The organism is Ruminococcus sp. YE282, assembly GCA_900101355.1.
GTDB classification, from domain to species: Bacteria; Bacillota; Clostridia; order Oscillospirales; family Acutalibacteraceae; genus Ruminococcoides; species Ruminococcoides bromii_A.
Genome location: FMUV01000018.1, coordinates 1 through 44,928 on the forward strand (window position 1 = coordinate 1; position 44,928 = coordinate 44,928).

The following is a 44,928-nucleotide window of genomic DNA, read 5'->3' on the forward strand; positions in this document are numbered from 1 at the left end:
CCCGAAAAGGTTGATGGCGACCGTGTGCAGGAGGTAGAGATTTATCTTAATTTCATTGGCAAGTTTGATTTGCCGGAGCCTGAATTGACAGCGGAGGAAATCAAGCGTCAGGAACAGTTGAAGCGTCACCGTATCGTGAGCCGTGAACGCTATCAGTTGATGAAAGCGGGCAAGCATAAAGTAGGACAGCCTTTTACCCTTAAATGTAAATGTTGTGGCAATTCATTTGAATCCAAGATGTCTAATACGCTGTTCTGCTCTCCAAAATGTCGAGCGAAATATTATCGTCGGCAAGAATCGGAAAAGCGGATGCGTGAAATAGTTTGCAATTACTGCGGTAAAACATTCGTTGCTACAAGAAGTGATGTCAAGTATTGTTGCAAGGAATGCAAAGAAGAAGCAAATCGTATCATGCGAAAAGAACGCTACGAGATGAAGAAACAACAAAAGTTGAATCAGAACACTTCCGACACGGTGTTCATCGAAGAAAAGAAAACAGCATAATAAATTAACGCTGCGGCGGCTTGTGAGAGCAATTTCACAAGCCGCCTTTTTGATTGGAGGTATTTATAATGAGTTTTACAGAGAAAGAGTTTTTACAGGCAAAGCATCGACTGGAAGAAGCGCAGGCTCGCAACCGTGTGAAGGAGCGTTCAGTTCGGACACATCGACTTATCCAAGAGGGAGCTATTTTAGAGAAAGCTATGCCGCAAGTTAGGCAAATGTCATTGGAACAGTTGGAGGGTTATCTATGCAGTCTGCTCAAATAATCATTATCAATGGGACGCTTCGAGAAATCGGAGCGTTTCTTCTTTTATCCCGAAGGGCGCACTTACTCACCACCTGCGAAGCAGGCGGTGGTATCCCTCCCGCTGGTCAGGCTCGTGCGCTCTTCACGAACTGTCTTTCAGCCAGTTCTCCAGAGGGGGCAGGAAATGCCGCAGGCTGGCATTCCCTGTGCAGTCGGCACTTCTGCTTATGCAGAGATTGGTGCTTACCGCACCAATCCGGCAGATGCTCTGCCCGCCTCCTGCCTGCGAAAACCTGCCACCGGCAGCTTTATCGCAGTTATGGACGGCTTGCACCGCCCATTTTCTTTTTGCGAAAAAGAAACAAAAACCAAGAACGAAAGGACAATGAGAACAAATGGCGATCTATCATTTGGAAGCAAAGATTGTGAGCCGGGGAAACGGGCGCTCCGCAGTTGCGGCTTCCGCCTATCTGAGCTGCACCAACATTCTGAATGATTATGACGGAGTACGACACGACTATACCCGAAAGAAAGGACTTGTATGGCGAGAGGTTTTTCTGCCGGAATATGCCCCGCAGGAATGGCAGGACAGGGCTGTGTTGTGGAACGCTGTTGAAGAAAATGAGAAAACCAAAGACAGCCGACTTGCCCGTGAGTTTGTTCCGGCTCTGCCTGTTGAGCTTACAAAAACACAATGGCAAGAGTTGTTGAGCGATTTTATACAAGAGAGTTTTGTGGCAGATGGAATGTGTGCGGATGTGGCAATTCATGACCCATATCCGCCCGGTCACAATCCCCACGCTCACATTATGCTGACAGTTCGCCCGCTGGACGAAAACGGCAAATGGCAATACAAGACTGAGAAAGAATATCTCTGTATCAAGGACGGCGAGGAACGGGGTTTTACTGCCGCCGAATTCAAAGCGGCACAGACTAACGGATGGGAGAAACAATATCAGTACAAGGTCGGCAGGAAGAAAGTGTATATGACGCCCTCCGAAGCTGAGAAGCATGGATATGAGCGAGCCAGCAAATATCCCCAAAGCACCAAATTCGGCAGACAAAATCCCATCTCCGAGCGCTGGAACAGTGAGGAGCAGCTTGTGGAGTGGCGCAAAGCATGGGCTGACGTGACCAATCGCTATTTGGAGCAGTACGTTCACGATGCACGTATTGACCACCGAAGCCACGCTGAGCGAGGTTTGGATGAACAGCCAACGATTCACGAGGGTGTGGTTGCCCGTGCTTTGGAAAAGAAAGGCATTATCTCTGACCGCTGTGAAATCAACCGACAGATTAAAGCGGATAATGCTCTGCTCCGTGAACTGAAAGCAGCAGTTAAGAAGCTGATGCTGGCAGCCAAAAGCACAGTACCCGCCATTGCAGAAGCCATGGAAAAGCTGCGTGGGAATATGATTATTTTCAAATATCAGCTATTGCACATCGGAGGGGGCAAGCAGGCAATCAGTAAATCCTTAAAAATGTATCGTGAGGATATGGCGGAATACACCGCCCTTGCGGATAAAATCAAGGAGAAATCCAAAGAGCGCAAGACGCTGTTGGCTGAGAAGAAAGCTACGCCTGTCATCCATGTTTTGAAGCACCGAGAACTTTCCAGCCGTATCGCAGAGCTGACAGAAGATTTGGAAGAACTGCGGACAGAAAAGGCAATGCTGCTCCGTCGGTTTCAATACCCGGAGAACGCTACTGCCGATATGCTCCGAAAGGAAATCCGCACTCTGGAGGACAGTCTGAGAAAGCTGGAAGCCAGTGAAGCCAAGTACGCTACCGAGCTTGACAGTGCCTTAAAGCAGTATGCCGAGCTGCAGGAGCAGGCGGCAGAGTTTGACCCAATAGAGCTTCACGATGCACGGCTGACGATTCGCTCCGAACAGGAACGCCAAGCCACACAGCGAGTGCAGGATGCCTATGGCGATAAATATGATATGCTCCGTATGTATGACAGCAAGAGGAGTGTGGCAAATCTGCTGAATGAGGGTGTTGAGGAACACTCTATCCGTGAAAAACTACGGGCAAAGCAGAAAGAGCAAAAACAGCAACAAGCACAGAGAAAGCCGAAACGCCACGAACATGAGCATTAAAATGGGGCTGTTGCTTTACAGCCCCTTTTGCTTACATCGTAAAATTCTGTAGTAATGAGAGATGTACTAACACTTATGTGTTTAGTAAACAGCAGATCTCTCCGTGATTATGATAAAAATAAGCAGCTTTTATCCTCAATTCATATTCATCGCTGAATATCCTTTTGGGGTGAAACAAAATTCCCAAGCTGTTGTTCAATCAATAGGTTGGATATTTCAAGAGCCCTCATTCTTCTTTTTGCCAGCGTGATCTGTGACTTGTATCTATGTACATTCTCTTTCTCTTCAAAAGTTTTAATTGTTTCCCGCAATTTGTGTAATGTTGAATCATTCTGCCGTTTCGCTTCCGATAATTCCTCTTGTGTAAATATGACTCCACTCTCCATTTTTTCTTTATCTCCTTCAAGCGTTTGAATGTATCAAATCATAATTCTCTCTTTTTCCATCGAATTACAGAAATCCATACACAAAAGGCAGTGATGGCTATTGCCAAGAGCAAATAGGCAAGGCGAAAACCTTCTACAATTAAGTCATAGGCATCAAAATACCGCAGCGGAGACAGAAAGTCGAGGGCATGTATATCACTATAATCAATCACTACTGAAATTCCATAGGAAAGTAAGAGAAAAGCTGTTCCGGCCTTTACCGCACTTTTATACTTTCTGGACAAACTGGAAATTGCAAGAGCAATGGAAAAAAGTACAAGCTGCGTCAAAAATAAACCAATCACAGTCACCACTTCGGCACCTTTCTGTTCCAGTCCTCCTACCGGAAGAATAATCATCATATAGGCAAAGATGCCATAAAATACAGAAAAAACAATGAAGTTACAGACAGACGCAATTACCTTTGCAATTATGATTTTCTCCCTGGAAGCTGGTTTTGTAAACAGATATTCCGCAGTATGAAGTTCCGTTTCTTTTGTGATACAGGACAGTCCTAAATAAATCGCATAAGCAAAAGCAAGAATGGCTGTCCAGAAATAAAGACAGGTATACCATCCCAAAGCGGTACTCAAGTCAGCTTTCACTCCAAACATCAGCAACATAATTGGAGGAAATGTTCCCATCATTTTTTCTAACTCGCCCATATTTTCTTTCAAGGAAAGATACTCAAAAAAACAGAATCCAATCAGCATAAAAACCAATGCCAGCCAGATTACTAACATCTTCCTACTTTGTTTCAATTCTTTTTTAATTAGTGTTTTCAAACTGAGTCCCTCCTTTATGAACGGAATTGAACATCTTTTTTTAGGAAAAGAAAATAAGCGGCTGCTATGCACACAACCAGCAGGAGCATATACCAAATCATATAGGTCACATCATAGAATCCGGAGGATGCAATATCTGCCGCACCAAAGAAGGAATAGGGTGACAGAAATCCAATTCCTTTTGTTCCGGCAATACGGGAAAAGCTGGTTATGCAATATTCTGCAAAAATGATTAGTCCTGCAGTTAGCAAAGGTTTACGATTATTTGAAAAAACAGCTCCGATCAGCAACCCCAATGCTGAAAAAATAATCGTCAAAAGTGTCAGTGAATTGGCAATTAAAAAAAACTCGCCAAGTGAAAAAGTGGGACGAAAAAGTACCAGTGTCAAAAGAGAGGCCAGTGCAAAGCATATACTGACAATCAGCGAACCAAACAAAACCACCAAAGCCTTTGCTAAGAATATTTCTTTCCGGGTATGTGGCTTTGTAAATAAATATTCAGAGGTCTTTCCAGCAAACTCTTTCGTGTGAATTGAAATTCCAAAGTGCAAAGCAAAAATCCCTGCAGCTATCATAAAAAAGCTTGTCAAAAAGCCATAGACACCCAAAGGCTCTGTCATGTACCCCCTGGAAATACCGATACTTTGGAAAAAAGAACTGTTACCCAAAGTTTCATAAAGAGTATTTGAGGTCTCTCCAGCACTATTAAATAAGCCATAATAAACGGGTGTCATCACGAAGATACAGATTGCTAAAGCGAGAGACCATCCCAATATATACTTTCTAAATTGCTTCATTTCATATTTGAAAATTATCATCTGCAAATCCTCCTATTCGTAATAATGAAGAAAGATTTCTTCCAGAGAGGGTTCTTCCAAAAAAATATCTACCAGATCAAGCTCATGAAGCTTCTCCATAATTACAGTGATATTCCCGTTGTACATAAAGGTAACATTGGTGTTATCATAAGACATTTTATAATCTGCAATCCCTTCGTTTCCCCAATATTCCTTTGGAATTGGCTGTTTGGTTGTTACAGATATTTTCTTATAACCACGTTCCCTAAGCTCTTTCATGGATTGGATTCCAACCAATTTTCCCTCTTTGAGAATCGCAACTCGGTTGCAAAGTTTTTGAACCTCGCTCAAAACATGGGAAGATAGAAAAATGGTAGTTCCTTTACGGTTTTCCTCCAGAAGAATTTCATAAAACACCTGTTGGATCAGAGGATCTAAACCGCTGGTGGGTTCATCCATAATCACTAACTTAGGTGAAGTCATGAGAGCCGAAACAATTCCCACTTTCTTTCGATTGCCCAAAGATAAATCTGCGATTTTGCGGCTCATATCCAAATGTAATCGTTCAGTCAACTCACACATTTTGTTTTTGCAGTCCATGGCATATAAGTCGGCTGTGTATTGTAATAACTCATGGACTTTCATATTTTCATAATAACTGTCCTCGCTGGGCAAATAACCAAGATTACGGGCAATTTTACTTGCCTGAGTCTGGCAATCCATTCCAAAGATACTTGCCGTTCCAGCAGTTGGGCGGATTAGCCCCATCAGAGTGCGGATTGTGGTGGATTTTCCTGCACCGTTTGGGCCAATAAATCCGAAAATTTCCCCCTCGCTTACGGAAAAACTCAGCTCTTGAATGCCCCGATGCTTTCCATAACACTTTGTCAATCCATTCAATTCGATAATTTGTTCACTCATAGTAGATATTCCTCCTTATAAAAATTACGACGTATGGCTTCCATCATTTCTTGAAATTCACTCAAGACAAGTTCACATTCCGAATGGGCTATTTCTCTTTGAAAACGAATGGCATAACCTTCTGCCATCAGATTTAAAATTCCCGCAACAGTTTTTGCATCATCTGAATTCTTAAATTTTATTACATCTTCGTCCTTTAGAATAAAACTGTCACGAAACTGGTTTGTTTCTGCACGAAACTCCGTTAAAATATCCTGTACATCTCTTGCGTTTTCTGTCCACGCCCCTGCTATGAACTGAGAAATATACGGATTGCGTTTCAACAAATCCATCTCCATAAAACTGGATGCCAAAATGCGGTCAAAGAGATTCGATTGTTCGCTTTTATCCTGAAAAGATTCTTTGAGAAGCTTTTCGCAATATAGCAGCAGATACTCATATAATTTCAGCTTATTCCCGAAATATTGAAATACAGACGCTTTAGATATTCCGGCTGATGTGGCAATATCGCTAATAGACGCTTTATCGTAACCGTGCTTTCCGAAGCATTGAAGCGCCGCATTGACGATAGAATTTTGTTTCTTTTCATCAAGTGCAAAAAATTTTTCCATGGTCTACCTCCAAAAACCGAATCGGTTATTGTGTATAATATAACACAAATAACCGATTCTGTCAATATATAAATTGCACTTCTATACCAATAATTCTATTTCATTCTAATCAAATAGAAAGTTCATTGAGATTTATTGCTTTTTAGCAAAAAATACCCTTGACATATCTTATCTCAGAAGAAGTTACTAAAACGCTTCGCAAAGGAAAATAGACTTAGCAATACCCGATACTATGTTGACGACGGCTATACCGGTACAAATTTTGAGCGTCCCGGTTTTCAAAAAATGATTGAGGACATTGACCTCGGATATATCTCAACGGTAATAGTCAAAGACTTGTCCCGTCTCGGACGGCGGTACGATATGGTCGGATATTATATGGACACCTATTTTCCCGACAGAGATGTTCGGTTCATTGCCGTTAATGATAATATAGACAGCGATGAAGGCGAAAGCGAAATTGCACCTTTCAAGAATGTACTGAATGAGTTTTACGCAAGGGACATCAGCAAGAAATGCCGTTCGTCCTATCGTATCAGGGGTAGTACAGGCGAGCCTTTAGCTCCGCCGCCATATGGATATATCAAATCTCCCGATAATCCTAAGAAGTGGGTTATTGATCCCGAAGCGGCGCAGGTCGTTCGTGACATCTTCAAAATGGCGCTTGAAGGCAAGAGTAACGAAACAATAGCCCGTATTTTGCAAGAGCGCAAGGTTCTGATTCCTATGGCATATTGGCAAGAAAAGGGTATCCGAAAAGGCGGTAAGGTAACACAGCCTAACAAATACAAGTGGTGCAAAACCACTATCACCAAAATTCTCACTCAGCAGGAGTATTGCGGCGATATCATCAACTTCAAGACTTATTCCAAATCATACAAGAATAAGAAACGCTACGATAATCCTAAAGAAAACTGGGTGATTTTCAAGGATGTTCACGAGCCGATTATCAATCGTGATGATTTCGAGTTGGTGCAGACGCTTGTCGTAAAGACAAAGCGCCGTGCTCCTAAACAGAGAAACGGCGAAAAGAATATGTTTTGTGACTTTCTCTACTGTGCCGATTGCGGCAGTAAGCTATGGTATCACACGAATACCACCAACAAGGAAATCCATTATTTCAGCTGTTCCAACTACAAAAAGGATACCCGTGGCAACTGTGAAACACGGCACTATATCCGTGCTGATGCTATCGAACAGGTCGTAATGCTGGAACTCCGTCGTTTAGCAAAGTATCTGGAATCTCACGAGGAAGAATTTGCAAAGCTTCTCGCCGAGAAAACCAACGCCGATATCTTGGCGGAGCAGAAGAATTTGGAAACAGAGCTTAAACGTGCAACCGCTCGAAACGAAATGATCACTTCTCTTTTCGCCAAAACCTACGAGGACAATGTATCCGGCAAGCTGAGCGATGAGATGTATATGGAGCTGTCGCACAAATATGAGGTTGAACGCCTTGAACTGAAAACAAAAATTTTCGAGTACAAGGAACGCCTTGCCAAAATCAGCGAAATGGAACAAAACAAGGATGATTTCCTAAAAGCTGTCCGTAAATGTATGGAGATGGATTCACTGACAGCGCCAATGCTGCGTGAGCTTATCGACCACATTGACGTGTACGAAAAGGAAGGCGGCAAAAAGAACTACACGCAACGCATCGTCATCTATTATCGTTTTGTCGGCTACTTGGAGCTACCATCAGAGGACGAGAACTACAAAGCCAACACCCGAAAAGGTGTAGACGTAGAGTATATCCCCACAGCAAAATCCGCATAAGACAAAAGGTGAGCAGGCACATCAACCTGCTCACCAGATACAAATCGGATGAAATTGAATAAAAGAATGAGTGTCCATAACGTAAATCCGTTATGAACACTCATACTGGTGCGGGTGACAGGACTTGAACCTGCACACCGTGAAGCACAAGAACCTAAATCTTGCGTGTCTGCCAATTCCACCACACCCGCATAAGTATTAACTTAATTGACAAAGGCTATTATACACAACAAAGTGGGTTTTGTCAACAGTATAGAGCAGCAAAACTTATTAATGCCTTACATAAAAACAAATAATTACAAAACTGCCAACATTAATTAGGTTATAAAATGAAATTTGCAGAACAACATTTTTAATCTTAAAACACACAATTAAATGATAATAATATAACTATCTTAAAAGTTTAACAACATTAACCCTATATTTCTTAGTCTGAGAGTCAATTGATTTGTTGTTTAAAAGCAATACATCTACTAAGAGAATAATAATTGAATCCAACAACGGTATGACCACTGAAATTATCGTCTTGTGTTGAATACTTCCAAGATTAATACCGTCTAATGAATAATGAGTCACGTTTTGATTTGCCATCAGGTTAAGCAAATATGCAGAAAAGCTGTTCACGTCCGCCGGATTGAACAGTCCAAGCAAAAATAAATTTCCTATATTAAACAGTATAAAAAAGCCATAGAAAATTAAAACCGCCTGAACCACTTTTCGAGTTAATATAGATATTGCCATTGACAATAATATAATATAAACGATTGACAAATCAACAATAATAATCATTTCTGCTAAAAACATTACATTTGAATTATTGTACAAAATATTAGCTGCTATCAAAAGTGTATCTATAACAGGCAATGTTAATAAAACAAGTAATATGAATTTACTAACATAAAAATCTATCATATTATATCCCTGCTGAATATAAAAATTATTTACCCCTCTTTCATAATCTTTTGTAAATGTCTGAATAAACACAAATCCTAAAATCAAATATGTAAACTGTGTATATGCTTTATAAATACTTATCATACTTGCCATTGGTGAATTGTTGCTGTAACAAACATAATCGAGCACCATGCCCAATATGCCGATTGCTAAAATCAGTGCTATCGTCATAGCAACAACCCCGGAACGAATCAATCTGACAAATTCAAAACGAAGAAGCCTTTGCATTACACAACTCCTCCATTAATATAATTTGAAATATCATTTACATTGTAGTTACCTATATATTTCTTAAACAAAGCTTTTTCTTTATTCATAATATATATCTTTCCGCCCAAAGCAAGGGCATCCTCAATATAATGTGTCGTATTAAAAATCACTATATCATTTTGCTTTGCCAATAACCTTAATTTATCGGTAAGTACATTTCTGTTTTTGAAATCCAATCCGTTACTGGCTTCATCCAAAATCAGAATATTCTTCTTTGTTGACAAAGCGCAAAAAATTTCCAATATTCGCCGTTCTCCGGTACTTAGGTTCCCGACTTCTTTATACTTTATTTCAGATATATAGTTATATATTTCAGGAAATATCCGCTTAACGTATGAAATTTTACCGATGCCCATAAAACAAAAAATGTCTTTGATTAAAACTTCTTTTGGCACGCTGACATAATCCGAGACAACAACCGCGTTGTTTGTAATCGTACTGCTTATTATACCGCTTGCGGGTTTTACCCTACCCATCAGCATTTTGTAAAAGGTAGATTTGCCGCAGCCGGTTTCACCGATAATATTAATTATATCGCCGTAATTAAAATCAATATTTACATCTTTGTATACAACATTTTCTTCGCCAAGCAGAGCCAAATCAAATTTTAAATTATACATTTAGCTCTAACCACCTTAAAATGTAAAATCAATAAAACAATCCACAATTGTATGTAAAAAATATATGATAAAAGCACGGCACAGCGGCAATAATAATTTAAGGCAAATTGAGGTTTAGGATTTGATACAAAATTTCAATGCTGTGCCGCGCTGTTACCCTCAAATTTAAGGGGGCAAGAATTAACGTACTGCGTTAATTTCTTGCAGATATATGTTTAATAAAATTTATCCATTCATATTCGGATATATTTTTTTCTTTTGCAGCTCTGAGAGCTTTATTTACAACCTCGTGTTCGCTTATGTATGTTGCAATATCGCCTGCTACCGTAGGATATGACTTGGATTTTGCTGCCAAATCCATCATTTCAGCTTCTTCCTCACTGTTGAGCGACAAGGCTTTTGAAAGCTTTGTCAATATGTTATACTTTGGTGCTGAACGTGAGCCGTTTTCAATTCCGCTTACATATGACGGAGACACCTCAATTAGTTGAGATAATCTGCGAATTGTAAGACCTTTTCTTTTCCTTTTTTCAAAAATATAGCTTCCAAATGTCATAATTCTTTAACCCGTTTCAAAATTAGCAAACGCTTTTGCTGATTGCCATAACTGATAAATACCCGCCTGATTACGCAAAGCAGCAGCAACAGCAATTTGTGATGCTTTGCTGAATTGCTGTTGCCGCCTTCCGCAACTTATTTCCTTGCTTTCTGAATCAGCTCAGAAATGTTCTTTGGTTCCTTTGGCTGATAATTAAATACCTGCGAAGCTGCATTAGCTGACTTCTCTGCATTTCTTAAACTTCTTTCCGCCAAAAGCTCAAGCATTTTTCTTTTCATTGTTCTTTCCTCCAAGTTTTAAAATATATTTTAAAGAGCATTGCACAATTATAAATTAACTATGTAACGTCTCTTTAATTCTACCCATTATCATATGAACACAAATAACAAAAATAGTAATTGTTATTGTCGTACTTATGATATATAAATCTGAAAAATACTTATTTATAATTCCGCATATTATAAATAAAATATTCATAAAAGCAAGGCTGTAAAGTTTAAATTTTCGACGGTCTTTTAATTCAATCGGTTTGTTTTTGTTTTGAAGCGGCGCAAAAATCAAAAGAACATCAAGACAAAATACATAACACAAAAATTCAACCGCAACCGGAATGTCCTGAATGAATGATATTGCCAAAACAGTGCACAAAGTAGTTATAAAAAATATTGTATTGCACATTAAATGTGTGTCTGCATGATAGCCGCCGCAAAACTTCCTGAATGTGATAAAAATCACAAAATAACACAATGTTTCAATATATTTTTTTGTAACCAGTGCAACCAACAGCGCAAGCAACGTACCAATAATATTTGATATCATTGTTTGAAATCCGAAACAATAAAGTTCTTTAAATTCACTGTTTATTATTTTTTTTTGCAACAAAAAAGTGGTTAGTTTGTTACTCAGATAAAGAATCATAATGTCACCTTGAAAGTAATATTTCATCTTTTCTAAGTACAATCTAAACCACTTTTGTCGATTTTATATTCTTTTTTAGAATTATCTTCCCAAACGGTCAATTTGCTTCCTATTCGGTAGATTTTTGGAGCATAATTTCGCAAATGAACTCATTTTCGACTTCATAGTACTCCAAAAATCCGTTATTTTTTTCAACCATCTCCTTAACTCTTTTTGTTCCGATTCCGTGTAAATCTTTATTTTCTTTACTTGTAACCAAATTTCGGTTATTTTTTAATACCGACTCTTCAATATGGTTACCGACTTTTACAAAGAGATAATCATTTACATTTTTTATCAAAAGCTCAATATACGGTTCTTTTACATTTTCCTCCGCTTCAATAGCATTATCCAACAGATTGAAAAGGATTACACTCAAATCAATTGTATTATACAGATTCAAATTAGCAACTATGCTGCATTTTACATTTATGTTTTTCTTCTCACACAAGGCAAATTTATTATTTATAACAGCACTTATTGCCGAGTTATCAATATTTACATAGTTTTTTGTTTTTTCTACCACATTTGCCAGTCCTTGGCTCATATAGTCCCTTGCTTCGTCATATTTATTTTCATCAAGGAGAGTTATTGAACACTCGACAAAATTTTTGTAATCATGTTTGAGCTTGCGCATATTATTATACTGGTCTTTCATCAAATCAATCTCTTCGAGTTCCTGTTCAGCAACAAAGCGATGAACCTTTAGATTATATAACTCCTGGTTTTTAACAGAAATTCTGTTCATCAATGTAACCGTCAAAATATTAACCACAATTGTTGAGGCAAATAAAGATATTATACAAATAAAAGAAACAGCATCGACCTTAATTATTTGCATAAAATGTAGTGCTGCAATTCCGATTATAACTGTACACAATAACACAGAAGCGATAAATATCCATTCAGAGGCACGGAAATTGCTTTCCTTTCTTCTGAATATTTTTATCAACAGCATTACGCCATAAAGCAAAATAAGTTTTGTAAATACAAGGCTTGATAGCCTCTGCATATTTTGGGCAAACAGCAAATCTCTAAAATTAAGGTAAAATACAAACCTAAGCATTGAAAATGAAATTAATGATGCAAGTATAATTATAACTTCAATCAAAAAGGATACGAATATTTTTGTTGGTGCCTTTCCTCTTAGGAAAAATAACGAATATAATATATTCAACGCAAGATAAACGAACTCTGCAATATACACATTTACAAAGCTTGAGTAACTCATAGTAAATATGTCATTAATTGTTACCAACAATGTATGTATAATAATTATTGAAGCAAATGCGATATTTGAAACTACTCTTCCGTATTTGTCTCCAAAAATTCTTCTTAAACAATATTCCTGCAAAAAAACTTCAATTATTGTTGCACAAAGCTCTATTACACTCCACATATTAGCCCCTGCTGTAATTCATAAAATTCTCTTTGACGCACTGCAATCGTCGGCGGCTCACGGGTATCTTATTACCGTCATCCAAAACAACCGCATCACTTTCTATTGAATATATATGCTTACAATTAACGATGTAGCTGCTGTGAGTTCTTACAAAGCCCATGAAATCTACCTGCAATTCTAACTCTGATAATGATGATAAAAGCCTCACCTTATCATTTTTAAGGCACATATAAACATTGTGTCCAACACTTGTAAATGCGTAAATATCTGCAACTCGGTATTTTTGAAAGCCTTCGGTGGTCTTTAACGGCAATAAATAATTATCGCACATACAAAATTCAACGGCAGATTTTATTGCTTCATTAATCTCATCAATATGGTCCTTTCTTATAAATCTAAACGGTGAAACCTGAAAAGATTCATAAACATAATTTTCAAGATTGGTAACAAACATCAAAAGTGATTTGTCACCGTTTATTCTAAGCTGTTTTGCCACTTCCATGCCGCTTTCGCCCGGCATTTCAATGTCAAGAAAAATGATGTCAAAATTACACTCAGAATGTTGTTTTATAAAATCCGCACCGTTATTAAACATACAAATATTATATTGATATTGGTTTTCTCTGAAAAAATCTTTTAAAAGTTTGTAAATTCTGTCGCACATTATTTTTTCATCATCAACAACAGCAATGTTAAGCATAATCCATCACCTCTGGATAAATTATAACACACTCAGGTCAATTTGTACATAACTTGTGCACAAATATCATAAAAAACGACACTAAATAAAGATATACACATTAATATATTACATTTAGAAAAATACATAAATTCACTAAATATTGGCTCACAATTGTAAAATTTGTGCACTTTTGTTATCGTTGTGTGTAATTTAATTCGTTAATAATAACACTTTTATTTAGCCGATGCAGCGAAATATTATAAGCTTCTAAAAATTGAGCGGCATAGATTTGCACTATGCCGCTCAAGTTAAATTAAATTCAATTAATCGATAATAACCGATTCACCTACTCTTCCGGTCTGGGCATAGCCTCCCGAAAGATACTTCTGAATCAAAGTTGCGTCTTCAACTGTAACTTTTCCGTCGCCGTTTACATCTGAAATTGCAGTAGCAACGCCGTCAAGTGCAACCATATCAAGGCTTGCCTTTTGAATAAGTGTAGCGTCTTCAATTGTTACAACGCCGTCCAAATTTGCATCACCGTAAATGTATGATTTACCTGATGTTGACGGAACGTCAGAACCCTTTGTTACATCAGTTGCTTCAACTTCTTCTTTTGCAGGGGTAAGGTCAGTATCAGTCCAAGACTTTGAAGTGTTCAAAGCAAAAATCTTTGAACTCTTGTTGATTCTGAGTTTTGTTGACGAACCATCACCCGGATACTGCTGATTTGAACCCGAACCATTGATAATTACAGTTGCATAATCGGATTTTGAAAGGTCAAAGTTTGAACTCGTTACTTCACCTGTTTCATTATCCTTTTCAAGGCAGGTTGTCGGAACTTCAATGTAGTAATATCCTGAAGCGGCATCATACTGCATTGGCTGACCCGGCCAGCCGTTGTTTGTATAGGTCTTTTCAGAAGAAGTTTCCTCATCATAGATATATACATTATACGGTGCCTTCCAAGAAGCTCTCTTTTCGGTATTAAAGAATATATAAACGCCCGAACCGTTATCTTCCTGCTTTACATACTTGTATGATGTAGTTGTAGTCTGATTATTGCTGTCAGTTGCAGTAAGAGTAAGGTTAATTGTGTCGCCGTAGTTGTAATCAGAACCGATGCGGATTGTTGTTTTGCCTGTATATGTTACAGGAGTTGAATTATCAAGGCAATATGTACCTGAAACAGCGTTTTCAAGGTCAAGAGTAGTTGTCATTGTTTCGCCCTTGAATGTTCCGCTCTCGGCAGAACAGGTATTTCTCGGAGTTGTTTTTCCGTCATATACAACTGCAACGCCTGTTGAGCCGATAGAACCTGTAAGAGTACCGTTACTTACAGTAAACTTGTTGCCAGAAACTGTATCGGTATATGTACCGTCAGCTATTCCTGTGCCGGAAATGCTTACATCTGCATTTGTTCCGCTTGTATTTGAAAGAACAATTCCGCTTGTTCCTCTTTCAACATATGCAACGCTTCCCGAGTATCCGAGATTTTCTGATTGACCTACAAAGAGGTTGTGGAATTTATTTATCTCAGAAACGGCTGTGCCCTTATATGTAGTATCTGTTGCAGCTTCGCCCATAAGAGCATTGCCGGGACGTGCAAAGTAAAGAGAAGTTGCGTCTTTTCTTGCCGCAACAATTGCCCATGCCTTTACAATATTTTCAGCAGAAACACCTGCTGTATTTGAAAGTCCTGCTGAACCTGAGGTGCCCTCATATGTGTCGTGTGATTCAGCCCAAATAACAACATCAGAAGCGTCAGCACCAGACTTATAGCGTGCGTTTGACGCTGTTGAAGCCTTGCCGTTAACAACAGCGTTCAAAACTGAGTCGCCTGTTCTGTTATCAGTAAAGTTAATATACTTTGCATACGAATCATAGCTTCTGCCCGAACCGCAGGTATTGAGTATTTCACCGTAGATATAAAGGTCGTCACCGGTTTTTGCTTTGTAATACTCGCCTGCTTTTGAGCTGATTTCTTCCCAATAGTCAGATGCATATGCACCGTCATCAGTAGTTTCGATATGCTTAGCAGCGTCAAAACGGAATCCGTCAACGCCGCAGTCAATACATTCCTTAAGCAATGATACAACTGCATCTTGAACATTCTGGTTACCTGTATTAAGGTCGGGACAGTTTGAAAGATGTCCCTGAACAATACTCTTTATGCTGGAATCGCTTGCTGTAATCTTATTTTTGCGGAAATAATCGCTCTTATTATCGTAAAAATCAGGTTGATATGTCTTAACCTGGGGACTCAACGAGTTAGGGTCAGATTCATTTTCATTGCCCATATGGTTAGAAACGATATCGCAAATAATTTTTATGCCGTACTTTTCTGCCTCGGTACAAAGGTCCTTAAGCTCATCTTTGGTACCAAGCCAAGACTGCTGAGCAATTGACATACTTACCGGCTGATAGAGTTTCCACCACTGACCTGGTACGTCGCCTGAAGTTGAATAATCCTTTGGCTGCTGTACAGGTGAAGTCTGTACGGTTGAATATCCTGCTGCTGCAATTGCAGGAAGATTTTCTTTGATTGAATTGTAAGACCAGTTAAATGCATGCAAGATTACTCCATCCTGAACATTGGACTGAAGCGCAGCGTCAAAAACACTGCTATCTTTAATCTCAGTAGCATTTGCCGAAAACGCAAATGCAGCGGACGAAGAAAGTAAAGCTGCCGTGATAACGAGGCTTGCAACTTTTTTGAACATTTTCATCAAAAACATCCTTTCATTATAATGCAATTTAAATGCACTTTTATTATAGCAAAGCAGATTTTAAAAGTATATGTTATATGCTACAAAAATCTTGAAAATTTTTTGTGCATAATTTTAATAACAAGGAAAATATTTACAATCGGGAGCATAATAATAAATTTTACATTCCACTTTTTGTGTAAACCAATTGACTTTTTTATTGTATTAGAATATAATTTTTATGACGTTTTACAATGAATTTTTACAGCTTAAATGCTTGTTATTTATTAACGAACAGGGGTGCATAAATGAAACAGTTATCAAAGAAAACGGTTATATCCTTGCGGGATATTTTTGTAAGATTTGACGGCGAAGTTATCCTAAACCACATAAATCTTGATATCAAAGAAAAGGAATTTGTTACAATTCTTGGACCGAGCGGTTGTGGAAAGACCACCACACTGCGAATTATCGGCGGATTTGTTGAACCCGAAAGCGGCGATGTTATTTTTGACGGCAAAAGAATAAACAATTTGCCGCCAAACAAGCGCAACGTAAACACCGTTTTTCAGAAATATTCGCTGTTTCCTCATCTTAACGTTTATGATAACGTTGCTTTTGGTTTAAAACTCAAGAAGGTGCCCAAAAATATAATAAAAGAAAAAGTAACCAAAATGCTTGCAACCGTTGACCTTAAAGGTTACGAAAAGCGCTCAATTGCAAAGCTTTCAGGCGGTCAGCAACAGCGTGTTGCAATTGCAAGAGCGTTGGTGTGTGACCCTGAAATCATTTTGCTGGACGAGCCTTTGGGTGCGCTTGACCTTAAACTGCGTAAAAGTATGCAGCTTGAGTTAAAAGAAATTCAGCAAAAAACGGAGAAAACATTTATATATGTAACACATGACCAGGAAGAAGCTCTGACAATGAGCGACACCGTTGTTGTTATGAACAACGGCTCAATTGAACAAATCGGAACTCCGGAAGATATTTATAACGAACCGGTTAATGCATTTGTTGCCGACTTTATCGGCGAGGCAAATATTCTTAACGGCATTATGATTGACGACTGCCGCATAAAAATACTCGGAAAAGAGCTTGAGTGCGTTGACAAGGGCTTTGGAAAAAACACGCCTGTTGATGTTGTTATTCGCCCTGAGGATATTGAGATTACAAATCCCGAGGACGGACAGCTTGTGGGTGTTGTTGAAAATTCAACTTTCAAAGGCGTTCACTACGAGATGAGCGTTATGTGCGATAACTGCGAAATTCTTATCCACTCAACGAAAACCGCCGAAATCGGAAGTAAAATCGGAATGCGTGTAATTCCGTTTAATATTCAGATTATGAACAAGCTTCTGCCGTTTTATGACAATGTTATTGAGGCTGAAGTTTCGTATTCAAACAACGACGACAATTACTTTGAGTTTCTGCTTGAGGGTGAAACAATAAAGATTGAGAACCATTGTTATCCTCAGGGAACAAAGCTTAAAATCACTCTGCCTCCTAACGCTCTTTCACTTGCAGCCGACGGAATCGGTGACTTGAAAGACGTATACATTGAGTCGGTGGTTTACAAGGGCGAACACAATGAGATTATTCTTGAATCGGACGAGCGTAAATGGCTTATGCTCAGCGATACCGACGAACAGGTGGCAACCTATGTACCGCTCAGTTTTGACTTTTCAAAGGCTGAGTTTGAAGTAATCGGTCAGGAGGGTTAGTATGAAATCACGCAAACCCTCTATTCCCTACATCATATGGATGGTAGTTTTTACAATGATTCCACTTGTTATGATTGGCATAACGGCTTTTAAGGACAAGCAGGGAAATTTTTCGCTTCAGCCGATGATGAATGCATTTTATTACACAGACGTGTTTGTAAAGTCGCTGTGGATTGCGTTTATCTCAACTGTAATATGCCTCTTGCTTGCATATCCTCTTGCATACCTTATAACAAGAATGAAAAAATCATCTCAGAATACGATGATTATGCTTATGATGATACCGATGTGGATGAACTTTCTGCTAAGAATTTATGCATGGATAACCATTTTGCAAAAAAACGGTCCTGTTGATATGGCTTTTTCGTTTCTCGGGATTCACGAAACATACATCGGAAATACAGCCGCAGTAGTGCTCGGTATGGTTTACGAATATCTTCCGTTTATGATGCTTCCGATTTACACGGTAATGAGCAAAATTGACGGAAGCCTGATTGAGGCGGCACAGGATTTGGGCTCAAACAACGGCGCAGTGTTCAGAAAGGTAATTTTTCCGCTCAGTATGCCCGGCGTAATTTCGGGAATTACACTTGTGTTTGTGCCGAGTGCAAGCACATTCCTTGTTTCTCAATATCTTGGCGGAACAGACGATATTATGATTGGCGACATCATTGACAAAATCTTTTGGACAGACCAAAATACAGGTTCGGCAATCTCGCTTATACTGATGATATTTATTTTTGTTTTTCTTGTTATTATGAACTTCTTTGGCGACGAGGAGGCGATTGCGTGAAATCAGGAAAACGTAAGAACGGCGTACTTTCAAAAATATATATCGCTTTGATTATGATTTTTATGTACGCACCTATTGCTGTTTTGATTTTCTTCTCTTTTAACAACAGCAAAACCACAATATGGAACGGATTCACATTAAAGTGGTATGAAGCGCTTTTTAACGACAGCAACATAATGAATGCGCTCGGAAACACGCTGATAATCGCCGTGCTTGCCTCGCTGTTTGCCACAATTCTCGGCACTGCCGCAGCAATCGGCATCAGCAATTTTAAGGGTAAAAAAAGACTTATCATTCAAAACGTATCAAACATTCCGATTATCAGCCCTGACATTGTTATGGGCGTTTCGCTTATGCTTCTGTTTACATTTTTGGGTGTGATTTTTAACTTTGAAATGGGATTTTTCACGGTACTGATTGCCCACATATGCTTTTGCGTGCCGTTTGTTGTGCTTAACGTTATGCCGAGAATTAAGCGCATGGACCAAAGCATTTACGACGCTGCGCTTGACTTAGGCTGTAACCAGTGGCAGGCTTTTTACAAAGTTATTATTCACGAGCTTATGCCGGGAATTTTCTCGGGACTGATGATGAGCTTTACTTATTCTCTTGATGACTTTATCATCACATATTTTACCAGGGGTGCAAAATTTCAAAACCTTTCGATTGAGATTTATTCAATGACGCACAGAAGAATCTCACCAAAAATCAATGCTCTTTCCGCTCTGCTGTTTCTTGCGGTGCTTGTTATTATGGTTTTAATAAATTTGCGTGACAGGCACGAAGAAAAAGTTAGGGCTGAAAAAACATAAAATATTTTAAAGAGGAGTTAAGAAATGAAAAGAACTATCAGCATTATCATTGCCGCCGCTCTTTCGGCAACATCGGTTGCCTGTCTTGCAGGCTGCGGAGAATCAACCGCAAAGGACGCAGGCGAAGTCAATGTTTACAACTGGGGAGAATACATCTCTAACGGCGAAGACGGACTTATGGACGTTATCAGTGAGTTTGAAAAAGAAACCGGAATTACCGTAAACTACACGACGTATGAAACCAACGAAGAGCTTTATAATATGCTGAAAAACAGCAACGTAAGCTATGACGTGGTAATTCCGTCGGAGTATATGATAAGCAAAATGATTGACGAGGATATGCTGCTTGAGCTTGATTATGACAACATTCCAAACTACAAATATATTATGGACAGGTTCAAAAATCTTGCGTGCGACCCCGAGGGCAAATACACGGTTTGTTACAGCTGGGGCGTAACGGCAATGGTTTATGACAAAACAAAGGTTGCGGAAAAACCCGATTCATGGGAAGCACTTTGGGACAAAGATTTAAGCGGACAGATTCTTATGTTTAACAACAGCAGAGACGCTATGGCAATTGCAATGCAGCTTTGCTCTGTTACCCCTGCCAACTGCACAAAAGAGGATGTTGACAAGGCAGCCGCTAAGCTTGCAGAGCAGAAACCTTTGCTTAAAAAATACGTTATGGACCAGGTGTTTACCGAGATGGAAAACAGCCAGGCAGCCATTGCGCCGTATTATGCAGGCGACATTGCAACAATGATAGAGGCAAACCCTGACCTTGATTATGTGCTTCCAAAAGACGGCTCAAACCTTTTTTATGACGCTATGTGTATTCCGAAGTGTAGCAAAAACAAGGAAAATGCTGAAAAATTCATCAACTTTATGCAAAAGCCCGAGGTTGCCGCTTCTACCTGTGAATATTTAAGATACGGCACACCGAATCAGGAAGCATTTGACAGCTACATCAGCGATGAAATCAAAGACAGCGAGCTTACATCTCCCAGCGACGATTACCTTGACAAATGCTATGTGTTTACGAACGTTCCCGATGATGTTTACGTTTATATGCAGGAACAGTTTGTAAAGATTCAGGCGGAATAAAAAATATAATATATGACTTATACAGTTAATGGCGGCTCACTTTTGTGAACCGCCATTTTTGTCGTCTGATTCTTTACATGAAATTTCACCGTTTGGAAGTATTGTATTATCCAATATTGCCACGCTTAAATCAACATCATCTAAATAAGCTCCTGCCAAATTAGTATTTTCCAAATGAGCTCCTTCTAAATGGGCTTCTACCAAATAGGCTCCCAGCAAAATAGCCCCTTCCAAATGAACTCCTCCTAAATGGGCTCCTACCAAACGGGCTTCTTCCAAATGGGCTTCTTCCAAATGGGCTCCCTCCAAATGAGCTTTTTCCAAATAGGCTTCTTCCAAATGGGCTTCTTCCAAATGAACTCCTTGCAAATAGGCTCTTTCCAAATGGACTCCTTCCAAATGCGCTCCTCGCAAATGGGCTCCTTGCAAACTGGCTCTTTCCAAATGGGCTCTTTGCAAAATAGCATTTATTAATTGCGCATTGTATAAAACAGAATTTCTTAAATTAGAATAAGACAAATTCGCATTCGAAAAATCCTGGTTTAATAGTATCGCATTACCTAAATCACAATCATTCAAATCAACTCTGCTAAAATCCGAAAAACCACCTATTATGTAACCGTCAACACCAAAAACAGGTTTAAATACATACCGTAACATTCCATTTCTGTTTACGTTATCAACAGAATTCCACCAATGAATTTTTTCATTTTCATTTAAATAACGCCTATATACTGATCTATAAACTTGGGCAACACATCTTAGTGTATTTATTATTGCTTGAAATGGATTGTTAGAGTTAACACAATTCATACGTCCGCCGTTTGTAAGCATAACTTCAAAAAATTGCGGTAAATATTTTTTTGCCTGCTCCGCTTTTGGAAAATCATTTTTATTATTTTTTATACCGAACTCAGTTCTTAAACCGATAAATTCCGTTACTTTGTCGGCTAATCCGCCGTAAAGAAAAAGCTCGCAAAACTTATCAATAAATTTTTGAATTTCTTCATCGGACAACTCATCGGAACTGACGCTGTCATAGAGTTTATTAATCTCTCTGAATATTTTTTCGCAGACAAAGAAATCTCTTATATTATTATGGTAAAATTCAATTGCACCGTCCTTGGCGTCGTTTTTCCAATAACAGCACAAAGCAAAACTTCCCTCTGTCAGATTTTTGACATCTTCATCAGTGCAATTTTTCTCAGCAACTCTTCTTACTATCTCCTTAACCTTGGAATCTTTCAGAAAAAATACGCTTTCCGATTTAGAATTGTTTTTATACATTTCATAGGCAATTTCTTCATTAATTTGATATATGGTTTCTTTGTATTTACTTATACTGTGTTTCTTCTTAATTCTACTGTATATTTCATTATAAGGTGTTTCTGAAATTGCAGAGTAAAATATCTTATGATACAACGCCCAACTGTTGTTTAACACCTGTTCGGACATTTCTCGGTTTGCTGCAAGCATATAAAGTGAAAACGGTGTGTCACACACGCCCTTTGCATCATTTTCATCTATATTTTTAATAAAATCTAAAACGTTCGGGTCTATGCTTTGGCGGCACTTATCTCTATAAGCTGTAATCCATTCGTCACGCTTAGCTTTATCAAAATGATTCAGATATATACTGTCATATTCAATACGGAGCGAATTTTTATTAATATAGTGCGGTCTTGAAGTAATAATGAATTTTAAGCTATCATAAAAACACTCTAACAGCTCTTCAAGCATACTGTCCTTTAAAGAGTACTCCGTACCGCCCAATATCATACACAACTCATCGTAACCGTCAAGCACAACAACAGAATTTTCAAAAATTGTTTCAAATTCATCCGGGTCGTGGGTTTTTGTATATTCAAACAATGCTTCGCAAAAATTTTCTTTTATCAATTCTTTATTTAAGTCCCTGAGTCGAATTGTAACGAGCATTTTGTCACCGAACATATTCTTTGAATCGTCATCATTGAGAGCATAGTGATAGTTCATCCAGCCAACCAAACTGCTTTTGCCGTTGCCTGCGTCACCCTCAATAATCAGCACGTGGCTGTCGCTTTGTATGAAATTTTCCAAGCGTTCCTGCAAATCATCTTTGCCGTTATTATATTTTTGAAAGACAAACAGGTTCGACAAAACCACCTCGAGATTTTTGTCATCCTTATCGGTATTTTTCTTATGAAGAAACAAAGGGGTTTTAAAACTGTTTATATATATATCATTTGACGTATTGTATTTAGGTTCTTTTTTTTCAAAAATTTTATCCTTTATGTCTTTTACATCTTTTGATGTATCTCTCACTGTATGAGCAATACTATCCTGCTTGTTTAAAATAGTATTATCAACATCGGAATATGTTGATTTTAGTTCCTTTTTGAAAAAGGAATAAATATGGTCGCAATAATTCTTTACCTTTTCCTCTTCTTCTCTATTGCCTACACAATTTGCACGAGCAATAGCATCTTTATATAACGCCTGCATTTCATCTTCATCATCAGACTTATCAAAAATTCTTTTGAATCTGCCGTTTAATACACATTCATATAAGAAAACGCTCACACTTCCAAAATCATAATCAAAATCATCATGCTGATTTTTATAAGCTTCCATTTCCTTGTTATACTTTTTATCATTTATCAGAGCTTTAACAGCAGATTTAAGTTCCGCACCGACTGTTTCATTATAAAAACTCGTTAATAACTGTTTCAAATTTCCTTTAATCTTTTCTTCAAAACCGCTCATAAACTTCCCTCATTTCGAAAACAGATAAATACAAGAACCGCAAATTTGATAAAAGACCTGCCAAATCGGCAATTGTTGATAAAAACACCGAGTATTTGATATTATTTTATCACAGCAATAAAAATAATTCAACACAATGCAAAAGCATTATGATAATCAACAAAAACGCCACCCAAAAAGGTACATTTCCAATCAAACGGAAATGTACCTTTTTCATAGATAAATTTATTTGTCATTTAACAATAGCGTTATATGCAGTATATGCAGCTGAAATATCGGTATTACAAGTCAGGATATAAAACTTGGCGTTTGAATTAACTAAGGCATCAATATTGTCAAGCATTAGTTTTGCAGAAGAAGCATTAAGCATATGAACAGTTGAAGAATACAGGCAATTGATTAATTCATCGGACGTTGGGATTCTGACAGAATTAAACTCGCCTCTTTCAATAAAAACAATAGCCTTAAGAGGAGCCGAAGTATTTTCCGCAATCCCGCTTCCGCCGTCAAACGGTGTTCCGTATGCAACAGAATCCTTGCCAAACACTCTGACTGCAGGCTTGTCGTCGTTGATTATGCTAATTTTATCACCAAATGCCCGCTTCCATAGCTGTGTATGGGTGGACTTGCCGACTCCGGACTTTCCTGCAAAAAGATATGCACCGTCGTTTATTACTAACGCTGAGGAATGAATCATCATGGTTTTAAAACGTATTGCAGATTTAAAAAATATATTGCCAACCGCAAAACTTTCTGCATAGCCGAAGTTTTTTCCTTCATTCATTCTTTTATAAACATCGTCAATATAATCTTGTGAAACGGACAAATTAATATTTGTACTGCGTTTGCCATTATATTTGAATTTTTCTATAAACAAATTAAAATAATCGTACCTTGGGGTATATTCGGTCACCAAGTCCGCAATTAAGTATCTCAAATTATCTCCTCCCAAAAAAGCCTTCCGTAACATCGGAAGGCTTTAAAATTAAGAAGCAAGGTATTTTTGAATTAATGTTGCATCAACAATGTCAACTTTTCCGTCATTATTATAATCTGCAAGATAAAGCTGGGTATCGTTGAGCTTTTCTATTGAAGCTATATACTTTTGAAGCAAAGTAGCATCAATAACGGAAACCGTTCCGTCAAGATTTACGTCACCAATCTGATATCCGTCAACAATAACATATGGGATGTTGTTTTCAATTGCATATTGCTGAGCATATGAATTGAGACTGCAGTAAATCTTAAGATTGCTCGCGCCCTTAAATGCAGACGATGAAATTGATGTTACATTTTTGCCGATATACAATTTTTTGAGGCTTGTACAATTACCAAATGCATTGCTGCCAATAGTTGTGACTGAGTCAGAAATCTTAATTTCATTCAGTGAAGTGCAATTTAGAAAAGCTTCACCCGGAATTGAAGTGGTTTCGGACTGAATGTCAACACTCTGCAAGGAAGTGCAGCCGCTGAAAGCACCAAAGCCAATTTTTGTATTCCATGGCATAAGAGTAAGCGATGACAAATTAACGCAATCAGAAAATGCAAAATTGCCTATTGTTTTAAGATTTTTGGCTACCGAAAAATCAATGCCTGTTAAAAACGAATTGCCCTGAAATGCCATATATCTGACAGAACCAACATCCAAACGGTTAAGAGTTGCAGGAATTTTCATAACAGAATCAGAACCATTATACTCTGCAACCTGAGCCTTGCCGTCATTATCAATGGCAAATACAAAGTCTCCGTCAGTGTAATAAGTTTCTGCAAAAAATGTTACGCATGAAAATGAAATCAGCATAGCAGCGGCAATTATAACTGCAATGGACTTTTTTAAAAGATTCATAAATCCTCCTAAAAGCAAAGGGGAAGCAGTCATCGGCTACCTCCCCTTTTACAATTAATTATTCAATAACAAAAGACTTATTAGCCAAACGGATCCGAATCATTATCATCGTCACCGCTTTCTTTATAATCCTCAGGATTGCTAAGGTCAATTTTTTTAAGAATATCTTCAAAAGAAAACTTTGTAACCTCAATTTCAGGCTCTAAATATGCTTTTTTCAAGTTATAACCTCCCTGACTTAATCATAAACAACATTTTCAATTGTTGGATATGCATGTTTGTTATCACCGCTCAACGGTTTGTTAGCAATATCCTTAATTGAAACAGTGCCGCTATTTGTAATCTTCATCTGTGCAGGGGCAGAACCGTTAACTGTAAGGTAAGGAACAGCATAATATGTGTAATTCTGGAAATTTGGTCTTGTATTATCAATACCATAATAATACTCAAGTCTGTTCTTATTATCAAGGTTTGTAAGCTCGAACTTTGCATCCTTAAGTAATCTAGCGTCTCCGTCCTTTACAGCATAAATCTTAACACCGATCTTGATATCATTGCCATCATACGTTCTAAGGAGAAGTCCCTTATAATTGTAAGCCAATGCAAAATCTAAGTAAATACGGTCGTATTCAGTGTCGGCTGAACCATACTTACCGTTGACATTACTACCTGTTGTAGTATTATTCCAGTGGTTTCTTGTTGTCTGGAGATATACTGCTGTGCACAAATTCTCATTCTCAGAAACATAAAGCTCTGTGTTCTTCTGATTCGGGTCTGTTGTGAATATAGCTTTTACTACATAGTCATCATAGCCTGTGTAGTTGAAATATTCTGAATAGCATCTTGCAACTTCAATCTGATCATCAGTACCATAGGTAGCTGCTTTGTAAATTGCCCAGTAACTGAAGAATTTGCCTTCAGGAATTTTAACCTGGAGATAGTGACCGCCATTCTTCTGATATTCGGTTTCAGCATCATTTACAGTAAACGGACCGCCGTAATCAACGCCACTTACTGTTACAGGAGTATCAGTATTATTGTAAATTCTTGCGGAAACAGTCTTGTTAGTCTGATAAGAATATAATTTTGCATAAAGCACATTGCCGGTTAATGTTGATTTATTTTGTGCAACATCGAACCAATGCAAGTTCTTCATAAAGTTGGATTCATAAGGAATCTTGGACTGAACAAAGGCATCATTAAGTTCTGTCGGAACTACACCGCCAAAGTATGTGTTGATTTCATCATCAGTTAATTTACCTGAAACTGTATAAACTCTGTCACTATACAAACGAGTAGTGAACTGATAATCAATTTTGTATTTTACGTCTGTTGACAAAAGTGAGTAGAATTTCAATACTAAGTATTTCGTATCTACTGCGTCACCGTCACCGTTAAACAAACCGTCAACATTAACTGTGATAGTTGTTGAAGATTCATTATTGGTGTCTTTTGTATAAGATGTAAAGTCCTTAAAGTCACCGCTGCCAAGTTTCTTTGACTCATCATTGTCATAGAAGTCATTGAACATATAACTTGTCTTTGGCTTTGTTGTAAGTGTTACAGTGAACGTGTAACCTTCATTATAAACAATGTACTGAGCCGGAACGACTGCAGGGCTAGTTGAGGTATCCTTATCTGAGCAAATAGTGTCTTTAAGAACACCATTTTTGTAAACCTTTATAGTTGTGTAAAGCTTATCTGTTGAGTTCTCAGGTGAATTTGAGTGGAGCAAGTGCTGAACCTTAACCGGTGTTGTAGCCTGCTTCTTATTTGTAAATGTAATTGTCTGAGTTGTATCAGCAACTGCTACGTTAGCAGAACTTGTAGCCTGCGAAGTACCGCCGGTTACCTGAACAGTTGTATCATACTTGGCAACTGTATCCTCAGTAACCTTTACCTTTGCACCAATCGGAAGTCCCTTGAAGTGAAGTGTTCTGCCTGCCTTAAGTTTTGCACCGTCGGCAAGCATGCCGTCTGGAGTCAAAGTATATACTGTTGGATTATCATCAACTGTATACTGAAGCGGATATCTTGCATAACTTGTACCATTAAGGCTAACTTCTACTGTTGCATCAAATTCGGTAGTATCTGATGTAATTTCAGTACCGGCCTCATTCTGAACTATCTTCTTAACATCAACATTGCCAACCTTTGGAGTGTTGGTGTAGCTAAGCAAAATATCAGTCTTTGCGAACTTTGCGGTATCAGTAGTCTTAAAGTTAAAGTTGCCTGTTTCTGTTCCGGTACCACCTGTTCCTGTTCCGATACCAGATATAAGTGTACCCGTCTTAATGTCTTTTACTGTATAGGTAGTATCATACTGCAAGTTTGAAGTATACGACTCATTAACATTAAATGTGTTGCCAACAGTAAACTGGTCTGCAAAAGCAGCTCTTTCACTGTCGTTTACTACATACTGACCATTGCTGTCAGTTGATTGTGAACCATATTTTGAATGTGTATAAGTCTTTTTAGCAGAAGCAGAACCGTTTGTCGTATGTGTATAAGTAAATGTATCTGCTGCTGCAACAGCACTCTTCAAACCTTCGTTTACATTTGCTGTATCAACATGGTTTTCTGTTGTGAACTGGTTGCCAACAGGTGAGAAGTTGAAACCGAACTTAAGGTTAGACTCAATCATACCACGTTCCATATAGAACATTGTAAGTGTATGGGTCTTTGAAGGATCCTGATTGTCAAAAGCAAAATTTGTGTTACGTGTAACATTATTAACAGATTTTGTACCGGTTGATAATGTTACTTTTTTTGTGCTAAAGTTAATTGAACCCTCAGCCTTTTTATGTGCACCGCCAAGGTCAAGAACCAATTTGCCGTCAATGTATACCCACAAGTCATCGTCACCGGTAAAGTTAAATACCTGATCAAGACCGTTGATTTTACCGTCTTTACCAACGTTAAACTCAATGTCAGTACGCATACCAAAACCGTAGTCGTTTGCGTTATTTTTGGTTGTACCACCGTTAGTCATTGAAGCGTCAAATGGGAAGAAACCTACGCCGTTATCACTGCCGCCATAAGTTTTGGCTGCGTCGTAAACCCAGTCAGTAGCCTTATTACCATAGTTCATTGTAAGCGTATCAGATCCGTAGCCGCTAAACCAAACTGCATCTTTTGAAGCACTGTCAAATTCATAATAAGTTACACCGTTTGGCGTAGTTTTTCTCATTGGGAACTCTGCATTAACAATAGTAGCCAAGTTCTTGGTTGTAAGCCAGCCAGCATCAAACAGTGGCATAGTTGCACCATCATCGGTTTCGTGATCTGCAGCATTTGTTCCGTCATTATTATAATATCGAATTTTTTTATCGCTTGTGAGTGTGCGGCCGGAAAGACCTACAACTGAGTTATTATAACCGCCAAGACGTGATGAGTTGTTAACCCAGTTGCTGAAATTATACAAAGTAGCTCCAAATGGGTCAGTGCTTGTATTATCATTAACTTCGTAAAAAACACCAAAATATAATGGTCTTTTAACTCCGTTAGTTTTAGCGTAATTTGCAAGAGCAGTATTTAACATAGTATATGGGTCAGCCTGACCTACACCATTTTTTCCGTGCGATTCATAACTTGTACCCTTATTGCTGTCGATTTGACTATATTTTCTCCAACCGTTATTTACTTCGTTATCGGTATAGTAATCATAAAAAGTTGTATTGATTGTGTAGAGATTGCTGTTATTCTTAATAGCATCGCTTGTAACAGCATCATAAACTTTTTTTGCCGGAACATCAGTACCGGAATAATCAACCCAAGCAGAACCGTTATACAACTTACCGTTATATTCAGTAACAGCCGTCCACTTACTTATTGGCTTAGACTCACACTTCCAAGTTGAGCCTTGATAAATCTGGAACTGTAAAACGCCAAGACCATTATAGCTATCTGTAAAGGAAGCTTTGTAAACTTTTTTACCATTGTAAGTGCCAGAATCAAGCGTCATAATTGTGTTACCCCAATCTGAGCCATCACCTTTTTTATTGTAATTAGCTTTCAGTGTATAGCCTGAATTAAGTTCACCTGTTGAATCACAATAATTCTTTGTATTGTTATCAGAAGACGGTGAAAAATAAATTGTAGTAGCAGTACCGCCTACACTATCATCAGCGTTTGCAGCAACTGCTTCACTGCCATCGGAATTTGCGCCGACTGCGTCATTCTCACTTGCCGCACTTACTGCGGAACTGTCGGAATCGCTTAGAGTTACGGCATTAAAATTAACCATGCCGACTGTAAGCGAAGTTACCAACATCATAACTGCAAGAACGACAGAAATAGAACATTTCGAAAATCGTTTTATTGAAGTTTTCATAATTTACCTCCATTTTTTAATTGTTATTAGAGTTCTGAGCAAAAACCAAATTAAACTTAACCTGCACACAGAAAAGCTGAAATTTATGTACAAAACTCTAAAAAGTGAGTAGTAAACACACCCTGAGCAATGTGCACTTGCATCTTACAACTTTTACCGCCTGACCAACGGTGAAACGAGGTTTCGGTTGCAGAGCGTACTACTACCAACTATTGTTTATGATATTATATCATTAAATTCATTTATTTTCAATAGCCATTTGTAAATTATTTGATTATTTATTTTTCAGTAATGGAAAATTTTGTTGATTATTGGCGTTTTTTATTATCAGAGAACAGAATTTGGAGCTTATTACACAATTTTTACAAATAATGCACAACTAAAATTCTGAAATATTTCACATATTTTTTACTTATATGATTATATATTTAAACTATAATCGACACAATACAATTTAATTAATTACCGCTTCGTACATAGTATTGGCATCGTCTTTTCGGACAGTTTCCTTTACCTCGAGGACACGTACCTTAACCGAACGGGAGCCGAGTGTGATTTCAATTACGTCGCCTATTTTTACATCGTATGAAGCACGAGCCGGTTTTCCGTTAACTGCAATTTTGCCTGCATCACAGGCTTCATTTGCAACAGTTCTGCGTTTTATCAATCTGGATACCTTTAAGTATTTATCAAGTCTCATAAAATCATCCTTTCATTTTTAGAGGTCATAATCGTAATCAAATAAACTTACAAATCTAAATATAGCGACTGATTCAAATTTCGGCAAAGCTTACTACTAAATACAAATTACGAGTGCTACATAATTTATTCTACCTAAAATTCTGCAATAATGCAATACAGTTAAAATATAATATGATACTGTTTTTGCAATAAAAATCCCCTCAACGCAGACCTGAAAATTTGAATTTCAAGTTTCTGCTATGAGGGGGTTAGATTAAGTTCCTGTTATTAAACAGCCGTTATTTTTATTTGAGATAATATGTTGAGTTGCCAATCTGACCGTCAATTCCGGTAAAGCCTGATGCGCAGCAAACATAAACGCGCATATTAGCAGTACCCATTGACGGAACTGTCAATGTACCGTTTGTAACATTTTTAACATCACCTGTTACGGCATCAACATATTTTCCGTTAGGAATATTCTTGAATGTTGCATCGCCTGATACAGATACACAAGCAAGACTGTCGGTTGTATCATCTGTATAACGGCGGATATAAGCCATGTCTCCGCTTACATAATTTGAAGATGTTGTATACTGACCTTTTTGCAAAGCAGGAACTGCACGTCTTATTGCATTAAGCTTCATAAGATGCTGGCTAAGAGTTGAGTTAAGGGTATCTGCCACTTTTCCCGAAGCAGTATACTGACTGAAATCAGTTGCAGTAACGTCACCTTCAAGATAATTGCCGTAATATGCGCGTCCTGTTGTTGACAAAGGCGCATTAGGACCAACGTCAATAACAGCGCCCTTTTGGAATTCAACTTCTGAACCATAGTAAAGACACGGAATACCACGGAATGTGAACATAAGGTCAAGGTCTTCCGCCCACGTCTGTGTACCACCTGCAAAACGATTCTTTTCGTCAGGCTGCTCAGGAGCATAGTCGTGTGAATCAACATACATTACATTATATGTAGAGTCGTTATAATATTTATCGCCTGATTTTGCAACACCAAAAGCACTCTTTGCATTACCGAACAATCTGTGCATCTGGAAGTCAATTGCATTCATTCCCGAAGCCATTGAGGTATCAGGTGTGTGATAAGTAATGCCGTTAAGAAATGCATTATCTGATGTTGGCTCATCACTGGTATTATCCTCTTCAAGATAATGGTCAAATGTTACGTCCATATTATTTGCAACATCATCAATTGATGTACCCCATGACCACTTGTCAACCCATTTTGAATTTGATTCTTTCCAAGTATAGTATGGTGAAGATTCTTCGGCATGGCCACGATACCAAACATCTGTAAATCTTGTGCAAATTTCGCCAAACATAAGGAAGTTGGACTTGCCTGCTGCCTTAGCTGCCCCGAGAATTTGATCATTATACATAAGATTAAGAGCTATTCTCGGAATATGACGAACGGTATCTACACGGAAACCGTCAACGCCCATATTTATGTACTTGCTGTATGCATCAACTGTGTATTCTGCAACTGCCGGATTTTCTGTGTTAAGGTCAACACAGTCGCCGGCTATCTGACAATACTTACATGACCAATCATCCCAGTTTAAGCTTTGGAAGTAACCTGTATGGTAATAGTTGTCTTTATTATAGATTTCACTGCTTGACAGTTTGTTAGTACCATAATCAGATTTGTCAGGCAGAGTTCCTGTCGAGTTTCCGTTATCGGAAGAATAAGTCAAATTCTTCATTAGATTTAATCTTTCCTGATACTGCACTGCAGGTTTTTGACTCCAATATTCTTCAGCAGAATTAAGTCCGAAAGCCTTAAGCAATGTATCTGTCGGAACCATAGATTCTTCAAGATTTGACAGGTCTTTTGAAGTATCCTTTGTAAACAAATTACAGAAATATGATTCACCAAAGTTGCCTGTATGGTTCCAGACAACGTCTTGATAAATCTTCATTCCCTTAGCATGGACAGCCCTGATTAAATCTTCATATGTAAAATCAGAACTTTCATAACGAGAGTCAACCGTACTAAAGTCCATAGCATGGTATCCGTGATAATCATAGCCCGAAGCATTTGTGACAACCGGTGTTACCCAAATTGCTGAGAAGCCAAGAGCCTTTATGTAATCGAGCTTTTCTGCAAGGCCCTTGAAATCGCCTCTCCATGCAGGGTCGGAATCAGGATTATTTGCGGTTGCGTCGTCCCAACAATGGACGTTATTGCCTGTGTCTCCGTCATAAAAACGTGTGGTAACTACAAAGTAGATACTTTCCTCACGTAAATCGTCATCGGATACAGGATCCGGATTATCCGGATTATACTTAGACCACTTGCCGTTGTCAAACCACCAGTCGGTTGATGCGGCAGAAGTAAGTTTTTGTTCTTTTGAATATTGTTTACCATTTGCATCGGTAATAATTGCGTTAATTTTTGTAACATCATTAACGGTGTATGTAAACCAATTGTCTGAGTTTGTCATCTTATCGCCCGGATAAGACTTTGACATTGCGTCATTTGTGGGAAGTCCGTTCCACAAGTATACATAAAGCTGTGAAACGCCATCCTGACGGGCGTGAATTGTTATTGAATTCTGGTCTGCCGCAACGCTGTTATCAGACTCTTTGCTTTCGGCTGAAAAAGCGGTGAAAACTCCTGCCGTTGTAGCAACGAGCATAGCGAGAATCAATGCGCAAACCCTTCTTATACGCTTCATAATATTCTCCTTAGTACTAAAACAAAAAATTGTGTTAGTTTTATACCTAAAACCCTAATGCCTAATGAAATAAAATAATAAAATTTTGGTGTCCTGTGATTAATGCAATTGCAGTAATTGGTCTAATTCCCTAAAAACACAATCAGGCTGTTTGCTAACGACACTATGCCGTGCAAACAGCCTGTTACTCAGCTAAACAAGGAAACACATCGCTATATTAAATTGTTAAGCCGAATTTTGTTCGTTAAGCAATTGTAATATAATATTGAATTATATCATTAGTTTGCAAGCATTTTCTGGATAAGTGTTGCATCAATAATTGTTACAACGCCGTCCTTGTTTACATCAGCAGCTTCAAGTTTTACGGAGCTGAAATTCTTGAACTGAGCAAGATACTTCTGGAGATAAGTTGCATCAAGGATTGTTACAACGCCGTCACCGTCAACATCGCCAAGAACTACACCTGGTTCAGCCGGTGATGTAGTTACAGGAGCTGTTGTTGCCGGAGCTGTTGTTGGAACAGGAGTTGTTGGTTTAACAGTAGTCTCAGGTGGCATTGTGATAGGAGCTGTTGTTGTAGGAACGTCTCCGCTTACTACTGTGTAGTTATATGTTTTATTTACGGTGCTATTGTCAGAACCCTGAACATAAACGTTTACAGTATATTTACCTGTGGTGTTCGGTGTGAACTTGTATGTACTGTTAAGTGTGTAGTAAGGTGTATTCTGAACCCCGTTTGGATCAGTTACAACATACTTATAGAAAAGAAGGTTTGTGCCGGTCTTACCGCCGCCTGCTTTTACTGAAACTGTTGTAGCAGTATTTACCTTGATAAAGCCAAGGTTTGCAGGAGTTACAGACTTAATTACCGGCTTTGCAAGTGAAGAATCATCTTCAACATTAAGATTAAGTGTACGGCTGTTTGTATTGCCTGCTCCATCCTTGAAATCAAATGTGATTACATACTTACCTGTTGTATTAGGAATCCAAGTTGTTGAAGCTGAACTGCTGAAGTTTGAAATAACAGAAGTTGCACCGCTTGGATTTGTTACTGAGAACTTGTAATAAACAGATGCGCTGTCTGAACTCTTTGCCTCTGCTGAAAGTGTTACTTCAACACCTGTATAAATTCCTGATGCAGGATCAGCTGTATATGACTTAACCTGGATTGGGCTTGTGTCATAAATACCTTCCCAAGTTCCCTTGCTGTTATTGTAATAATAACCGTTTTGAGCTGTAAGGTCACCTGTCTGTGAAGCACCGCCATCATTAAAGATACAATTCTTGTATTCTTTAGAAGCCTGATAAATCCAGAAGCCGTCGCCGATGTTTGTCATCTTTGCACCAGGCCATGCTGCGTTGCTGTCAGTTGAGTCACTCCACATATAGCAGGTTGGATTTGACCAGTTTGCATCGTTCTTAAGATAAACAACTGTGCCGTCACCCGGTGTAATCGGTGTTGTAGGAGTTGTCTCAATCGGCTCGTCGCCGCCGGAGTATGCGGACCAAGAACCTGTGCTGTTATCATAAATATAACCGATTTTTGCGGTAAGGTCTTTTGTTTGTGAACCTCCGTTGTTGCTGAAAATGCAGTTTGAGAATGTCTTAGGAGCTGTATACTTATAAACATCCGAGCTAACCTTTGTCATTGCAACGCCCGGCCATGAACCGTTTGTATCAGATGTGCCGTTCCACATATAGCAGGATGGGTTTGACCAACCTGCAGAGTTCTTAAGATATACGGTGTAATTACCTGAAGGTTGCTCAGGAGATGTAGCTGCTGTTACATTCTGAGTTGTTGCAGCCTGAGAATAATCTGACCATGTACCTGCTGACAAATCATAGATTTTTCCGTGACCTGCATAGCTAAGGTCTTTTGTCTGTGAAGAGCCGTTGTTGAAAATTACATTTTCATAATTTCCGTCAAGCTTGTAAGAATAAACGCTATTACCTTCGCTTGTCATCTTAACGCCCGGCCAGCTTGTATTGCTGCTGTTACCTGTCCACATATAGCAATACAGAGTGGTCCAGCCGTTATTAGCTTTTACATATACGGTGTCACCCGTAGCTGCAAACGCCTGAGCAGTTCCTGCACAAATAGCCGAAACTGCGAGTACCAAGCACAAAATTGTACTTAATACCTTGTGCTGAATTTTGATCATAAGATATTCCTCCATTTTCATAGTATTAGACCATACTACAATATTACTCTATTATAATACAATATCTGCTAATTTCCTTTTTTCCGATAAAGAAAATAATCATTAATTTGCACGCCAAAAAAGCAGTGCACTATTTGTGCAACTTAAACAATAATAGGAATATAGTATTTTCATCGGTAAAATTAGAATTTTAGCACATTAAAAAAGCTGAAAAAACAATCATTTTATAATAGTAAACACTGAAATATCATTTGATTTTATCCCAATATGCTTTAAAAGCCTGCTCGTTTTTATTATCGCCATATTTATAGTATACTCTGTCTTTAATAATGTCTGGCAAATATTGCTGATATGTATAATGATTAGGATAATCGTGAGGGTAGATATAAAACTGACCTTTATTTTGATTGTCTTCGCCGTCATAATGCATATTTTGCAATTGTCTCGGCACCTGACCGATTTTTCCGTTTTGAACATCGTTTACGGCACTGTTGATTGCGTTATAAGCAGAGTTTGATTTTGGCGCATTGCATACCATAACTACGGCATCTGCCAATGGTATTCTTGCCTCCGGCAATCCCACCGCCTGTGCTATGTCTACACACGACTTTACAATAGGAATTATCTGAGGATAAGCAAGTCCAACATCTTCGCAGGCACACACCATAAGTCTGCGGCACGCACTTGGCAAATCACCTGCCTCAAGCAATCTTGCAAGGTAATGGAGAGCTGCATTTGCATCACTTCCACGCATACTTTTTTGATAGGCAGACACAATGTCGTAATGCTCGTCACCGTTTTTGTCATATCGCATAGAACTTTTCTGCACAAGTTGTTCCACAGTTTCAAGCTTTATGCTGATAACTCCGTCAACTCTATCAGAAGCAATTGCGGAAAGTTCAAGTGTATTCATAGCCTTGCGAACATCTCCGCCGCAGCCTACTGCAATCTTGTGTGCGCAATCTTTTGGCAACTCAATTTTAACACCCTGTTCATATTCAAGCATAGCGGCGGCACGAAAAACAGCTTTTTGGATTTCTTCGGGCGGAACGGATTTAAACTCAAACACGGTTGAACGGCTTAGAATTGCATTATATACATAGAAATATGGGTTTTCCGTGGTAGCTGCAATAAGAGTAATACTGCCGTCCTCGATGTATTCCAATAATGTTTGCTGTTGTTTTTTGTTAAAATACTGAATTTCGTCAATATATAGCAAAATTCCGTTTATTCCCGAGAATGTGTCAAGCTGTGCAACTACCTCTTTAATGTCGGCAGTTGAAGCGTTGGTTCCGTTAAGCTTTTTAAATGTTTTGTTGGTTTTATGTGCAATATAATTTGCAAGCGTGGTCTTGCCGACGCCTGACGGTCCGTAAAATATCAGATTTGGCACTTCTCCGCTTTCTATAATTCTACGCAGCGGTTTACCCTCTCCAAGCAAATGTTTTTGTCCGACAATATCGTCAAGGTCAGTAGGTCTGAATCTGTCAGCCAAAGGTTTATTCATTAAAATTACCTCGGTTAAAACAACGGGCGAACAAAGTCCGCCCGTAAATTATTATTAAAATATAATTGATTATTCGTACAAAGGATACTTTTTGCAGATAGCTTCAACACCTGCTCTTACTTTGTCACGGCTGTTCTCATAATCGTTAAGAACAAGTGTGATGTACTCGGCAATCAAGTCCATATCCTCTTCATTCAATCCTCTTGTGGTGACTGCGGCTGTACCGATTCTTACGCCGCTTGTAACAAACGGTGAACGCGGTTCGCCCGGAATTGTATTCTTGTTTACAGTGATATAGCAATCATCAAGACGAGCTTCAAGCTCCTTACCTGTAACATCTGTGTCACGAAGGTCCATAAGAAGAACGTGGTTATCTGTGCCGCCTGATACAAGCTTGTTGCCTCTTTTGAGGAGTCCCTCGGCAAGTGCTTTACAATTTGATACAATTTTTGCACCGTATTCCTTAAACTCAGGCTTAAGTGCTTCACCAAAGCAAATTGCCTTTGCAGCAATAATGTGCATAAGCGGGCCACCCTGTGTGCCCGGGAAGATTGCCTTATCAATCTGCTTTGCAAACTCTTCACGGCAAAGAATAAGACCGCCGCGAGGACCTCTGAGAGTTTTGTGGGTTGTTGTTGTAACAAACTCACAATACGGAACAGGGTTAGGATGAACACCTGCAGCAACAAGACCTGCAATGTGAGCCATATCTACCATAAGATAAGCTCCGACTGAGTCTGCAATTTCACGAAGCTTTGCAAAATCAATGATTCTCGGATAAGCGGAAGCACCTGCAACTATAAGCTTAGGCTTGCACTCTTTTGCAATTTCAAGAACCTTATCATAGTCAATTCTGTGAGTTACGCTGTCAACGCCGTAAGGAACAAAATTGAAATACTTACCTGAAATATTAACAGGAGAACCGTGTGTAAGATGTCCGCCCTCGGTAAGGTTCATACCCATTACAGTGTCTCCAGGTTCAAGCATTGCAAAATATACCGCAGTGTTAGCCTGAGCACCTGAGTGTGGCTGAACGTTTGCGTGTTCTGCGCCAAACAACTCACAAGCACGCTTGCGGGCAATTTCTTCAACAACATCAACATATTCGCAACCGCCGTAATAACGCTTTCCCGGATAACCCTCAGCGTATTTATTGGTAAGGTGGCTTCCCATTGCTGCCATTACAGCAGGAGAAACGATATTTTCACTTGCAATAAGCTCAAGATTTCTGCGCTGTCTTTTAAGCTCATTTTCCATTGCTTCTCCGATTGTCGGGTCATAATCCTTAAGATAATCAAGTCCGATGATATTAGGTAATTCGCTCATATTATAACTTCCCCTTATATAAATTTTACGGCTGACGCCTATATAATCAGTACGCTTCAGAGCATTGCAAAGCTCTTTCTCTTAACACGTACAAATCTTCAAGTGTTGAAATTTTTCCTGCTTCATTTCTCAGGGCAGCAGCCCCTCTGACTCCCTTAAAATACCCCACAACAAGCTTTCGAGCCTGCAAAAGTGCCATATGCTCGCCCTTGTATTCGACCATTTTGGAGATGTGCTGAACCATCACATCAAGTTTTTCTTCAAGCGTTGGAAAAACAAGCGGTTTTTCGGGGTTTTCAAGAAATGAATTTATCTGAGAAAATATCCACGGATTGCCAAGCGTTGCCCTGCCAACCATAACAAGTTCGCAGCCCGTGTAATCCATAATCTCTTTTGCTTTTTGGGCGGAGTCTATGTCTCCGTTTGCAATAACAGGAATTTTAACCGAATCGTGAACATTCTTTATAATGTCATAATCCACGGACGGTTTATAATACTGCATCCTTGTTCTTCCGTGAACAGTAATTGCGGCAGCGCCGGCTTGTTCACATATTTTTGCAACCTCAACGGAATTAACGCTGTCATCATCCCAGCCCTTACGGATTTTTACGGTAACAGGTACGTTACTTACTTTTACTACGGCATTTACAATCTCTCCGCAAAGCTGCGGATTTCTCATAAGTGCCGCTCCGCTTCCGGCAGAGCTGATTTTCGGGGCGGGACACCCCATATTTATATCAATTATATCGGGATTTTGTTTCATTGCAGACTTTGCAGCCAAAGCCATACATTCAGGCTCGCCGCCAAAAATCTGTATTCCGCAGGGACGTTCAGACTCCGAAATTTCCATAAGCTCTTCGCTCTTTTTATTATTAAATGAAAGAGCCTTTGAGCTTACCATCTCACTCACGCAGTAACCTGCGCCGAATTGTCTGCAAAGTTCCCTGTATGCCCTGTCGCTCACTCCTGCCATTGGAGCAAGAAACGCAGGCGACTTAAACTCTACATTTCTTATTTTTGTAACTTTCATGCTTTGTTACCTGCGGAATGCTTTTTGTCGAACTTTGTGCTTAAAAGCATTATAACTATTACAAGTATTCCTACTCCGACGCACGCCCAAGAAACCAGTCCGGCAACATAGTTAGTTGAATACATCTTTGAACTTACGGTTTTAGGAACTGTCGGAGCAACAAATTCAGTGGTAGCGGTCTGTTCGGATTCATTTGAATTTACATTTTCAGTCTGCTGAACTTGTTCTGTATCCTGTTGCTCTCGGGTTTCCTCGGGTGTATCTTCCGTTTCAGGCTGAACATATTCCGTTGTCTGAGGTTCAACGTACTCGGTATCAGGCGGAACATATTCAGTTGCAGGTTCTACGTATTCTGTGGCAGGTTCAGTTTCCTGCTGATACGGTGCTTGGGTTGCAACGCCCACATACTCACCGGTTTCATCATCATATCCGTCACCGTCATTGTCTGCGGCAAAAGCCGATAACGAACAAAACACGGCAATCATCAAAGCAGCAATAAGGCAAATTGCCTTTTGCATTAAATTATTAATCTTCATACCCATACTCCGATATAAATATTTTGGCGTATATATTAAGATTATATCAAATAGGAGTATTTTTTGCAAGTTTTTTGACAATATTCCGAGTATTATTCTCCAAGCACATTGTAAAGAACGTTTGCAAGCAGCTGAGCCGTATACTCTACCTCATCAATTGAGTTTGCATCTGTACCAATCTCAATAAGAAGCGAACCGTCGCACACATATTCATTGTATGCAAAAAAGTCAAAGCTCATAGGTCTTGTCATCCCCGGATACATAGTTTCTGCCGTATTCTGAATTTTAAGTGCAAAGTTCAAATTGTTCTGCCAATTTTCAAAACCTCTTTCATTATATATGTCGCAACCTGACAAAACCATTATCTGCGCCGCTTTTTTATCATCATATGTAAATACCGTTTTTACTTTGCAATCATCTGTTCCGAGTGCGTCTCTGTGTATATCAAGCACTACCTTTATATCACTGTATTCCGACATATCGCTCTGAACCGTTTGAACGCTTCTGTCGTATGAACCGTTATAGGTAGAGTCATGAACCGTTTTATCGTGTAAGGTTTTTATTCCCTTTTTATTAAGGGTATCCGCAATCACGTTACCGACTGCAACAACGTTAAAATCCTCGTTTTGTGTGCGTGAATAAAAGCTGTCGTAAAAATAATCAACATCTTCGTCCATATATCCCTCGCTTGTATGCGTATGATATATAAGAACCTGAGGCGAATCGGAGTTTTCTTTTACTTTAAAGGTAAGCGGTGTTTTTAAAATTGATTCAAAATCAAAGTCAAGCCCGGTTTTATTTTTGACAAAACAATTCTCAACCTGCGTGCCGTCTGCACCGATTGTTTTTTCTGCAATGGAATACTTTTCTTCCCCTGTGTGGTCTGCAAAAGAATCATAGTAATTGGACTTATCACGATTTGATTTATCAACGGGTTTATAGCTTTCTTCATTGGTTTTCTTTCCCGCAGACGGTGTAACCGAAGAAGTATCAGGTTCGGTAGCAACAGTTTCTTCTTTATTATCCGAAAGCCTGTATTCCCCGTCTGCAAGTGTAAAAACGGCAGCAGCAAGAGCCGCAGAATTTTGTGAGCCGAAGCACTCGGGCAATCGGCGAATCAAACAAAATACTGCGGTTATTACAATTGCAAATGAAGCAACAACTTTTAAAAATTTTGGAAATTTTCCTTTTCTTTTCAAAATATCACCTGCTTGATAAATTTATATGCAGATAGATTTTTTCTATGATTATCAATTACATCAGCGAAACCAAATCGGCAAGTTCAAATTCATTTTGAATTGCAGCATTAAGGGCAAATCCAATAAGACGAGAAGCCCGTTCAGTGAGCAAGTCAATCTCACGAGGAGTAATTATCATTTGTCTGCCGTTTGGTTCTATGTGGTTTGTCTGTTCTGCGTGCAGTTTGCCCTTGGTCAAATCATTTGCAAAAGTTTGAACATCTACTACTGTAGGAACACCGATTGCAATCACAGGTACGCCGATAGTTTCCTTTGTGATTTTTGTTCTGTGATTACACACACCTGCGCCGGGGGAAATTCCTGTATCGCTGATTTGAAGTGTGCAGCCAAGGCGTTCAAGCCTGCGGGAAGCAAGAGCGTCAATTGCCACAACTGCATTAGGACGTATACGCTTTACCACGCTGAGAATATATTCCCCTGTTTCTATGCCCGTTTGTCCGGTAACCCCTGTTTGCATAACCGCAACAGGGCGCAGTTTGTCGAGTCCTGTTGCCTTTGCTATCTCTCCTGTTATGTGTCGGGTTGCAAGCACACGTGAGCTTGTCTTTGGCCCGAGAGAATCGGGAGTAATCTCCATATTTCCCAAACCTACTACAAGCAAAAGTCCGTGCACTGGCAATAGACGTCTTATTTCAAGTCCGATTGTCTTTAGGCGATCGTCTGTTTCGGTAAAGTTATCAGTCAAAGACGGAAGTTCAATCGTGATGTATGTTCCTATTTCTTTGCCAAGCTCCTGCTTTGCCTTTTGATTTTTTACGGTCAACCTTGAAATTTCAAGGCCGTTTTCGCTGTAAGTCTTAAAATCAACACCGCTGATATGTTCTCCTGCAATTTCTCTTGCTTCAACGGCGAGGTCGGTTCTTAGCTGCATAAGCTCAAATCCTTTTCATTATAAACTTACAATTATTATTGGCACAGGATAATTTTATATTCTTTACTTTCAAATCTAATTTTGATATAATAACTTATAATTAAAATATAATTATAAAAATTATTAGAGGTAATGCTATGAAAATTAAAATATTTAAAGCTTCCGTGGCTGCTATCGCCGCAATTTGCTGCATTGCAGGCACGGCTTCAGTAGGAGTTACTGCTGCAGAAATAGACGAAAGTGAATTAGTATCTTATAATTTAGATAACTCAGAAGATACCACAACTCCGTCTGAATCAGAACTGCCTGAAAGTTACAGCTCAAAAGATTTGGGATTTGTTACATCTGTAAAAAAACAACCTTATAACGACTGCTGGGCGTTTGCCGGACTTGCTGCTCTTGAATCTAAACTGATGAAAAGCGGTTATAATATTGAGAGTATGTCTGAAAGCCACCTAAACGCTTGGGCAACAACCCGCTCAAATAACAAAGGATGGATAAGAAATTACACAGGAGACGGATACGGTACAACCGCTTTGGGATACTTTACATCATGGCAAGGCGGAGTTTTTGAAAGCGACGCAGGACAAATTGACGTAACAAAAGTTGAACACGGCGATGACGTTGCAACAGGTCTTGCAAAGTACGGCGTTACAGGAATTGAATATCTTTCAAAGGATAATCCCGAGGAAATAAAACATGCAATTATGGAAGACGGCGGAGTTTATTCGGCATATGCACACGCACCCGCATGTCTGTCTGACGACAGAACAGCATATTACATGCCAAGCGCATATATTTCAGGATATACAGGTCACGCAATTGAGGTAGTCGGCTGGGACGATAATTACTCAGTTGACAACTTTAAAACTCCTCTGAACATAAAGCCAAATAATCCCGGTGCATGGCTCATCAAAAACAGCTGGGGCAACAACAATTCGCTCGGCGGATATTTTTGGATGTCATACGAAGATAAATTCATATTTGCAACAAAATACAGACCATCATATTCAATTAAATCCGTTCAGCCGATCAACGATAATACTAAACTTTATCAAAATGAAATTGACGGTGCAACATATGAGTTTTCATATATTAACAGCGACAGTGTTACATACTTGAATAAATTTGATTTTTCAGACGGTTATAATACGCTTGACAAAGTCATATTTAAGTCTGAAAGTCTTAATTCCGATTACTCAATTTATTATGTTCCGACAGATAACGGCACACCAACAGCAAATACAGACGACTGGACTAAACTTTACAGCGGAAGCGTTGATTACAAAGGCTACATTTGCGCAGATATAGATGACTATACTCTTCACGAGGGGTCGGGCTCTATTGCAGTAACCATTGACAGTTCAAACGCTGACAATAACGCAAATGCATCTATCGGAGTTTGTGAATGGCTAAAAAATACAAGTTCAAAAAACTATGTGTTTATTAATGATTCAAAATACGGCGACAGTTATATTTATTACAACAATACAATGACAGACGCGATGGACTGGTATAAAACAAACAACGATGATGAACTCGGAGGAACATTTGTTATCAAGGCTGTCACTACAAAACCCGAAACTCCCCTTATAGGCGACGTTGACCTGAACGGAGTAGTTGATATTAGAGATACGACTGCAATCCAAAAATACATTGCAAACATAGTTCAGCTTGATGAAAAGGCAATGCTGAATGCGGATTTTAATGCGGACGGCAGAGTTGATATAACCGACGCAACCACTATTCAGCAATATCTTGCAAAAAATGATGATTAAAAAGTTTTCAATAAATATAGCTTAACAAAACAAGCGGTAGATTCATAACTACCGCTTGTCTAAATCATTATTCACTTTATGGTTTTACCGCAATATCACATTGAAATTTACAACCAAGTTATATAATTAAAAAAAGAAATAAAACAAAAAGTTTCGAAAATCACTCTCGAGGCTTATCAAATCAATTAAAACAACTCATATTTACAGCTTATCAACAAAAAGAAAACCTGCCATAGCGGCAACTATGGCAGGAAAATAAAAGAAGCGAGAAGACAATCCCTCCTCAAATATTATTTTATTATATGTGATATATTTTGTCAACGCATATCACGAATGAGGAGTAAATAAAAATGAAGAATTGGGTAGTTATTCTATTACTAATCGTGTTTTTCCCTGTGGGACTTTTTCTTATGTGGGCAAAAACCAACTGGAAAAATAAGACGAAAATCATTGTAACTGTTGTTATTGCCGTTTTATTTTTGCTTAGCATGGTTTCAAATTTAATGAATTATAGTAATACTATTGCTGTATTAGAATCAACTATTGCAACAACCGAAGAAACAAGACCTGAAATTACAACCGTTGAAATTACTACTATTGCTCCAACTACTATTGAACCCACAACCGAGGAACCGACCACTGAAGAGCCTACAACCGAAGAAATAATTACAGAACCCAAAGCAGAGGCGGCTTATGAATCTTCTTTGGAAAAGGAAAAATCTAATAATAATTTTCTAACATATGACAACGAGGAGCAACAAAACACAAACGAGTATGTTCTCAACACAAACACCAAAAAAGTACATAAAGCTTCTTGCAGCGAAGTAAAGAAAATTGCTTCCAAAAATTATGCCACTATTTCAAATTTAGAAGACGCATATGCGCAGGGATATAAACCTTGCAAAAAATGTAATCCGTAAAATAATATTTTTAACTCCTGTATTTTAGTAATACGGCAACTGCCAAACCGTTTCTATATATACTTGGAGGTTATTTTTTTACTGAAGAAACAAAAACAAACCTCCTATGGTAGAATTAAAAAAGAGACCGCCGAAAAGTTTGTGTAAAAGTGAATAATAGACTTCCTTTCAAGCAATAATGGAAACAGAAAAATTAAAGCTTGAAAGGAAGTTTTTTTAATGGAAAAAGTACCGGCAGAAATGATGAGAGAATTTGTAAGAAGTCAGAAATTCACCTCAACAGATGAAGTTATGACAGCAATGAAAAATATGTTCAAGGACATTCTTCAGGAGGTTATGGAATGTGAGCTTGCAGATGAGCTCGGCTACGAGAAAAGCGAAAGAACGTCGAATGATGAGTGTAGCAATAAGTCGAAAAATTACAGAAACGGCTACTCAAAAAAGACGATAAAAACACAGATGGGAGAGCTTGATATTAAGGTTCC

At 38.7% G+C, this 44,928-nt stretch carries 37 protein-coding genes, 1 tRNA gene and 2 pseudogenes; 12 read left to right on the plus strand and 28 right to left on the minus strand.

The features are described from left to right. The 4 genes and pseudogenes from BLP46_RS07165 to mobQ all read left to right on the plus strand — a co-directional run. Positions 1-504, plus strand: a pseudogene (locus BLP46_RS07165) (recombinase family protein); the annotation flags it as partial. 68 nt (positions 505-572) lie between these two features. After that, positions 573-770 (plus strand): DUF3847 domain-containing protein, encoded by a 198-nt coding sequence (locus BLP46_RS07170; protein WP_092977676.1) that lies wholly within the window; start codon positions 573-575, stop codon positions 768-770. Positions 771-935: 165 nt separating this feature from the next. Continuing rightward, a complete protein-coding gene (locus BLP46_RS12820; protein WP_143000464.1) occupies positions 936-1,247 on the plus strand; it encodes a hypothetical protein in 312 nt (103 codons plus the stop codon). Then, positions 1,147-2,853 carry a MobQ family relaxase gene (mobQ, locus tag BLP46_RS07180; protein ID WP_092977680.1) on the plus strand — a complete coding sequence of 569 codons (1,707 nt, stop codon included), beginning with the start codon at positions 1,147-1,149 and terminating at the stop codon, positions 2,851-2,853. Before BLP46_RS12820 ends, mobQ begins: the two co-directional genes overlap by 101 nt. A 146-nt stretch (positions 2,854-2,999) precedes the next feature. Here mobQ and BLP46_RS07185 read toward each other — a convergent pair whose 3' ends face one another. Genes BLP46_RS07185 through BLP46_RS07205 form a run of 5 tightly spaced genes read right to left on the minus strand, consistent with a single transcriptional unit; the run spans position 3,000 to position 6,392 of the window. Then, the gene (locus tag BLP46_RS07185; protein ID WP_092977682.1) at positions 3,000-3,239 is read right to left on the minus strand and encodes a hypothetical protein; all 240 of its coding nucleotides are present in this window, start codon (positions 3,237-3,239) and stop codon (positions 3,000-3,002) included. 38 nt (positions 3,240-3,277) lie between these two features. Beyond that, the gene (locus tag BLP46_RS07190) at positions 3,278-4,063 is read right to left on the minus strand and encodes a DUF2705 family protein (protein WP_092977684.1); all 786 of its coding nucleotides are present in this window, start codon (positions 4,061-4,063) and stop codon (positions 3,278-3,280) included. A gap of 14 nt (positions 4,064-4,077) precedes the next feature. Further along, entirely contained in the window at positions 4,078-4,881 is an 804-nt protein-coding gene (locus BLP46_RS07195) for a DUF2705 family protein (protein WP_092977686.1), read from the minus strand. Positions 4,882-4,893: 12 nt separating this feature from the next. Then, the gene (locus BLP46_RS07200) at positions 4,894-5,781 is read right to left on the minus strand and encodes an ABC transporter ATP-binding protein (protein ID WP_092977688.1); all 888 of its coding nucleotides are present in this window, start codon (positions 5,779-5,781) and stop codon (positions 4,894-4,896) included. Next, positions 5,778-6,392, minus strand: coding sequence for a TetR/AcrR family transcriptional regulator (locus tag BLP46_RS07205; RefSeq protein WP_092977690.1), 615 nt, complete (start codon positions 6,390-6,392; stop codon positions 5,778-5,780). Before BLP46_RS07205 ends, BLP46_RS07200 begins: the two co-directional genes overlap by 4 nt. A 165-nt stretch (positions 6,393-6,557) precedes the next feature. On the opposite strand from BLP46_RS07205, the gene BLP46_RS07210 reads away from it, so the two are divergent. Beyond that, positions 6,558-8,168, plus strand: a complete 1,611-nt coding sequence (locus tag BLP46_RS07210; protein WP_318259525.1) for a recombinase family protein — start codon at positions 6,558-6,560, stop codon at positions 8,166-8,168. Positions 8,169-8,274: 106 nt separating this feature from the next. On the opposite strand, the gene BLP46_RS07215 is transcribed toward BLP46_RS07210, so the two are convergent. The 9 genes from BLP46_RS07215 to BLP46_RS07255 all read right to left on the minus strand — a co-directional run bounded on the left by BLP46_RS07215 (position 8,275) and on the right by BLP46_RS07255 (position 16,341). After that, positions 8,275-8,359 (minus strand) — tRNA-Leu (locus BLP46_RS07215). 199 nt (positions 8,360-8,558) lie between these two features. Further along, on the minus strand, positions 8,559-9,350 hold the full coding sequence (locus tag BLP46_RS07220; RefSeq protein ID WP_092977694.1) for a hypothetical protein: 792 nt from the start codon (positions 9,348-9,350) through the stop codon (positions 8,559-8,561). Next, positions 9,350-10,012 carry an ATP-binding cassette domain-containing protein gene (locus BLP46_RS07225; protein WP_092977696.1) on the minus strand — a complete coding sequence of 221 codons (663 nt, stop codon included), beginning with the start codon at positions 10,010-10,012 and terminating at the stop codon, positions 9,350-9,352. Before BLP46_RS07225 ends, BLP46_RS07220 begins: the two co-directional genes overlap by 1 nt. A 193-nt stretch (positions 10,013-10,205) precedes the next feature. Next, entirely contained in the window at positions 10,206-10,568 is a 363-nt protein-coding gene (locus tag BLP46_RS07230; RefSeq protein WP_092977698.1) for a helix-turn-helix domain-containing protein, read from the minus strand. Positions 10,569-10,705: 137 nt separating this feature from the next. After that, entirely contained in the window at positions 10,706-10,849 is a 144-nt protein-coding gene (locus BLP46_RS07235; protein ID WP_092977700.1) for a cyclic lactone autoinducer peptide, read from the minus strand. Between the two features lie 55 nt (positions 10,850-10,904). Next, the gene (locus BLP46_RS07240) at positions 10,905-11,516 is read right to left on the minus strand and encodes an accessory gene regulator B family protein (RefSeq protein WP_318259526.1); all 612 of its coding nucleotides are present in this window, start codon (positions 11,514-11,516) and stop codon (positions 10,905-10,907) included. Between the two features lie 82 nt (positions 11,517-11,598). Further along, positions 11,599-12,927, minus strand: coding sequence for a sensor histidine kinase (locus BLP46_RS07245; protein ID WP_092977704.1), 1,329 nt, complete (start codon positions 12,925-12,927; stop codon positions 11,599-11,601). Position 12,928: 1 nt separating this feature from the next. After that, entirely contained in the window at positions 12,929-13,630 is a 702-nt protein-coding gene (locus tag BLP46_RS07250; protein WP_092977706.1) for a LytR/AlgR family response regulator transcription factor, read from the minus strand. A 305-nt stretch (positions 13,631-13,935) separates the two neighbouring features. Beyond that, positions 13,936-16,341, minus strand: a complete 2,406-nt coding sequence (locus BLP46_RS07255) for an alpha-amylase family glycosyl hydrolase (protein WP_167669209.1) — start codon at positions 16,339-16,341, stop codon at positions 13,936-13,938. 287 nt (positions 16,342-16,628) lie between these two features. Between BLP46_RS07255 and BLP46_RS07260 the strand changes: the two are divergent. From BLP46_RS07260 to BLP46_RS07275, 4 genes and pseudogenes are all read left to right on the plus strand, one after another. Continuing rightward, positions 16,629-17,672, plus strand: a pseudogene (locus tag BLP46_RS07260) (ABC transporter ATP-binding protein); the annotation flags it as partial. A gap of 370 nt (positions 17,673-18,042) precedes the next feature. After that, complete coding sequence (locus BLP46_RS07265) at positions 18,043-18,834, plus strand: ABC transporter permease (RefSeq protein WP_092977712.1); 792 nt, start codon at positions 18,043-18,045, stop codon at positions 18,832-18,834. Then, positions 18,831-19,646, plus strand: coding sequence for an ABC transporter permease (locus BLP46_RS07270; protein ID WP_502685988.1), 816 nt, complete (start codon positions 18,831-18,833; stop codon positions 19,644-19,646). Before BLP46_RS07265 ends, BLP46_RS07270 begins: the two co-directional genes overlap by 4 nt. A 24-nt stretch (positions 19,647-19,670) precedes the next feature. Next, positions 19,671-20,750: an ABC transporter substrate-binding protein gene (locus BLP46_RS07275; protein ID WP_092977714.1), complete on the plus strand. Its 1,080-nt coding sequence runs from the start codon at positions 19,671-19,673 to the stop codon at positions 20,748-20,750. Between the two features lie 36 nt (positions 20,751-20,786). Here the strand turns inward: BLP46_RS07275 and BLP46_RS07280 are convergent, their stop codons facing one another. The 14 genes from BLP46_RS07280 to gpr all read right to left on the minus strand — a co-directional run bounded on the left by BLP46_RS07280 (position 20,787) and on the right by gpr (position 41,745). Continuing rightward, positions 20,787-23,495 (minus strand): pentapeptide repeat-containing protein, encoded by a 2,709-nt coding sequence (locus BLP46_RS07280; RefSeq protein WP_092977716.1) that lies wholly within the window; start codon positions 23,493-23,495, stop codon positions 20,787-20,789. A gap of 232 nt (positions 23,496-23,727) precedes the next feature. After that, positions 23,728-24,432, minus strand: a complete 705-nt coding sequence (locus tag BLP46_RS07285) for a hypothetical protein (protein ID WP_092977718.1) — start codon at positions 24,430-24,432, stop codon at positions 23,728-23,730. Positions 24,433-24,480: 48 nt separating this feature from the next. Beyond that, on the minus strand, positions 24,481-25,341 hold the full coding sequence (locus BLP46_RS07290; protein WP_167669210.1) for a leucine-rich repeat protein: 861 nt from the start codon (positions 25,339-25,341) through the stop codon (positions 24,481-24,483). An 80-nt stretch (positions 25,342-25,421) separates the two neighbouring features. Continuing rightward, positions 25,422-25,562, minus strand: a complete 141-nt coding sequence (locus tag BLP46_RS13045) for a hypothetical protein (protein WP_167669211.1) — start codon at positions 25,560-25,562, stop codon at positions 25,422-25,424. 17 nt (positions 25,563-25,579) lie between these two features. Further along, the gene (locus BLP46_RS07295) at positions 25,580-29,674 is read right to left on the minus strand and encodes a fibro-slime domain-containing protein (RefSeq protein ID WP_143000465.1); all 4,095 of its coding nucleotides are present in this window, start codon (positions 29,672-29,674) and stop codon (positions 25,580-25,582) included. A 454-nt stretch (positions 29,675-30,128) separates the two neighbouring features. Continuing rightward, a complete protein-coding gene (locus BLP46_RS07300) occupies positions 30,129-30,374 on the minus strand; it encodes an RNA-binding S4 domain-containing protein (protein WP_092977721.1) in 246 nt (81 codons plus the stop codon). 286 nt (positions 30,375-30,660) lie between these two features. After that, a complete protein-coding gene (locus BLP46_RS07305; RefSeq protein WP_092977723.1) occupies positions 30,661-33,054 on the minus strand; it encodes an alpha-amylase family glycosyl hydrolase in 2,394 nt (797 codons plus the stop codon). A gap of 278 nt (positions 33,055-33,332) precedes the next feature. After that, positions 33,333-35,216 carry a starch-binding protein gene (locus BLP46_RS07310; RefSeq protein WP_167669212.1) on the minus strand — a complete coding sequence of 628 codons (1,884 nt, stop codon included), beginning with the start codon at positions 35,214-35,216 and terminating at the stop codon, positions 33,333-33,335. Positions 35,217-35,463: 247 nt separating this feature from the next. After that, a complete protein-coding gene (locus BLP46_RS07315; protein WP_092977727.1) occupies positions 35,464-36,723 on the minus strand; it encodes a replication-associated recombination protein A in 1,260 nt (419 codons plus the stop codon). 69 nt (positions 36,724-36,792) lie between these two features. Beyond that, complete coding sequence (gene glyA, locus BLP46_RS07320) at positions 36,793-38,049, minus strand: serine hydroxymethyltransferase (RefSeq protein ID WP_092977729.1); 1,257 nt, start codon at positions 38,047-38,049, stop codon at positions 36,793-36,795. Between the two features lie 46 nt (positions 38,050-38,095). Then, positions 38,096-39,079: a tRNA dihydrouridine synthase DusB gene (gene dusB / locus BLP46_RS07325; RefSeq protein ID WP_092977731.1), complete on the minus strand. Its 984-nt coding sequence runs from the start codon at positions 39,077-39,079 to the stop codon at positions 38,096-38,098. Then, positions 39,076-39,615, minus strand: a complete 540-nt coding sequence (locus tag BLP46_RS07330) for a hypothetical protein (RefSeq protein ID WP_092977733.1) — start codon at positions 39,613-39,615, stop codon at positions 39,076-39,078. The genes dusB and BLP46_RS07330 overlap by 4 nt, the downstream gene beginning before the upstream one ends. A 92-nt stretch (positions 39,616-39,707) precedes the next feature. After that, a complete protein-coding gene (spoIIP, locus tag BLP46_RS07335; protein WP_167669213.1) occupies positions 39,708-40,814 on the minus strand; it encodes a stage II sporulation protein P in 1,107 nt (368 codons plus the stop codon). 55 nt (positions 40,815-40,869) lie between these two features. Beyond that, complete coding sequence (gene gpr, locus BLP46_RS07340) at positions 40,870-41,745, minus strand: GPR endopeptidase (protein WP_092977737.1); 876 nt, start codon at positions 41,743-41,745, stop codon at positions 40,870-40,872. 137 nt (positions 41,746-41,882) lie between these two features. On the opposite strand from gpr, the gene BLP46_RS07345 reads away from it, so the two are divergent. The 3 genes from BLP46_RS07345 to BLP46_RS07355 form a co-directional block, all read left to right on the plus strand. Continuing rightward, positions 41,883-43,523, plus strand: a complete 1,641-nt coding sequence (locus BLP46_RS07345) for a C1 family peptidase (protein ID WP_092977739.1) — start codon at positions 41,883-41,885, stop codon at positions 43,521-43,523. A gap of 350 nt (positions 43,524-43,873) precedes the next feature. After that, on the plus strand, positions 43,874-44,443 hold the full coding sequence (locus BLP46_RS07350; RefSeq protein ID WP_092977741.1) for an Ada metal-binding domain-containing protein: 570 nt from the start codon (positions 43,874-43,876) through the stop codon (positions 44,441-44,443). A gap of 219 nt (positions 44,444-44,662) precedes the next feature. Then, positions 44,663-44,928: transposase (locus tag BLP46_RS07355; RefSeq protein ID WP_207645216.1), on the plus strand; the 266-nt coding region annotated here is incomplete at its 3' end.

Excerpts from the sequence above, each read along its gene's own strand:
- BLP46_RS07170 (WP_092977676.1), top strand. The coding sequence starts at position 573 with ATGAGTTTTACAGAGAAAGAGTTTTTACAGGCAAAGCATCGACTGGAA.
- BLP46_RS12820 (WP_143000464.1), top strand. The coding sequence starts at position 936 with ATGCCGCAGGCTGGCATTCCCTGTGCAGTCGGCACTTCTGCTTATGCA.
- mobQ (WP_092977680.1), top strand. The coding sequence starts at position 1,147 with ATGGCGATCTATCATTTGGAAGCAAAGATTGTGAGCCGGGGAAACGGG.
- BLP46_RS07185 (WP_092977682.1), bottom strand. The coding sequence starts at position 3,239 with ATGGAGAGTGGAGTCATATTTACACAAGAGGAATTATCGGAAGCGAAA.
- BLP46_RS07195 (WP_092977686.1), bottom strand. The coding sequence starts at position 4,881 with ATGATAATTTTCAAATATGAAATGAAGCAATTTAGAAAGTATATATTG.
- BLP46_RS07200 (WP_092977688.1), bottom strand. The coding sequence starts at position 5,781 with ATGAGTGAACAAATTATCGAATTGAATGGATTGACAAAGTGTTATGGA.
- BLP46_RS07205 (WP_092977690.1), bottom strand. The coding sequence starts at position 6,392 with ATGGAAAAATTTTTTGCACTTGATGAAAAGAAACAAAATTCTATCGTC.
- BLP46_RS07220 (WP_092977694.1), bottom strand. The coding sequence starts at position 9,350 with ATGCAAAGGCTTCTTCGTTTTGAATTTGTCAGATTGATTCGTTCCGGG.
- BLP46_RS07225 (WP_092977696.1), bottom strand. The coding sequence starts at position 10,012 with ATGTATAATTTAAAATTTGATTTGGCTCTGCTTGGCGAAGAAAATGTT.
- BLP46_RS07230 (WP_092977698.1), bottom strand. The coding sequence starts at position 10,568 with ATGACATTTGGAAGCTATATTTTTGAAAAAAGGAAAAGAAAAGGTCTT.
- BLP46_RS07235 (WP_092977700.1), bottom strand. The coding sequence starts at position 10,849 with ATGAAAAGAAAAATGCTTGAGCTTTTGGCGGAAAGAAGTTTAAGAAAT.
- BLP46_RS07240 (WP_318259526.1), bottom strand. The coding sequence starts at position 11,516 with ATGAAATATTACTTTCAAGGTGACATTATGATTCTTTATCTGAGTAAC.
- BLP46_RS07245 (WP_092977704.1), bottom strand. The coding sequence starts at position 12,927 with ATGTGGAGTGTAATAGAGCTTTGTGCAACAATAATTGAAGTTTTTTTG.
- BLP46_RS07250 (WP_092977706.1), bottom strand. The coding sequence starts at position 13,630 with ATGCTTAACATTGCTGTTGTTGATGATGAAAAAATAATGTGCGACAGA.
- BLP46_RS07255 (WP_167669209.1), bottom strand. The coding sequence starts at position 16,341 with ATGAAAATGTTCAAAAAAGTTGCAAGCCTCGTTATCACGGCAGCTTTA.
- BLP46_RS07265 (WP_092977712.1), top strand. The coding sequence starts at position 18,043 with ATGAAATCACGCAAACCCTCTATTCCCTACATCATATGGATGGTAGTT.
- BLP46_RS07275 (WP_092977714.1), top strand. The coding sequence starts at position 19,671 with ATGAAAAGAACTATCAGCATTATCATTGCCGCCGCTCTTTCGGCAACA.
- BLP46_RS07280 (WP_092977716.1), bottom strand. The coding sequence starts at position 23,495 with ATGAGCGGTTTTGAAGAAAAGATTAAAGGAAATTTGAAACAGTTATTA.
- BLP46_RS07290 (WP_167669210.1), bottom strand. The coding sequence starts at position 25,341 with ATGAATCTTTTAAAAAAGTCCATTGCAGTTATAATTGCCGCTGCTATG.
- BLP46_RS07295 (WP_143000465.1), bottom strand. The coding sequence starts at position 29,674 with ATGAAAACTTCAATAAAACGATTTTCGAAATGTTCTATTTCTGTCGTT.
- BLP46_RS07300 (WP_092977721.1), bottom strand. The coding sequence starts at position 30,374 with ATGAGACTTGATAAATACTTAAAGGTATCCAGATTGATAAAACGCAGA.
- BLP46_RS07305 (WP_092977723.1), bottom strand. The coding sequence starts at position 33,054 with ATGAAGCGTATAAGAAGGGTTTGCGCATTGATTCTCGCTATGCTCGTT.
- BLP46_RS07310 (WP_167669212.1), bottom strand. The coding sequence starts at position 35,216 with ATGATCAAAATTCAGCACAAGGTATTAAGTACAATTTTGTGCTTGGTA.
- BLP46_RS07315 (WP_092977727.1), bottom strand. The coding sequence starts at position 36,723 with ATGAATAAACCTTTGGCTGACAGATTCAGACCTACTGACCTTGACGAT.
- glyA (WP_092977729.1), bottom strand. The coding sequence starts at position 38,049 with ATGAGCGAATTACCTAATATCATCGGACTTGATTATCTTAAGGATTAT.
- dusB (WP_092977731.1), bottom strand. The coding sequence starts at position 39,079 with ATGAAAGTTACAAAAATAAGAAATGTAGAGTTTAAGTCGCCTGCGTTT.
- BLP46_RS07330 (WP_092977733.1), bottom strand. The coding sequence starts at position 39,615 with ATGAAGATTAATAATTTAATGCAAAAGGCAATTTGCCTTATTGCTGCT.
- gpr (WP_092977737.1), bottom strand. The coding sequence starts at position 41,745 with ATGCAGCTAAGAACCGACCTCGCCGTTGAAGCAAGAGAAATTGCAGGA.
- BLP46_RS07345 (WP_092977739.1), top strand. The coding sequence starts at position 41,883 with ATGAAAATTAAAATATTTAAAGCTTCCGTGGCTGCTATCGCCGCAATT.
- BLP46_RS07350 (WP_092977741.1), top strand. The coding sequence starts at position 43,874 with ATGAAGAATTGGGTAGTTATTCTATTACTAATCGTGTTTTTCCCTGTG.